General features: G+C 32.3%; 53 protein-coding genes and 2 tRNA genes (1 of these 55 running past the window's edge). 15 read left to right on the top strand and 40 right to left on the bottom strand.

Annotation, left to right across the window (positions count from 1 at the left end):
* From topA to G6CMJM_RS00870, 15 genes are all read right to left on the bottom strand, one after another.
* Positions 1-2021: the 5' portion of a type I DNA topoisomerase gene (gene topA / locus G6CMJM_RS00940; protein WP_206660760.1), read on the bottom strand. Its footprint begins 310 nt before the window's first position; the window shows 2021 of its 2331 coding nt (coding positions 1-2021); it begins with the start codon at positions 2019-2021; its stop codon lies beyond the left edge, outside the window.
* Between the two features lie 121 nt (positions 2022-2142).
* A complete protein-coding gene (nrdD, locus tag G6CMJM_RS00935; RefSeq protein WP_420887508.1) occupies positions 2143-4287 on the bottom strand; it encodes an anaerobic ribonucleoside-triphosphate reductase in 2145 nt (714 codons plus the stop codon).
* 274 nt (positions 4288-4561) lie between these two features.
* Positions 4562-5146, bottom strand: a complete 585-nt coding sequence (locus G6CMJM_RS00930; RefSeq protein WP_129718614.1) for a hypothetical protein — start codon at positions 5144-5146, stop codon at positions 4562-4564.
* 134 nt (positions 5147-5280) lie between these two features.
* Positions 5281-5592 carry a 30S ribosomal protein S10 gene (rpsJ, locus tag G6CMJM_RS00925; RefSeq protein WP_129718613.1) on the bottom strand — a complete coding sequence of 104 codons (312 nt, stop codon included), beginning with the start codon at positions 5590-5592 and terminating at the stop codon, positions 5281-5283.
* A 199-nt stretch (positions 5593-5791) separates the two neighbouring features.
* Positions 5792-6217 carry a helix-turn-helix domain-containing protein gene (locus G6CMJM_RS00920; protein ID WP_129718612.1) on the bottom strand — a complete coding sequence of 142 codons (426 nt, stop codon included), beginning with the start codon at positions 6215-6217 and terminating at the stop codon, positions 5792-5794.
* 132 nt (positions 6218-6349) lie between these two features.
* Positions 6350-7534, bottom strand: a complete 1185-nt coding sequence (gene tuf, locus G6CMJM_RS00915) for an elongation factor Tu (protein ID WP_129718611.1) — start codon at positions 7532-7534, stop codon at positions 6350-6352.
* 139 nt (positions 7535-7673) lie between these two features.
* Entirely contained in the window at positions 7674-8762 is a 1089-nt protein-coding gene (locus tag G6CMJM_RS00910) for a DsbA family protein (RefSeq protein ID WP_129718610.1), read from the bottom strand.
* Positions 8763-8764: 2 nt separating this feature from the next.
* The gene (locus G6CMJM_RS00905; RefSeq protein ID WP_165302651.1) at positions 8765-9913 is read right to left on the bottom strand and encodes an aminotransferase class V-fold PLP-dependent enzyme; all 1149 of its coding nucleotides are present in this window, start codon (positions 9911-9913) and stop codon (positions 8765-8767) included.
* Between the two features lie 83 nt (positions 9914-9996).
* On the bottom strand, positions 9997-10677 hold the full coding sequence (locus G6CMJM_RS00900) for a hypothetical protein (RefSeq protein ID WP_129718608.1): 681 nt from the start codon (positions 10675-10677) through the stop codon (positions 9997-9999).
* A gap of 124 nt (positions 10678-10801) precedes the next feature.
* Positions 10802-11164: a hypothetical protein gene (locus tag G6CMJM_RS00895; RefSeq protein WP_129718607.1), complete on the bottom strand. Its 363-nt coding sequence runs from the start codon at positions 11162-11164 to the stop codon at positions 10802-10804.
* Positions 11165-11307: 143 nt separating this feature from the next.
* Positions 11308-12822 carry an Asp-tRNA(Asn)/Glu-tRNA(Gln) amidotransferase subunit GatB gene (gene gatB / locus G6CMJM_RS00890; RefSeq protein WP_129718606.1) on the bottom strand — a complete coding sequence of 505 codons (1515 nt, stop codon included), beginning with the start codon at positions 12820-12822 and terminating at the stop codon, positions 11308-11310.
* Positions 12822-13235: a hypothetical protein gene (locus G6CMJM_RS00885; protein ID WP_129718605.1), complete on the bottom strand. Its 414-nt coding sequence runs from the start codon at positions 13233-13235 to the stop codon at positions 12822-12824. Before G6CMJM_RS00885 ends, gatB begins: the two co-directional genes overlap by 1 nt.
* The gene (gatA, locus tag G6CMJM_RS00880) at positions 13235-14635 is read right to left on the bottom strand and encodes an Asp-tRNA(Asn)/Glu-tRNA(Gln) amidotransferase subunit GatA (protein WP_129718604.1); all 1401 of its coding nucleotides are present in this window, start codon (positions 14633-14635) and stop codon (positions 13235-13237) included. The genes G6CMJM_RS00885 and gatA overlap by 1 nt, the downstream gene beginning before the upstream one ends.
* Positions 14636-14644: 9 nt before the next feature.
* Positions 14645-14938 (bottom strand): Asp-tRNA(Asn)/Glu-tRNA(Gln) amidotransferase subunit GatC, encoded by a 294-nt coding sequence (gatC, locus tag G6CMJM_RS00875; protein WP_129718603.1) that lies wholly within the window; start codon positions 14936-14938, stop codon positions 14645-14647.
* 263 nt (positions 14939-15201) lie between these two features.
* Complete coding sequence (locus tag G6CMJM_RS00870) at positions 15202-16059, bottom strand: hypothetical protein (protein ID WP_129718602.1); 858 nt, start codon at positions 16057-16059, stop codon at positions 15202-15204.
* 523 nt (positions 16060-16582) lie between these two features.
* On the opposite strand from G6CMJM_RS00870, the gene G6CMJM_RS00865 reads away from it, so the two are divergent.
* On the top strand, positions 16583-16852 hold the full coding sequence (locus G6CMJM_RS00865) for a hypothetical protein (RefSeq protein ID WP_129718601.1): 270 nt from the start codon (positions 16583-16585) through the stop codon (positions 16850-16852).
* A 203-nt stretch (positions 16853-17055) separates the two neighbouring features.
* On the opposite strand, the gene G6CMJM_RS00860 is transcribed toward G6CMJM_RS00865, so the two are convergent.
* From G6CMJM_RS00860 to G6CMJM_RS00820, 9 genes are all read right to left on the bottom strand, one after another.
* Complete coding sequence (locus tag G6CMJM_RS00860; protein ID WP_129718600.1) at positions 17056-17349, bottom strand: hypothetical protein; 294 nt, start codon at positions 17347-17349, stop codon at positions 17056-17058.
* A 512-nt stretch (positions 17350-17861) separates the two neighbouring features.
* Complete coding sequence (locus G6CMJM_RS00855; protein ID WP_129718599.1) at positions 17862-18584, bottom strand: hypothetical protein; 723 nt, start codon at positions 18582-18584, stop codon at positions 17862-17864.
* Between the two features lie 296 nt (positions 18585-18880).
* The gene (gene rplO, locus G6CMJM_RS00850; RefSeq protein WP_129718598.1) at positions 18881-19345 is read right to left on the bottom strand and encodes a 50S ribosomal protein L15; all 465 of its coding nucleotides are present in this window, start codon (positions 19343-19345) and stop codon (positions 18881-18883) included.
* 2 nt (positions 19346-19347) lie between these two features.
* Positions 19348-19923, bottom strand: coding sequence for a 30S ribosomal protein S5 (rpsE, locus tag G6CMJM_RS00845; RefSeq protein ID WP_129718597.1), 576 nt, complete (start codon positions 19921-19923; stop codon positions 19348-19350).
* Positions 19924-19925: 2 nt separating this feature from the next.
* Positions 19926-20282 (bottom strand): 50S ribosomal protein L18, encoded by a 357-nt coding sequence (gene rplR / locus G6CMJM_RS00840; RefSeq protein WP_129718596.1) that lies wholly within the window; start codon positions 20280-20282, stop codon positions 19926-19928.
* On the bottom strand, positions 20282-20818 hold the full coding sequence (gene rplF / locus G6CMJM_RS00835) for a 50S ribosomal protein L6 (protein ID WP_129718595.1): 537 nt from the start codon (positions 20816-20818) through the stop codon (positions 20282-20284). The genes rplR and rplF overlap by 1 nt, the downstream gene beginning before the upstream one ends.
* Before the next feature lie 148 nt (positions 20819-20966).
* Positions 20967-21503 carry a hypothetical protein gene (locus tag G6CMJM_RS00830; RefSeq protein ID WP_129718594.1) on the bottom strand — a complete coding sequence of 179 codons (537 nt, stop codon included), beginning with the start codon at positions 21501-21503 and terminating at the stop codon, positions 20967-20969.
* Between the two features lie 337 nt (positions 21504-21840).
* A complete protein-coding gene (gene uvrB, locus G6CMJM_RS00825; RefSeq protein ID WP_129718593.1) occupies positions 21841-23817 on the bottom strand; it encodes an excinuclease ABC subunit UvrB in 1977 nt (658 codons plus the stop codon).
* A gap of 4 nt (positions 23818-23821) precedes the next feature.
* Positions 23822-27277 (bottom strand): ATP-dependent DNA helicase, encoded by a 3456-nt coding sequence (locus G6CMJM_RS00820; RefSeq protein ID WP_129718592.1) that lies wholly within the window; start codon positions 27275-27277, stop codon positions 23822-23824.
* Positions 27278-27549: 272 nt separating this feature from the next.
* Here G6CMJM_RS00820 and G6CMJM_RS03175 point away from each other — a divergent pair, with 272 nt between their 5' ends.
* The 3 genes from G6CMJM_RS03175 (at position 27550) to G6CMJM_RS00810 (ending at position 31395) form a co-directional block, all read left to right on the top strand.
* Positions 27550-27726: a hypothetical protein gene (locus G6CMJM_RS03175; protein ID WP_165302647.1), complete on the top strand. Its 177-nt coding sequence runs from the start codon at positions 27550-27552 to the stop codon at positions 27724-27726.
* Between the two features lie 172 nt (positions 27727-27898).
* Positions 27899-29590 carry an ABC transporter ATP-binding protein gene (locus tag G6CMJM_RS00815; RefSeq protein WP_129718591.1) on the top strand — a complete coding sequence of 564 codons (1692 nt, stop codon included), beginning with the start codon at positions 27899-27901 and terminating at the stop codon, positions 29588-29590.
* 5 nt (positions 29591-29595) lie between these two features.
* The gene (locus G6CMJM_RS00810; protein WP_129718590.1) at positions 29596-31395 is read left to right on the top strand and encodes an ABC transporter ATP-binding protein; all 1800 of its coding nucleotides are present in this window, start codon (positions 29596-29598) and stop codon (positions 31393-31395) included.
* 197 nt (positions 31396-31592) lie between these two features.
* Here G6CMJM_RS00810 and G6CMJM_RS00805 read toward each other — a convergent pair whose 3' ends face one another.
* Positions 31593-31976, bottom strand: a complete 384-nt coding sequence (locus tag G6CMJM_RS00805) for a hypothetical protein (RefSeq protein WP_129718589.1) — start codon at positions 31974-31976, stop codon at positions 31593-31595.
* A 179-nt stretch (positions 31977-32155) separates the two neighbouring features.
* Between G6CMJM_RS00805 and G6CMJM_RS00800 the strand changes: the two genes are divergently transcribed.
* From G6CMJM_RS00800 to G6CMJM_RS00775, 6 genes are all read left to right on the top strand, one after another.
* Positions 32156-32231 (top strand) — tRNA-Trp (locus G6CMJM_RS00800).
* 79 nt (positions 32232-32310) lie between these two features.
* Complete coding sequence (locus G6CMJM_RS00795) at positions 32311-32721, top strand: hypothetical protein (RefSeq protein WP_129718588.1); 411 nt, start codon at positions 32311-32313, stop codon at positions 32719-32721.
* A gap of 31 nt (positions 32722-32752) precedes the next feature.
* Positions 32753-33445 (top strand): M48 family metallopeptidase, encoded by a 693-nt coding sequence (locus tag G6CMJM_RS00790; RefSeq protein ID WP_129718587.1) that lies wholly within the window; start codon positions 32753-32755, stop codon positions 33443-33445.
* A gap of 67 nt (positions 33446-33512) precedes the next feature.
* Entirely contained in the window at positions 33513-34721 is a 1209-nt protein-coding gene (locus G6CMJM_RS00785; protein WP_129718586.1) for a glycosyltransferase family 4 protein, read from the top strand.
* Positions 34722-34723: 2 nt separating this feature from the next.
* The gene (locus G6CMJM_RS00780; protein WP_129718585.1) at positions 34724-36022 is read left to right on the top strand and encodes a glycoside hydrolase family 57 protein; all 1299 of its coding nucleotides are present in this window, start codon (positions 34724-34726) and stop codon (positions 36020-36022) included.
* 1 nt (position 36023) lies between these two features.
* The gene (locus G6CMJM_RS00775; protein WP_129718584.1) at positions 36024-37976 is read left to right on the top strand and encodes a glycoside hydrolase family 15 protein; all 1953 of its coding nucleotides are present in this window, start codon (positions 36024-36026) and stop codon (positions 37974-37976) included.
* A 35-nt stretch (positions 37977-38011) separates the two neighbouring features.
* On the opposite strand, the gene G6CMJM_RS00770 is transcribed toward G6CMJM_RS00775, so the two are convergent.
* A complete protein-coding gene (locus G6CMJM_RS00770; protein WP_129718583.1) occupies positions 38012-38398 on the bottom strand; it encodes a dCTP deaminase domain-containing protein in 387 nt (128 codons plus the stop codon).
* Between the two features lie 67 nt (positions 38399-38465).
* Positions 38466-38672, bottom strand: a complete 207-nt coding sequence (rpmG, locus tag G6CMJM_RS00765; protein WP_129718582.1) for a 50S ribosomal protein L33 — start codon at positions 38670-38672, stop codon at positions 38466-38468.
* 118 nt (positions 38673-38790) lie between these two features.
* On the opposite strand from rpmG, the gene G6CMJM_RS00760 reads away from it, so the two are divergent.
* The 3 genes from G6CMJM_RS00760 (at position 38791) to G6CMJM_RS03170 (ending at position 40653) form a co-directional block, all read left to right on the top strand.
* On the top strand, positions 38791-39063 hold the full coding sequence (locus tag G6CMJM_RS00760) for a hypothetical protein (protein ID WP_129718581.1): 273 nt from the start codon (positions 38791-38793) through the stop codon (positions 39061-39063).
* A 57-nt stretch (positions 39064-39120) separates the two neighbouring features.
* Complete coding sequence (locus G6CMJM_RS00755) at positions 39121-40407, top strand: Mur ligase domain-containing protein (RefSeq protein WP_129718580.1); 1287 nt, start codon at positions 39121-39123, stop codon at positions 40405-40407.
* An 81-nt stretch (positions 40408-40488) separates the two neighbouring features.
* Entirely contained in the window at positions 40489-40653 is a 165-nt protein-coding gene (locus G6CMJM_RS03170; protein ID WP_165302645.1) for a hypothetical protein, read from the top strand.
* Between the two features lie 124 nt (positions 40654-40777).
* On the opposite strand, the gene G6CMJM_RS00750 is transcribed toward G6CMJM_RS03170, so the two are convergent.
* The 9 genes from G6CMJM_RS00750 to G6CMJM_RS00710 form a co-directional block, all read right to left on the bottom strand.
* Positions 40778-40853 (bottom strand) — tRNA-Thr (locus tag G6CMJM_RS00750).
* A 113-nt stretch (positions 40854-40966) separates the two neighbouring features.
* Complete coding sequence (locus G6CMJM_RS00745) at positions 40967-41959, bottom strand: NAD(P)-dependent oxidoreductase (RefSeq protein ID WP_129718579.1); 993 nt, start codon at positions 41957-41959, stop codon at positions 40967-40969.
* A gap of 45 nt (positions 41960-42004) precedes the next feature.
* The gene (gene sbcB / locus G6CMJM_RS00740) at positions 42005-43450 is read right to left on the bottom strand and encodes an exodeoxyribonuclease I (RefSeq protein WP_129718578.1); all 1446 of its coding nucleotides are present in this window, start codon (positions 43448-43450) and stop codon (positions 42005-42007) included.
* A gap of 197 nt (positions 43451-43647) precedes the next feature.
* A complete protein-coding gene (locus G6CMJM_RS00735) occupies positions 43648-44316 on the bottom strand; it encodes a tetratricopeptide repeat protein (RefSeq protein ID WP_129718577.1) in 669 nt (222 codons plus the stop codon).
* Positions 44317-44360: 44 nt separating this feature from the next.
* Positions 44361-45140 carry a hypothetical protein gene (locus G6CMJM_RS00730; RefSeq protein WP_129718576.1) on the bottom strand — a complete coding sequence of 260 codons (780 nt, stop codon included), beginning with the start codon at positions 45138-45140 and terminating at the stop codon, positions 44361-44363.
* A 6-nt stretch (positions 45141-45146) separates the two neighbouring features.
* Entirely contained in the window at positions 45147-46325 is a 1179-nt protein-coding gene (locus G6CMJM_RS00725) for an RluA family pseudouridine synthase (protein WP_129718575.1), read from the bottom strand.
* Positions 46326-46328: 3 nt separating this feature from the next.
* Positions 46329-47360, bottom strand: a complete 1032-nt coding sequence (gene trpS, locus G6CMJM_RS00720) for a tryptophan--tRNA ligase (RefSeq protein WP_129718574.1) — start codon at positions 47358-47360, stop codon at positions 46329-46331.
* A gap of 3 nt (positions 47361-47363) precedes the next feature.
* A complete protein-coding gene (locus G6CMJM_RS00715) occupies positions 47364-48173 on the bottom strand; it encodes an alpha/beta fold hydrolase (protein WP_129718573.1) in 810 nt (269 codons plus the stop codon).
* Between the two features lie 27 nt (positions 48174-48200).
* Positions 48201-50681, bottom strand: coding sequence for an ATP-dependent Clp protease ATP-binding subunit (locus G6CMJM_RS00710; RefSeq protein WP_129718572.1), 2481 nt, complete (start codon positions 50679-50681; stop codon positions 48201-48203).
* Between the two features lie 94 nt (positions 50682-50775).
* Between G6CMJM_RS00710 and G6CMJM_RS00705 the strand changes: the two genes are divergently transcribed.
* On the top strand, positions 50776-51276 hold the full coding sequence (locus G6CMJM_RS00705) for a methylated-DNA--[protein]-cysteine S-methyltransferase (RefSeq protein WP_165302642.1): 501 nt from the start codon (positions 50776-50778) through the stop codon (positions 51274-51276).
* A 34-nt stretch (positions 51277-51310) separates the two neighbouring features.
* Here the strand turns inward: G6CMJM_RS00705 and G6CMJM_RS00700 are convergent, their stop codons facing one another.
* Positions 51311-52366 carry a sugar phosphate nucleotidyltransferase gene (locus G6CMJM_RS00700; RefSeq protein WP_129718570.1) on the bottom strand — a complete coding sequence of 352 codons (1056 nt, stop codon included), beginning with the start codon at positions 52364-52366 and terminating at the stop codon, positions 51311-51313.
* Between the two features lie 111 nt (positions 52367-52477).
* Positions 52478-53686 carry a transcription termination factor NusA gene (gene nusA / locus G6CMJM_RS00695; protein ID WP_129718569.1) on the bottom strand — a complete coding sequence of 403 codons (1209 nt, stop codon included), beginning with the start codon at positions 53684-53686 and terminating at the stop codon, positions 52478-52480.
* A gap of 114 nt (positions 53687-53800) precedes the next feature.
* On the opposite strand from nusA, the gene tgt reads away from it, so the two are divergent.
* Positions 53801-55045 carry a tRNA guanosine(34) transglycosylase Tgt gene (tgt, locus tag G6CMJM_RS00690; RefSeq protein ID WP_129718568.1) on the top strand — a complete coding sequence of 415 codons (1245 nt, stop codon included), beginning with the start codon at positions 53801-53803 and terminating at the stop codon, positions 55043-55045.
* Between the two features lie 58 nt (positions 55046-55103).
* On the opposite strand, the gene G6CMJM_RS00685 is transcribed toward tgt, so the two are convergent.
* Positions 55104-55373, bottom strand: coding sequence for a hypothetical protein (locus G6CMJM_RS00685; RefSeq protein ID WP_129718567.1), 270 nt, complete (start codon positions 55371-55373; stop codon positions 55104-55106).
* 36 nt (positions 55374-55409) lie between these two features.
* On the bottom strand, positions 55410-57494 hold the full coding sequence (locus tag G6CMJM_RS00680; protein WP_129718566.1) for a ribonuclease J: 2085 nt from the start codon (positions 57492-57494) through the stop codon (positions 55410-55412).
* Positions 57495-57671 lie beyond the last annotated feature (177 nt).

The following is a 57671-nucleotide window of genomic DNA, read 5'->3' as shown; positions in this document are numbered from 1 at the left end:
TTTATTTTAATATAGGGTCCGTATTGGCCAATATTAGCCGTTATCTCATCACCGTCTTCGGTCTTACCAACTAACCTTGGCAGTGCAAACATCTGCATTGCTTTTTCAAGAGTTACGGTTTCAATTTTTTCGCCAGCAGGCATAGGTGCAAATTTTAGCTCTTCGCCTTCAATACTATTATCTCCTAGTTGTATCATAGGACCAAAACGTCCAAAGCGAGCAAAAACTTTTTTGCCTGTTTTTTTATCTACTCCAAGTTCTCTTGTTGGGGTAACTTGGTTTCGGTCAATTTCACCAGATTTCATAATTAAATCATGGAACGGCAGATAAAAGTCATCTAACACCTTATGCCTTTCTTTTTCGCCTAAGGCAATTTGGTCAAAATCGTTTTCAAGGTTAGCCGTCCAGCCATAGTCAACAACTTGATTAAAATGAGTATTTAAAAAGTCGCTTAAAACTTCACCACTTGGCGTAGGTAATAATTTCCCCTTTGTTGCACCAGTTTTTTCTTGAATTATTTGCTGAGCTATTTGAGGGTTATTTTTATCTAAGGTTATTTGTAGGGCTTCTCTTTCTTTCCCTTCATTCTCTCCTTTTTCTGCATATTTTCTTGCCTGGATAGTATCAAGAATAGTGGCGTAAGTACTTGGCCTACCAATACCTAAATCTTCTAATTTTTTAACCAATGAACCTTCGGTATATCTTGCAGGAGGGCGAGCAAAAACTTCTTTAGCTGTAATAATATCATAATTAATACTAGAGCCTTTTTCTACATTTGGTAGGAACTCATCTTTTTTACTATTTCCATATACTTTTAAGAACCCGTCAAATACAACAATTTCGCCTTTAGCTTCAAATAGATATTCGCTATTATTGATAGCTATTTTAATAGTTGTTTTTTCAATTTCTGCTGGAGCCATTTGACTGGCTAAAGTTCTATTGCGTATTAAATTATAAATTTTTTGTTGGTCTTCACTGCTGGAAGCTTTAGCATTAGCTATTACTGTTGGGCGAATAGCCTCGTGTGCTTCTTGAGCACTAGCTGATTTAGTATTAAAATTACGAGCATGGTGATATTTGCTACCAAAATTACTTTTAATAAACTCACTACTGCTAGCAATAGCAAATTTACTTAAGTTTACGCTATCGGTACGCATATAGGTAATTTTACCACTTTGGTATAATTTTTGAGCTGCAGCCATAGTGCTTTTAGCCGAGAAGCCTAAACGTGCATTTGCCTCTTGTTGCAGAGTTGAAGTAGTAAATGGTGGGCTTGGATTTCTTTTGCTTGGACTTTTTGTAATGCCATCTATAGTGAAGGTAGAATTTTTTATATTTTTTAAAAAGGTTATAGCTTCATCCTTACTACTAAATTTATGGTTAAGCTCTGCTTTTATTATTTCCAAAGAATTTGGGACGCTAAATTCACCAGTAACCTTAAAAGATGATTTACCTTTAAAGTTGTTGATTTCCCGCTCTCTTTCTACTAATAATTTTACTGCAGGAGATTGCACTCTACCTGCACTTTTACCGCCAGGTACTTTCCTCCACACTACAGGGCTTAAATCAAAACCAACAAGCCAGTCTAATGCTTGCCTTGTTTGTTGAGCTTCTACCATTTTCATATCAATATGGCGAGGGTTTTTAATAGCCTCTTCAATAGCACTTTTAGTTATTTCATGAAAAACAATTCGCTTAGTAGTTTTTTTGTCAAGCTTTAAAACTTCGCATAAATGCCAAGCAATAGCCTCTCCTTCACGGTCTTCATCGGTTGCGAGCCATATTTCACTAGCTTCTTTTACTGCTTTTTTTAATTCTGTTACAACTTTTTTCTTAGTGCTATCAACTTCAAAAGTTATTTTATAGTCATTATTTGTTTCAATTGGCCTACCACCATTTTTATTTTTTTTAGCTACAGAACGAATATGTCCTACGCTAGACATAACGGTAAAGTCTTTACCAAGATATTTTTCAATTGTTTTAGCTTTTGCTGGGCTCTCTACGATTACTAGATTTTTCATAATTTTTTACTTGATTAAGTATAGCACTTATATTTTTTTTATTCAAATTATAAAAATATATTTTTTAAAGAAAAAGCCACCACCATTTGGCAGTAGCTTTAATTACACATTTACCTTTCTGTTATCTCATATGTTTTACTCGAGATTTAATTTCCTTATGTCGCCCTTTAACCATTGGACGCATTTGAGGATTTCCTAAATACCCACAAGTACGTTTGACGACATCGCACGTTGCTGGGTTTCTATTATTGCAATTAGGGCATTTAAAACCTTTAGCAGTTGGTAAGAAGTCGCCTTCGAATCCACATTCGTAACATTTATCAATTGGCGTATTAGTACCTAAGTAGCCTACTTTATCGTAAGCAAAATCCCAAACAGCCTCCAACGCTTTTGGATTTTGTTGAAGAACAGGATATTCGCAATAATGAATAAAGCCACCGCTAGCAAATTTTGGATAATCTTTTTCAAAGTCAAGTTTTTCAAATGGTGTAGGATTTTTACGTACATCGTAATGGAATGAATTAGTATAGTAGTCTTTATCTGTAATATTGGTTACTGTACCAAATTTTTCCTTATCCATTCTGCAAAATCTATCTGTTAAACTCTCGCTTGGAGTGCTATAAACGCTAAAATGATAGCCATGCATATTACCCCACTCAACCGTTTTCTGGTAAAGCTTTTCTAAAACTTTTAGAGTGAAATTTTTAGCAGTTTGGTTTTCCTCCCATTCACCACCAAAAAATACAGTTGCTACCTCATACAAACCAATATAGCCAAGGCTTACTGTAGCGCGCTTATTTTTAAAGACCTCATCAACTTCATCATTATCAGAAAGCCTTTTTCCGAATGCTCCATATTTATATAAAATAGGTGCGTTTTTAGGAATAGCCTGCTTTGCTCTTTCTACTCTATAAAGTAAAGCGTCGTGGCATATTTCTAAGCGTTCTTCCAAAATGTTCCAAAATTTAGTAAAATCACCCTCGCTTTCAAGGGCTATTCTAGGTAAATTTAAGGTTACAACGCCTAAATTCATACGCCCTGCATTAACTTCGTTTCCATCTTGGTCTTTCCATCCTTGTAGGAAAGAACGACAACCCATAGGAACTTTAAAAGAGCCTGTAAGTTCTACTATTTTATCGTAACTAAGCACATCAGGATACATACGTTTCGTAGCACATTCTAGGGCTAACATTTTGATATCGTAGTTAGGGTCTTCTTTTTCAAGGTTTATACCTCGTTTAAGAGTGAACACTAGCTTAGGAAAAATAGCAGTTCTTTTTTCAGCACCAAGCCCTAAAATACGAATTTTTAAAATGGCTTTTTGAATTTCCCTTTCCCATTTACCAGTACCTAAACCAAAACCTAAAGTGGTAAAAGGTGTTTGACCTTGAGAAGAGAATAACGTATTAATTTCGTATTCCAAAGCCTGCACAGCGTCGTAAATATCTTTAATAGTCCATTCTGTTGCTTTTTGCTCTAGAAATTCATTAAATCTATTTTGATTTCTAGCAGTACTAACGCTAGCTAGCTCATTAAAAACATAGCTAATATCAGAAATCTTTTTAAGATTTTTCTTATAGTTAAGTTCTGCGTAAGGTGATAGAATTTCATCAATTCTATCGGCTGAACAGCCACCATATTGGTTAGACGCTACATTTGCAATAATTTGAGCTATTTGTGCTGTTGCTGTTCCTATTGATTTAGGGCTGTCTACATCGGCATTACCAATACGGAAGCCATTTTTTAGCATTTCCTCAAAATCAATTAAACAACAATTTGTTAGTGGAAGATGTGGACTATAGTCTAAGTCGTGGAAATGGATATCGCCTTTTTCATGTGCATTTGCTACATGAGGAGGCAACATCTGAAGACCAATAACCTTAGCCACTTGCCCTGCTGTTTTATCCCTGTTAGTATTGAATACATTTGCATCTTTGTTAGCATTTTCATTATTAACAGTTTCATCGCCACGTTCTATAGCTCCAACTTGATGGTTTACGTCGCGATTTTTCTGGCGTATTTCATCTCGTTTTAAGCGATAGGTTTTGTAACAATTTCCAATATTTGCATCAACTAAATGCAGGTGAGCCTCCACTATATTTTGTAATTCTTCTATAGTGAAAGTTGTAGTTCCCATTTGCACGTCATGATCAATAGCACTATCAATATAAAGCATTGTTTTATCTAGCACGTAAGAACCGTACTCGTCAAAACTTCCAGTTTGCGCAATAATGGCTTTTTTAATAGCATTAGATATTTTATGCATATCAAAATTTACCAGTCTACCATCACGCTTTTGTACTTTAGCATCAGTATATCTAGTGTATTGAGAATCGTCAAAAAGCTTGTATTGTAGATTATTTGTCATTTTATTCACCAAAAATGTGTAATTTTAAGGTTCGTCAATTTTTATCTCGATATATATATTATAGCGTTAGCTTAATCATTTTGCAATAAAAAACACTAAATATAGCGTATTATTATTTAAAAATAAAAAAGCCTACCTATTTAAAGGTAAGCTATATATGATAAAATGTTTTTTATTCTTCCTCTTCTTCCTCTTTCTCTTCTTCTTCCTCTTCCTCCTTATCTTCTACCTCTCTAAATGAATAATATTCTTCTTGCTCTTCTTTCTCTAAACGCTTATTACGTTCTTGGTAGCTTTCGCCAGCACCAAAATGAAAGACTATACAATAAAATAATACTATAGAAGGTTGAATTAAGTAGTAAAGCAATTCGTCGGATGGTAACAGTGTAGGTAATACCACAAAAATAGTTTGGACAGCAACTAACCCTGATAGAACCACGAAAACAGCATTTTTAACTGATGTTACGCGTACCATACTTTTGAGGCCAATAAATGATAGAATATTGAAAATTATCATCATAACGCTATCAATTACGCCATTCCAATAAAATTCCCAACTGCCATTGCTTACTTGCTCAAAGTGTAATGCTGAGATTATTACTAGCTTATTACCAGTAGTTAATTGATAAAATACTAGTATCATCCCGAAAAGTAATGTTGTCATAAAGTATAAGGCCATTTTTTTATTACCCTTATTTAAAAATAAAGGTAAAAATACAAACAACCCTACAATTACTGCGCTCCACATATTTATCATAATAAAAGTACCTCCTATAAATAAAGAATAACTTTATTATATCATAATAATATTAAAAAGTCAATAATGCTTTTTCATATAAATAAAAACACCTTTTATTTTAAAAGGTGTTTTTATATTAAGTAACACTTATATTACATTTTAATTTCTGCATCAACCCCAGCTGGAAGGCTTAGGTTTTGCAAAGATTCAATAGTCTTAGGTGTAGCATTATTAATATCAATTAGACGCTTGTGCACACGCATTTCATATGCTTCTCCACCCGTTTTGTAAACGTGAGGACTTTTTACTACTGTAAAAGTACTTCTTCTTGTTGGAAGCGGCACTGGTCCTGCTACGTTTGCACCTGTTCGAATTGCTGTATCAACAATTTGTTTAGCACTTTGATCAATTACTTTATGATCGTAAGCTTTTAGACGGATACGGATTGTTAATCCTTCTGACATTTTGTCTCCTTTTATAATTTATTAGGCTTGTAACTTCTCGATATTTTTTAAGATAAAATAAAGTGAATTCTCAAGCAATGTTAATAACTTTTAGATTTTAACATAAATAATAGCCAAAGTCAATTACACGAATATTTTTCATCTAAAACCTTCCTAAATTTTAAAAAGCTAAGATAAAACTTAGCTTATACACTACTCGCTAGCGAGAAAGATATTTTTTAATTGTCTTTGGACATCGTCCTAAAACTTTGGCAGTTTTCTTTATTGACTTATAACGACTATAGGTAGCTATTATTTCTTCAATCTCTTCACTAGATAATGCGTTGGATTTTTTAACATAATGCTTACACTTTTTACGAATAGTTGTAGGGCTTAGATTAAAATCCTTAGATAATGTTCGAGCAGACTTTTCAGGTTTCTTAGCTGCTTCATTATCAGCTACTTCTATAATATCTTTTTTATTTGCCTGTAGGCTGATATTGTTCTTAGCTAAAATCCTTTGTACCGTTTTTCTAGAAACATTGACCAAGGAGGCAATTTTAGATGCTGATAGCGTTCTTTTAGTATCCTGAAGTGCTATATTAATAATTTTTTGCACCACTTCTGGTGGTGTTTTCGGTCTCATTCAGACCACCCCATTTCTTTTGAATTAGCCTTTAGATATTATAGCATATTTTAGGTATAATACAAATATAAAAAATAACCCCCCTGTTAGGAGGTTATTTTACTAGTTATACTATTTTTATATAGTAACTAATTATTTGATGATGCTTGTTACAACACCAGCACCAACTGTTCGTCCACCTTCACGGATAGCGAAGTTTAGACCTTGTTCCATGGCGATAGGAGCTTGTAGTTTAACTTTGAAAGTTACGTTGTCTCCAGGCATAACCATTTCTTTGTCAGCTGGTAATTCAACTTCACCAGTAACGTCAGTTGTTCGGAAGTAGAATTGTGGTTTGTATCCCTTTGAGAATGGAGTATGACGTCCACCTTCTTCTTTCTTTAGGATATAAACTTCAGCTTCAAATTCTGTGTGTGGAGTTAGTGTTCCAGGAGCAACAATAACTTGTCCACGTTCGATTTGGTCACGGTCGATTCCACGTAGCAATAGACCTGCGTTGTCACCTGCTTGACCTTGATCAAGAGATTTCTTGAAGGCTTCAATACCAGTAACAACAGTTTTTTGTGATGGGCGTAGGCCAACGATTTCAACTTCATCGTTAAGTTTTACAACACCTTGTTCGATACGACCAGTAGCAACTGTACCACGACCTTTAATTGAGAATACGTCCTCAATAGGCATTAGGAATGGTTTATCCATATCACGTTGTGGTTCTGGAATGTAGCTGTCCATAGCTTCAACAAGTTCCATAACAGCATCTTCGTATTTTTCATCACCTTCAAGTGCTTTAAGAGCTGAACCTTTGATGATTGGAGCGTTGTCACCATCAAATCCGTTTGCGCTAAGAAGTTCACGAACGTCCATTTCAATTAGTTCAACAAGTTCTTCATCAGCCATATCCATTTTGTTTAGGAATACAACAATCTTAGGCACACCAACTTGTTTTGCAAGTAGCACGTGTTCACGTGTTTGTGGCATAGGACCGTCAGTAGCTGCAATAACAAGAACGGCACCATCAACCTGAGCAGCACCTGTAATCATGTTTTTAACATAGTCTGCGTGTCCAGGCATGTCAACGTGTGCGTAGTGACGGTTAGGTGATTCGTATTCTTGGTGAGAAGAAGCAATAGTAATACCACGAGCTTTTTCTTCTGGTGCGTTGTCGATTTGGTCATACGCAACTGGTTTGTTAACTTCTGATGGAAGTCTTTTTGCAAGAACTGCTGTAATAGCCGCAGTAAGAGTTGTTTTACCGTGGTCAACGTGTCCCATTGTACCAACGTTTACGTGTGGCTTTGAGCGGTCAAATTCTGCCATTTAGAATTTCTCCTTTAAATTATTTTATTATTTATTTACGCATCGCACGAGCAAGTCGGCTCGATTGCCGGCATAAACGCACGACGCGACGCTACCTGTAATTATACCTAATAATCTGTATTTTGTAAATAGTTAAAAACTAATTTTCAAGTTTATAAATACCATCATGACGTTGTCCATTGAATATCATTGTTGGTATTTTTTTAGTTTGAATATTTTTTTCTACCATATTGCGATTATCTAGAATCTTTTGCTCTACTTCTTTAGATTTTAATTTTATGACAATATCTTCAATTTGCTTTTGTGAATAGCCTAATTCCTTCATCCACTCATTTAATTTTTCAGTAACTTGAGCTTCGCTCATTTTTTTACCACTATTACCGTTGAAATTGTCTTGCCAAACTGATTTATTATCATCTTTGTGGGTAAAAATTCTTTCTGCAATTTCCCATTCTACAGCTATTTTTTTACCATTTTCGGGCTGAGTACCTCTTACTGCTTCAATATAGCGGGCTATAAGGTTTGAGTTAGCGAATTTATCCCCTTTTTCTCCAGAAATAACGTAAGGTATTAAATAAGTTTTATGTTTAGTAAAGAAATTACTTTGTTTTTGATTAACGAATGAACGACGACAAACAATACAGCCAGGGTCAAAAATATCAACAGCCGTAGGAAGATTGTCTTCTTTATTTTCATATTGATTATAATAGCTACCGTTTTTAGGAATAAAATTATTAGCATTCCAATTTCTCATTCGTCCTGGAATAGCATTAATAACCTCTTTCCATTCATCAAACCAGTCAATTACAGGGTTGCCACTTCCTGAACCGTCTATAGAACAAGCTTCAGCAGAATTTAAAGCACAAGCTTCTGGCTTTTTTACGTCACAAGTACCAAAAGCGTATAGTGATAAAGAGGATTTAATAACTGTAAGTAATGACCAAATAGTAATAATAACTATTAGCAGTGCTGAAATCTCAATGCCCCAATATACTGGCTTAACCCATTTTTTATGTTTAACTATTAATTTTTTTAGTATTGAGTTTTTAATTTCATCTTTAAAATTTGAATCGCAAGCTCTAAAAGTTGCTCTTCTTGTAAAACAATACATTGATTTTTTAAACATTTTATTAATATTATTAGCCTGTTTTTTGAAACCAAATAATTTCATTAACGGTGTAAAAAGCCATATAATTAAAAATATAATAAAAGCTGCTATACAAACCATTGTTAGTTAAAAATCCTTTCTAAAATTTCTTTTAATTTATCTATATCTTTCCTAGTATTATGTAGGCCTATTGAAATACGCACAAGATGTGGTAATTTTTTAGTTTCCTTTAAATAGTAATGACAACAAAAATACCCACTTCTAACCATAATACCCTCATCGCTTAAAGCCTCAGCTATTAAATGAGCATCTAGATTATGATGATAAAAGCTTATTACGGAAGAAGCACTATTATTTATTACAGTTACGTCTTTTTGGTCTTTTAGGAAATCAAATATTTCTTTACCGTATTCTAGTGTTTTCGATTGTTTTTTATGTTTTTTAAGCCATTTTATAGCCTCATTTAAAGCTATGATCTCTCCCCATCCTTGAAGGCCAGGCTCTAGCACTGAATGTAAGTGATCGCCGTCTAGCATAGAAAAGCTATCATTTTTAACTTCTGAAACAGTACCACCACCTATAAAGCTAGGTTTATAGTATTTCATTAAGTCTTTATTAATAACCATAATACCAAGGCTAGCACCGTACATTTTATGGGCAGAAGAAACTATTGCATCAGCAGGTATTTTTTGTAGTAGCTCGTAGTTACTTCCCATAGCTTGAGCTGCATCAATAATAATAAACCCACCTTGCTTTTTAACTTGTTTCACTATTTCTTTAATGTTAGTTAGTAACCTACCATCAATATTACTCATAGCATTTACTACAACTAAGCTTTTATTAAAGTTATAATTTTTTATAGGTAAAGTGCCGTCATCTTCTCTTTGCAATATAACTCGTTCAATATTATGTTTTTGGCTATAAGTTATAGTTGGTAAAAAAACAGAATTATGTTCAATATCACTAGTTATAACTTTTTCTATAGGCAAGTCTAATTGATTTAGTAATAAATTAATTCCGTAAGTAGTATTAAGTGTAAAGCTTACAAAATAATGCTTTGATTTTAATTTCAATAAATCTAAGATAGACTCACGCGTTTCTTCTACCTTTTCGTCTACTTTCTTACCCCATTCGTACTTAACTCGCTCTCCACAAGAATTATAGTTTAAATAATAGTCATTTAATGCATTAATAACTGGTTTTGGCCGTAAAGTTTGGCATGCTGAATCAAAGTAATAAGCATCTTTTTCTAAAAAATCAAAATCTTCCAAAATAACTCCTTTTACATCTTAATATTATAGCATAACCATATATTGATAATAAAAAATCACCAGCTATAGCTGGTGATGGATGTTTAAGCCATTTGCTTTGCGCGAATATTTAATTTATTTGCTTCTGATTCTTTGCGAATAGCTTTTCTAAGGTGCTTTTCTTCTCTTTCCGGGAAAGATACTGAGTTCTCGTGAAACTCAATAATTCTATTTTTCGAGATAGTTTTTTTCCTGTTTTTATATTCCCGATTAGAAACGTTCCTTAATTTCTTTCGCACTTCACTGTCGCATTCTTGCGATTCTACAATAGAAACACTTCTCAATGTCTTAGCAAAATGTTTTTTCCCTTTTTTAACTTTTTTGCTTAGTAAACTCTTCGAGCGTGCCTTACCACGCATACGAGCAGCATGATGATTCTTTTTAATTTCTTTAACGGAACAAACATATTTTATGCAATATACCGTCAAGAAAGCAGAAACATCGTAGTATAGTTCAAGGAGTTTCACTAGAACATCTTTAGCTTCTAAAACTTCCCAATTAAATAAAGAAATTTCGTCATATTCTGAGAGTAACTCAGACAATGCTTTAAATGGATCTTCATTAATATAAACTTGTCCACCTAAAGTTCTTGTGTAGCATTCTGCTTCATACCGTAAAGATCTATAGTCTTCTAGTAAGATTTCTATATAATCTTTATCTTCTTGAGAAATATATATATTTTCAAGCGATGTCGACAATTTCTTGATTAGTGTTGCTTCTTCCATAAGGAGCACCTCCAAAAATAAAAAATTTCTAAGCAATCTAATGCTTAATAGAAAATATTTTAGCATAAAATTGTAGATATGTCAATAAAAAAATACCTCCAATAATAGGAGGTAAAAAATATACTTAAGGCTTAAACTCTGCTAGTTCTTGTAATAAATTGCTATACTGGTCTTGATAGTAAGCTAAATTATTTCTTAATTTATTACGTTTACGTGTAATAGCTTTAAGGTCATTTTTTAATGATTCTAAAGAATCTTTTTCTGAGCAATAGTCACAAAATAACTGATGATAAGGCTTTGTACGTTTCAATTTTCGAACATTTTGTTTAGCTTTATCGTAATGTCTTCCTAAATTGAGGACTGTTTCTTCGATCAATTCTAATTCGTTATAAATATTAAAAAGTATTGTTTTTGCAACTATAATTTCATTATTGATAGTTTCAATTGACCTTTGTTTTAATAATTCTGATGTATTGTTATTCATCATTATTCCCGCCCTTCGAATGTACTAAGAAAATTTATTTCTTAAAGTTAATTTTATCATTTTAAAAGATAAATAGCTACTATAAAATAATAAGAACACCCATTTGTTAAATAAGTGTTCTTATTTGAAATATCTAGCTTATATTATTAGATTCGTTCTCTAATTAATTTTTGTGCCATAGCTGGGTTGGCTTTTCCTTGAGATTTTTTCATAATTAGTCCCACTAGGAATCCAATAGCTTTATCATTTCCGGCTTTAATATCGGCAATAGCTTTTTGGCTTTCTTCTAAAGCTAATACTTCATCTACTATTTTAGCAATAGCTCCTTCGTCAGAAACTTGAAGCAGATTTCTTTCTTTAGCTATTTCTTCAGGCATTTTTCCAGCCGTAGATTCATCAAAGAATGACATAAAAATTTCTTTAGCTCCAGTAGAACTAAGCTGATTTTTTTGTACCATATTAGCAAGCCTTAGTGTTCTTCTAGGTCCTGCGTAGCCCATCCATATTTTATGTAGGTCTAATTCATCTGCAGGAATGGATGCAAACCAGTTAAAAATACGTTTAACATTTTCATTATGGTTTTTAATATCGTAGTCCTCTATCTCTAGTTCATCTATTAGTTCTTTTTGAGTTTTGTGGTATCCTTCTCCAAGTATAGCTTGCATAAGCTCAGCTACTTCTTTATGGCTAAGTGCGAAGTTTACTACAGAGCTATCAAGATCAAGTTTTTTCCAGTATTCTCTATATTGATTTGGCATCATTGGGAATCCTGCTTGCATTTTAGTAATCTCTTCATTAGATAAAACTACTGGAGGGATATCAGGGTCTGGCATGTAGCGATAGTCTTGAGCTTCTTCTTTACTACGCTGTGAAACTGTTTTTTGCTCATCATCAAGCCATCCTCTAGTTTCTTGTTTAATTTTTTCGCCCTTTTCTAATAATTTAACTTGCCTTTCAAATTCATATTGGGCTGCTCTTTCAACACTTCTAAAGCTATTCAAGTTCTTTATTTCTGTGCGAGTTCCTAATTTTGGGTCACCTATTTTTCTAGCTGAAATATTAACATCGAATCGCATATTACCTTGGTATAAATCGCCCTCCGTAACATCGGCAAAAATCATTCTTCGGTGTAATTCTTCAGCATATGCTCTAGCTTGCTCAGAAGAATGTATATCAGGCATTGATACAATCTCAATTAGAGGTGTTCCTGCCCTATTTAAATCAACTAAGGAATAATCACCATAATGTGTAAGTTTTCCAGCGTCTTCTTCTAGGTGGGCATGTTCAATTCTTACGGTAAATTCTTCGCCATTTGGTAGTATTGGCTTTATTTCACCCTCTCCAATAATTGGTTGGTATAGCTGTGATGTTTGATAGCCCTTTGGTAAATCTGGGTAAAAATAATGTTTTCTATCAAAACGGCTAACATTTGCAATTTTAGCATTCAATGCCTTTCCTGCTCGCACAGCAAGAACAACGGCTTCTTTATTGAGTACTGGCAACATTCCAGGTAAACCAAAATCTATTGGTGATGTAGCCTCATTTGGCTCTTTATCTCTTGCGTCGTTGTCACTTCCTGAGAAGAGTTTAGTTTTAGTTTTTAGCTGAACATGACACTCAATACCTATCGTCATTTCATACTTTTTTAATATATCTTCCATTAAATTGCTCCTAGATCTTTTAATGCTTGCTTAAAGCTACTCATAGCTCTTCTTGTTTGGTCAAAATTAATTTCGGCATCAGCCTCATGAGCTATAACATTACGTAATTTATGCGCATGCCAAATAGAGTTAGGGCTAGATAATTTCCCTTTTGCATTTTTTAGCCTTTCACCCATTGTTTGACCAGGTATGTATAATTCACGTAGGGCAGTATCTACTAGCTTATCAGCATTTATAAGTGCTAAATGCCAACTTGCTGGATTAGTTTTTTCTAATGAATTTTCAATTTTTAACCAGTTAGTTTGAAATTTTTCTTTATCCAAATGCACCTTATGTGGCTTTGTCATATTTATAACTATGAAAAGTAGAATAGCACAAATTAGAATAGCTACAGCAAAAAATACTAAATCCATTATTTATTATTCTCCAGTGAATCAGCTAATGCAATTATTTCTGCATCACTTTTCATTTTACCAATAATTTGTACGCCTATAGGTAGGCCATTCTGAGATTCTCCAGCAGGAACTGATATTGCAGGAAGCCCAACTAATGAAGCAGGTACAGTCATGATATCGGCTAAGTACATTTTTATTGGGTCTTGTGTATTTTCGCCAATCTTAAAAGCAGGCGTTGGTGTAACTGGTCCTAACAAAAAATCACACTGAGTAAATAAATTTTCAAATTCATTTTTAAGAAGCGTTCTTGCTTTTTGTGCTTTCATATAATAAGCATCAAAGAACCCTGAAGAAAGTACATATGAACCAATCATAATTCGTCGTTTATTCTCTTTCTCGAATCCTTCATCTCGGCTTATTCCGTAAACATCTCCAAGAGTTGTAGCTTTAGAAGATCTTAAGCCATATCTTATTCCGTCATATCTAGCAAGGTTAGAAGAAACTTCGGCAGGAATAATAATATAGTAAATAGCCAAAGAATATTTACTCATTGGCAAAGAAACCTCTATTATTTCATGTCCTGCAGCTTTTAGTTTTTCGGCGTAGTTTAATGTAGCTTTTTTAACATCCTCATCAATACCCTCATCCATAAATTCTTTAATAATACCAATCTTGGCCTTTTTAGGCGCTTCTATAGTTTGGTAAAAATTAGGTAAGGTCATCATGTCTTTTTCATCTTGACCAGCCATAATTTTCATTACTAAGTCAGCTTCCTTAGCAGTTTTAGTGAAAACACCTATAGTATCAGTAGAGCTAGCCATAGCTACTACGCCAAAGCGACTAACCGTTCCGTAAGTTGGTTTAACGCCATATACCCCATTAAAACTTGCAGGCTGACGGATTGAACCACCTGTATCACTTCCTAATGCAAAAGGTACTATATCTAAGGCTGTGACTACTGCAGAACCACCAGATGATCCCCCTGCTACACGGTTAATATCTATAGCATTTTTTGTTACACCATATGCAGAATTTTCTGTAGACCCACCATGAGCAAAGGCGTCTAAGTTTGCTTTACCTATACAGATTGCTCCTTGTTCCTCTAATTTTTCTACGGCAGTAGCTTGAAGTGGTGCGTTGAAATTTGCTAACATTTTTGAAGCCGCTGTGCTTGGGGCACCAAAAGCTAAAAAGTTATCTTTAACTACAAAAGGAACACCAGCTAATTCACCAACCTCTTCGCCATTTTTAAGCCTTTGGTCTATTTCTTTAGCTTTTTCTAATGCTCGTTCTTCAGTTAAGCTAATTAAAGCATTATATTCTTGTTTTTCTTTTGCTAAGGATAAAGCTTTCTTAACTTCATCTTCGGCAGTAGTTTTATTATTTAAAATATCATCTCTTATCTTAAAAATATTCATAATCGCCCTTTATAACACTTTAGGTACTTTAATTTGATTATCTACAATATTATCGCCAGCTAGATCTAGTAGCTTATCACGGTTGACATTATAGTTATTTATTTCATCTTTTCGCCAGATATTTTGGTTATCTGATACCTGATATGTAGGCTCGATATTTTCCGTATTGAGCTCAGAAAGTTGCTCGATATAGCCAATGATATTTTTTAAATCTTCTTGAAGATTTTCTACTTCAGCATCCTCTAATTTTAAATTAGAAAGTTTTGCCAAATGTTCAATATCTTGTTTGGAAATTTCACTCATTCTTTAATTATACCACACCTTAATCAGTAGTAAAAAAGAGTAATAAAAAACATCACCCTGTAATGACGGTGATGTTGAGCTAGTTTATAAAACTAGCCATTTAAAGAGGTGCTTTATTTTTTAGCAAAATATTGATTTTATTTCCAATTTCTTCTGTTTCAAAGTTCTATCTATTTCTGTAAAAATAGATTCACATATTTTAGCTGTATTTTACAACAAAAGTAAATTGCACCCCTTTAATTGAGGTGCAATAATATAAGAGGTTATATATCTTTAGGATTTATAAATAAAGTTTTTCCTTCTAAATCCCTAATACTGAATAGGTTCAAATATTTAACAGTTACTATACCATTATTTATTGAAAAAGAGATATCTTGTGAAGCTACAATACTAGATATTATTGAAGATTTATTTAAATTATCTAGCTCTATTTTTGCATTTATCTTATCGCCCTTACGTTCTCCAAAAGTAATTCTTATTTCAGCTAAAAGACTTTTTTTGTAAAAATGTACATAAATAATAAGAATGATAGATAATAGACAAATAAATATAATAGCTACTTTAATTAAAAAATCCAATGAACTTGAGAAATTAACAATAGCAGCTAAACAATAGAAGGCTAGAATAAAATATCCAACATTTAAAGTATTATAAATTACTTGTTTTCTTCGGTATTCCATATATGCTTTACTGTAAATAATAAATTTTTCAAACTTAGCAGAGTGATCTACCGTATAGGAATATTTTTTATTTTTAGTATAAAATACTGTGCCTATAGTTTTAGTTTCTTTAGCATGTACATTATATTTAGAAATTTTTCTCCCTAAAGCATCGCGTACTATTTTTTTGAAAAAATTATTTTTGGTTGTCGGTAATATCTCTACGCTATAGCCAGAGCAGTACCTTAAATTTAAACAATAAAACATATGAATAGCAGATATCGTCCCCCATGCAACACATATTACTGCCGCTGCAACAAGGCTAATTGATCGGTAAGCAGTAAAACCAACTAAAAGTATTATTATAAAGTGTATAATAATGTAGTAATTCAGTTGTGCACTGTAAGCGTCCCTAATATCTTTTTCAACATCTCTATTTCTTCTTCTTGATTTCATAAACATTGAAACCACCTCCAGATATAAAATTTTCTTCACACCATTTAAAAATATTATTGATGTGATTAAGTATATTATAACATTTTTATCAAAAAGAAAAAGCCCTATTGAAAGATCTTGATAGTATTTTAATAAATCTACTTATAATAGTTTTATATATTTTTTATAGATTCTAGGGTATTCGCTTCATCTATTCTTCGTTTTAGCTCATGTAATATTTATACTACTCGATTCCAAGAGCTTATAGGCTTTATTGACAAAACATAAATATTAGTATATAATTAAGCTATAGAATCTAATATTTTCGTACTTTTCAGACTATACTTCTGATTTGTAGCCCTTGCACTTGGTAGGAAATAAGTATATCTACCGAGCAAGCGGTGGATAAAATTTGGAGGTAAAATATATGTTTCAAAATCGTGTTCCTGACAGAATTAAGCAAATAATCTGGAACGATACCGCTAATGACCCATATTCAAAAGAGAGTGTGGCAAGAAGATTGTTAGTTTACTTTGATTACATGCCATTTATGTCTAATGGTCGAGAAATTGTTGAAGAAATTACAGGATATACTTTAAAACAACAGGTTAAGTTATCTGAAAAGAATGAAAAAACAATTAATAATGTAATGAGGTATATATCTAAAACAGATGGTTCATCTAAACTTTTGTATGAAAGGGGCTCTGTTGAACAACAAGAACTCCAAGATACTATTGAGTATATCATGCAGGAAACTCTTGGGTTGACGAATGATCAATATTTGCTTTTAAAAGAAGGGCTAAAAGATAGTAACATTTGATTTTTTAAGGCTTCTCTGAATGAGAGGTCTTTTCTTATCCCTTAATTCATAGTAAAATACTCTCCCCTGAATCAACATAACAGGAGGATTTTTATGTCTTAAAGTACTATCGTTAACTAAAAAGCTAAACCTCCTATTGTAGCAGGTAGGTATATTTTAGAGAAAAATTAACGAAATGAAAAAGACCCACGAGGGTCTTGAGATTAAAGTATAGGTTCTCCAAAGATAGCATTATTATATCTAAACATCTTTAGCATTTCATCATATACTTCAATATCCATTCCAATAGTTTTAGAAATAGCATCATCAATTCCGTCCGCACCAATAAGCATAAGCTCATCTTTCGGGATAGCTTCAAGCTCTTTCTTTAGGTTTATCGCAAAATGTTTCATCTTGTTAGATAAGGCTGTATTCATGTTGCGTAATTCTTCTATTCGTTTGATAGGCATATCAAGAACTCTTGAAATTATCTCGTCTTCAACGCATAATATTGCCAATCTTCTTGCAATAGAATCATCTGAATATGGGTCAGAAAGTGTGTCAAGCCAAACAAATGTGCTATTAATATCTTTTGGTAAATCCATACTTTTCCCTCCTTAAAAAATACTAAACCTACCGTTCACCCACGGTAGGTTTTACCGTAAATGAACGCATAAATTCTTTTTTCAAAGAAGAATGCAAGTTACATAAAATAAAGATGTTTTACTTGCTTATTATACCATATATGAAAATATATGTCAATTCTATTTTTGGTTTTCTTCTATCTCTTCTTCACTACAACTAACATCTTTAATACTATCTTGTTGATTCAGAGGGATATTTTACTATGAATTGAGGGATGAGAAAAGACCCACGAGGTGGGTCCTTGGGAATTAGCGAGTAAGACTTCTCCTAATTTTTTCTTCATAAGAGATTCCATCTGTCGATAAATAAATCTTAAAAATTCTATCCAAAATAACATATTTTATATATAAAATTACCCCCTAATATAGGGGGCATATGGAGATAGTTATAAAATAGCAGTCTTATTATTTTGGAACGCTATTCTTAGCTTAGAATTTTCTATAGTTCCACCATAAAAAGAAGAACCTAGAATATTGATATGTCTGTCAGATTTGCTAACTAACATTTCAATCACCGTATCTTCTTTTATGCGTCTACCGTTAGAATTTAATACGCTTACTTTTGCAGGTATAAAATTGCCAGCTTGATTTCCGAAAGATAGCTCAATAAATCCGTTAACTCCAGTAAATAAGTGGGTCAATAAAATAAAGGCAACTAAGAAGTTTATAATACTAAAGAACAATATACTATTTAAATTATAGTAGTCAATAATATCAAGATATTCCCCTATTTTCCATAAAAATAATGAGAATAAGTAGAATAGATAAACACTTACAAGTACGCTATAATTAAAACGCTCTTTCATAAAAGTGCTTGTTTTTCCAATAAAATAGCTTAAATCATTATTATTTTTTTCAAGCTCTTGTTCTTTTAGCAGTTCTTCCCATTGGTCGATCTCTAAAATTTGGTCCCATTTATCAATATCTACACCACAACTATCATAAGCCGTTACGCTAACTACGGCAGTTGAATCTAGAATAGACTTAACTTTAAAGTCGTATCGTCCACCAGTATTAAACATAGCCCAGTCGGCAATAATAGCAGTAGCTTCGCCGAATAATAGAAATAGCATAGTTGGATATAATTCTATATCCATTTGTTTATTCATTCCGCCGATTAAAGCAAAAACAATAATTAGTAAAAAATGGCAGAAAAAAACAAAAATTCTTGTACTTCTAATATTTTTTTGCGTTTTTTTCAGAAACAGTTTATTTTGTAGTTCCATAATAACTACACCTCCAAAATATAAAATTACTCATCCGAAAAATGATAGCAGTATTATAACATATATTTACTATTATTGCAAGTAGTAACAAAATATCTAATAGCAAAAAAAGGTAGAGTTAGTATAAAAAAAAGTGAGCATATTATAACGCTCACTTTTTTAGCTAAGAAAAATAGTTTTTATTCGGATTCTTTAGCGGATTTTTTTAGAGGAGTTGGTACTTTTTCAAATTTACCACCAGCTTTTTCAATTGCTTCAACAACTGATTTAGAAGCTGCTTGAACTTTTAAAGTAACTTTTTCTGATAATTCACCTCTAGCGATAACTTTTACTTTATGGAAAGGAGTTGAGATGTAACCCTCTTCATAAAGGCGGAAGTTATCTACTTCACCTGCTAGATCATTCAAGTGGTCTAGGTATACAATTTGTGCAGGCTTGCGTAGTGATTTGAATCCACGTGTTTTAGGAGTAGATTTAACGATAGAGTTTTGGCCACCCATAAACGTTGCACGTAGTTTTTTACCTGTTCTAGCACCTTGTCCTTTAGTACCACGACCAGCAGTTTTACCACGACCAGCAGAAATACCACGACCTACACGAATTTTATTTTTATTTGCTGAAACTTGAAGTTCATTGTATTTCATTATTATTTATTCTCCTTTTTTGCTTTAGGAGCATTAATCCATTGTTCTTTAGGAACAAGGCTAGCTAAAGCTTCTACTGTTGCATAAGCTATATTAACTTTGTTTGTTGAGCCAAGTGATTTTGAAAGCATGTTACGAACACCTGTAACGCCAATAATTTGACGAACTACACCACCGGCAATAATACCTGTACCAGGAGCTGCTGGTTTTAGTAGTACATGTGCACCAGTAACTTTCTTTTCAGCTTCATGAGGAATAGTATCTCCCTCTAATGCAAATGTTACTAGGTTCTTTTTAGCTACATTAGTTGCTTTAGCTATAGCTGCAGTAACATCTTGTCCTTTAGCTACACCAACACCAACTTTATTTTTTCTATCACCTACAACTACTAATGCTTTAAAACGGAATCGGCGTCCACCTTTAACAACACGAGAAACACGGTCAATATTGATTACTAACTCTTCAAATTGTTTCTCTTCACGTGGTTGATCGTTGCGTCGTCCACCTCTTCTTCCACGTCCTTCGCCTCTGTTACCATTGTTTCGGCGAGGAGCTTGATTTTTTTGTGCTTCTGCCATAATTAGAATTCCAATCCTTCCTTACGTGCAGCTTCTGCCAACGCACTTAGGCGACCAGCATATTGACGCCCATTACGGTCAAATACTACTGCATTAATTTTAGCTTTTTTAGCCTTTTTAGCTATTTCAGATCCGACAAAAGTTGCCATCTCAGTTTTTGAGCCTTTAACTTTGTTACCAACAGTTGTTGCAGCTACTAAAGTTTTTTGAGCCACATCGTCAATAATTTGTGCTGAAACATGCATATTACTGATTGTTACTGTTAAGCGTGGACGTTCATTAGTGCCAGAAATTTTTGCACGAACACGATTTTTACGCAAAACTTGATTTTGTTTTTTGTGAGCTAATGCGTTAGACATTATTTACCTGCCTTTCCTGCTTTTCGTAGGATTACTTCATCAACATATTTAATACCTTTACCTTTATATGGTTCAGGTTTCTTTAATGCTCTAATTTCTGCAGCAACTTGACCAACAGCTTGTTTATCAATTCCAGCAACAGTAATAACCATTTTGTCGTTTGACAATGTAATACCTTCTTTTGCTTTGTAGATTACAGGGTGGGAAAATCCAAGCTGCATTTCTATTTCTTGTGGATTATTAGTTTGTACACGGAAACCAACTCCGTTTACTTCTAATTTTTTCTCAAATCCTTTTGTTACACCTGTTACAGCATTATTCAAAAGTGCACGCTCTAAACCGTGTTGTGCTCTCGCTACACGCTCATCATTATTGCGTTCTACTTTTAATACTGAACCATCAAGAGTAACTGTTACGTCTGACAAATGAGGAACAGTTAATCCACCCTTAGGTCCTTTAACTGAAATCTCGTTCTCGTCAATCGTGATTGTCACACCGGCTGGTACTTCAATAGGTAGTTTTCCGATTCGACTCATTGAACTTTTCCTTTCAATTTAAGAGTGATGTTTGTTTTGCAATGTGCTTCTGATTTTTCAACCATTCGCAAAATCTCCCAAATTTCACTCGCATTTAATATTAACTTTACAATTCTAGCATTTATTCGTTAAAAAATCAAGGATAAAACTAATGTACGAATAATTTTATAGCTACAATAATTGCTGCTACTATAAATTGAAGAGATATTGAAATAAGCCTAGTTAATTTCGTTCCTCCTCTAGTATAAGCAGCCCTTATTACGTAAACAAGTATAGTTATAACTTCTGAAACTACAGTAATTTCTAAGGCAGTTTTCATATTAAATAGGCCGAAATAAGATAGAGATACGAAAATTAATGATGGTACGGCGGCCATAATAATACCTACTTTAGAGGCTAAGGTTTTGCGTACCTTTACTTTATCCATCGCTTTCCCATGCACAACTTTATGTGCCATTTCTTTACTGAAGAAGCTTGCCATAACTAGGCCTATTGTTGTTGTGATAATTGCTAGTAAAGCGTATTTTTTACCAATATTTTCAACATCAGATAGTAATCCTATATTTAAAACTAAAATAGTAAAAGTACCATAAAGTCTTTCTGCTAAAAAGCTAGCATATATCTTTTTTTCTTCTTTAGATAAGTCTTTTCTTTTATTATGAGCATGTTTAAAAAATATCATCATTATATTCTAACATATATTAAAAAACTATTGTGTTTATGTTAAAAGTAAAATATTAGTAAAAGAAAAAAACAAAATGTAATAAGCAGAAAATTCTCAATATATTAACTGTAGTAAATTTAATATTATTAGTTGCTATTAGCATATTATTCTATTTTGCTGTTGGTGATGGTTTCACTCAAGATGGTCTTAGGGATGTTAAAAACCTGCAACAAGATTTAGTTAGAGATGATAAAATCAATAAACTAGATAAAAGGCTTGAAAAAATAGAAAAAAGTATTGAAAAGTTAGAAAATAAATAATTTTTAAAAGACCTCAGGCGAGGTCTTTTTTTATTAATTTATAATAACTTTTTCTTTATTTCGGTAATTTGATCTCTTAGCTCGGCTGCTTCTTCAAACCTTAGTTGGCTACTAGCTAAGTGCATTTGATTTGTTAAATCAACAATAATATTTTGCCATTGATCTTTTGGTATTTTTTTAAGATTGATCTTTTTAGATTCTTCTTTTTTAGGAATAATAGCTCTTAAGCCATCGGTTATTTCACTTTTTACTGTTCTAGGTGTTATATTGTGATCTTTATTATATTTTTGCTGAATTTCTCTTCTTCGTTTCGTTTCTGAAATTGCCCTTTTCATTGAGCCTGTTATATTATCCGCATACATTATTACCATGCCGTCTTGATGACGTGCTGCTCGCCCAATAGTTTGAACTAAGGCACTTTCGCTACGTAAAAACCCTTCTTTATCAGCATCAATAATAGCAACTAAAGAAACTTCGGGTAGATCTAAGCCCTCCCTAAGTAGATTAATACCAACTAATACGTCATATTTTCCAGATCTTAAATCTCTTAATATATCCCCTCGCTCTAATGTATCTACTTCACTATGAATATATGCTGTTTTTATACCATTTTCAGATAAGTAATCTGTTAGGCTTTCGGCCATTTTTTTAGTTAATGTAGTAACAAGAGTTCGCTGATTTTTAGCTATTCTATTTTGAATTTCTTCCATTAAATTATCAACTTGGTGCTCTATTGGTCTAACTTCTATTTTAGGGTCAAGTAGTCCTGTTGGTCGAATAATTTGCTGTACTGGCTCTGGTGAGTGTGATAGCTCAAATTTACTTGGAGTAGCTGAAACGTAGATAACTTTATTTATATGTTCATAAAATTCTTCAAATTTTAATGGTCTATTATCAAGGGCAGAAGGAAGTCTAAAACCATTATCTACTAGCACCTGTTTTCTTGCTCTATCGCCATTATACATTGCCCTAACTTGTGGTAAGGTCATATGTGATTCGTCAATTAGCATTAAAAAATCATCAGGAAAATAATCTAGCAATGTTGCTGGTTGCTCACCTTCATTTCTTTCTGTTAAATATCTTGTGTAGTTCTCTATACCTTTAACAAATCCAGTTTCCTCTAACATTTCAAGATCATATTTTACTCTTTGAGTTAGCCTTTGTGCTTCAACGTATTTATCATGCTTATCAAAAAAAGCATAGCGTTTTTCGTATTCTTTCTTTATTTTAGGTATAGCTTTGTTTATGACTTCCCTTGGTGTTGCATAATGAGAATTAGGGAAAATATCAAAAAAACTAGGTTTTTCTAAAATTTCACCAGTTACTGGATTTAATATGGTAATACCATCAATTACATCTCCAAAAAAATCAATGCGTACGGCTAAATCTGAGCCAGCTGTAAAAATATCAACTACATCACCTCTAACTCTAAAATTACCACGATCAAAGGCTATATCATTTCTATCATATTGAATATCTTTTAGATGGCGTAAAAATTTATCTTGTTTATAACGCATTCCTACTTTGAGATGGATAGACATTTCTTGATATGATGCTGGCGAGCCAATACCATAAATACAACTTACGCTAGCTACGATAATTGTATCGTTCCGTGTGAGTAAGGCTTCTGTAGCTGCATGTCTTAGCTTTTCTATTTCTTCATTAATACGAGAATCTTTTTCTATATAAGTATCAGTGCTAGCTATATAGGCCTCTGGTTGGTAATAATCAAAATAGCTAACAAAATAATGGACTTCATTTTCAGGAAAAAATTGCTTAAATTCACTGTAAAGTTGAGCTGCCAAAGTTTTATTATGGGCTAAAATAAGCGTTGGTTTTTGCTGATTTTCAATAATATTAGCCATGGTGAAAGTTTTACCACTACCAGTAACACCAAGTAGTACTTGCTCTTTTGTTCCATTATTTAGCCCAGCAACTAGCTGCTTAATAGCAGTTGGCTGATCACCAGTTGGTTTATATTTGGAATGTAATTTGAATTTATAAGGATTATCCATAGAACTATAAAATTTCTTTTACTATTTTTGTACTATTATTAATATATATTTCCTTTAAGTTATTCTTTATAGCAAATTCTTTAATTAGTTCATTTTCAAAATTACGCACATCACTTAATGATCCATTCGTAACTTCAGGGCTGTCAAAAACAAAATTTTGCACCCTATCATAAACAGCTTGAATTAAAAGCTTCATATATTCTAATTTGTTTTCATCAAAAGTTATTTCATAGGTATAGCCATGGTTCATCAAAAGATCTTTTTCTATAAATTCTAATATACCATTAGTAACTGAATAGCCCTTAAATTCAGGAGTATTTTCAATTAATATTTTATAAAAATATAACTGCTGTTCATATGTATGTACTTTTATAGTATTACTATCAAACTTACCTTTAGAGAAAGGTATTTTTCCAGTTTTAAAATCTACTACAGTTATTGTTTTTTGCTCTTTATTTATTTTTATTAAGTCAATTTTTCCAGTTAGTTGAGCATTACCTATAGTTACTCCACTCCAGGCAAAATTTTGTTCACTTTTGTTCCCAATTTGGAAAATATCCATTCTTTCATTTAATACATGAGATATTATATTTTTTGCCCTTACGATTAGTTCTTTTGTCTCTTCAAGACTAAAGTTTGTTTTTTGCTTAATTTCTTTTTCTATGTCTATTAAGAATAGTTCTTTATTAATTGGTAAGCTGTTATTTATATTCTTTTGTATTCTATCCATTATTTCATGAACAAAGCTACCTAGGAATGCACTAGCACTATAACTGGTAGGGAAGCGTAAAATAGTAGTTTCGTAAAATCCTTGAGGACCTTTACCACTTTCAACATCTCCAGTTATATTTATATAGTTATTTACGTGAGTAGGACTAATTTTATAGTTATTAAGTTTAGAACGTAGAAGCTCTCTAATTTTTTCTTCATTTTTAGGCAAATAAAAGCCATGCCAATTTGTTTTAATTTCTTCTATGGATACTGGGATATCTTCTTTATTTTGAACAACTCTAAATTTCTTTGGAATGTTGTAAGCTTTCAATTCCCCTGTATCTTTATCTTCGGCTTCATTTAAAAATTCTAAAGAGTTTGTTTTGTTGCCTTTAAAATTACCAATATAGTTAGTTAGGTAAAGGTGTGTTTTAGCGCGAGTTAAAGCCACAAAGAAAAGTCTTTTTCTAGTATTTTCATCACTACTATCAGCTTTAATATGCTGTAGATTTTTAGGCATTTGAATCCTGCCTTGATTAGTAGGAGAAGAATTCCAGCTACTTTTATTAACAGATATTAGAAAAGTATATTTAAATTCTAGCCCTTTAGCAGAGTGAACGCTTATTAGTTGTACAGAATTTTCTGCTGTTTTATGAGGGTTAGTGCTATTTATTAATAGTCCTGCATTATTATAGCTATTTACCATATTAACAAAGTCATTTAACCGTAAAAAGCCAGTATTTTTATTTTGCCTATCTCTTAAAATATCTCTAAGCTGAGTTAGGTTTATTATAGTATCGTATAGCTCTTCTTCTCGACTTTCTTTTTTCAGGTAGCTATATAAGGGGCTTTTAAAGTCATTGTCTTTTATGTTAAGGTTGGGTGTTCCCATGATAAGATCAATTACTTTTTCTAATGGCATATCATCTATTTTTGTAGCTAAACTAATTAAGAAATTTGCAACTTCTTTCAGCTGTTCGTCTTCTACTTCTAGCATTGTTTCTAGCCAATAGTTTTCTTGCTCATAAGCCGCCCAACTCATTCTCCAAATATTTTCAGACTTAAGATTCCAAAAATAAAAACTTAGCACTTCAGGAAAAAGCTTATTCATTAAATCGTCGTCCTTATTCTTAATTGCTAGCAGTAAATTACTTATTTTTATTATTTTTGAAACTGTTGGATCTTCTAAAATATTCTCTCTTTTTTCATAAAAAATAGGAATATCTTGCTCTTTTAAGAACGGTGATAAAGCTTGCAATAGTTTATGTTTTGGTGATAATACTGCAATTTCATTAGCATCAACCCCCTCGTTCAGAAGTTTTTTTATTTCTTGTGCAATAAAAGAATATTCTGCTATCTGCGATTTAAAATTAATTCTTTGAATATTTGCTTTATCTTTAATATTTTCGTTAGAAGCAATAATATCTTTTTCTATATTTATTGGTAATGCATTAGTTAACCTATCTTCAATTTGCCCAGCTATCTCTTTAGCAGTTTCTAGTACAGCTGAAGCCGAACGGTAATTTTTAGTTAAATTTATAACTAATGTATTATTGTATCTATTATAGAAATCTAACATATTGGAGCTTTCAGCCCCTTGAAATGCCATAATGGCTTGGTCGTCATCGCCTACTGCTAACACATTAGGTCTACCCTCAAAAATAGGATTATCAGTTAATAAATTTATCAATTCTGCTTGTGATTTATTTGTGTCTTGATATTCATCTAATAATATATAGTTATACTTTTCTTGAATTGTTAACTTGAAGTCATTATGTTTCTTAAGAGCGTTAATTACCTCTAGAATCATATCGTCGTAAGTAAACAGGCTCCGTTCATCCATTATTCTCGTAAAAGATTCATAAACTGTAGCTATTTCTAGAAGTTTTTTATTATTAATTATATCTTTTGATTGAGGTACGCCGTTACTTGAAACTTGATTAAAATAATTATTTCGCCAGTCAGTTAAAAATGTAGCTTTTTTATTTTCTTCAGCTAGTTGTAAGGCCTTAAGAAGTTCTTTAAGTGTAATATCTAAATTAGGAGTAAAGGCCTTATCTAAGTGACTATTATTTCTTACTACCTCATTTATAATTATTGCTAGTTGTTTGTAAGTATTTAAGGCTACGTCAATTTTTTGGCGTCCTTTCATAACAGTCAAATCTAATTCGCCATTGTCAGATGCTGATTGTATTTTTTCTAATAGAATATCGTCTAAAGCAATATTTTGTTTAGCTATAATTTTAACATCTTCAGCAGATAAATTAGCTCGCTTAAAATCATTAATTACTGATAATAGTGCCATTGGTTCGGTATATTTTATTAGTGAGTTATAAGGAAGTTCTTGTTTTATGCTAGAGAGTATTTCATATAAAGTTAGATCATCAGCAAGATTTTCTAGGTTTCGTTCTAGAAAGTATTCTGGGTATTGGGATATTAAATCATTCGCAAAGGCATGGTAAGTAAAAATTCCTATTTTATAAGCTTCTTTTCCTATGAAACTTTTTAGACGCTCTCGCATATTTCTAGCACCAGCTTCAGTGAAAGTCATTGCTAATATATTTTCAGCAGAAATATCTGTTTTAGCTAAAATATTAGCAATACGCGCAGAAAGAAGCTGTGTTTTTCCTGTTCCTGGTCCAGCAATTACTAGCACTGGGCCTTCAATATTATCTACCGCTTTTTTTTGCTCGGTATTTAACATATTATAAGTTTGTTGAAAATTTTTTACTAATTCCTGCCTATCCATAATTAGTAATAGTTTACCAAATATAAATCATAAAAGCTAACTGCAGTCATAATAATAAGCAATCTTTGAAGATCGCCTTCTTTGTAAGTTTCTAGTCTATTTAAATCTAATTAATCTATTTATTATATAAACATTTTTTGTACATATTGTTAATGGCCTAAAAGTAGTAACTAAGCTAAAACAGTGCTATTGACATAAATAGAATAATATGTTACTGTAATCACTACCTAAGTATATATCTTAGAGTACATTATTTTAGGAGGTTCCTAATTATGACATGGAATCAAGAACAATATAAAGAAGCTATTGAACGTGCTAAAAACGGCAATGCAACAGATTATGACCGTGAAAAATTACGTTACGCAGCTAATGGCTGTGGTCAATTTGCAAGAGATTGCCGAAAAGCATTAGAAGAAGATAGAAAATCGCCTTCACGTAGTTTTTGGTAAACCTTTTTTTAGAACTTCTATTTGAAGTTCTTTTTTATTGTATATAATAACTTTTATGTTAGAATGGTAAGACGTTTTTAAAACTTTATACAAAAATAATTAATTAACAGAAAGGATAATTTTGAAATTTATTTTTCATTACGCTAAAAAATATTGGGTATCGGTATTTTTAATGTTAGTTTTTATTATACTTTCAGCTAAAATAGATATGGAATTACCTAAATATACAGGTAAGCTTATTAGTGAAGGTGTTGCTAAAAAAGATTTAGCAGTAATTTATGCTACTGGTTTTGAGATGATTGGCCTTTCATTATTTAGTGGCGCAATCATGCTTACTTCTATCTTTTTTGCATCTCGTTCTGCTGGAGCAATTGCTCGTGATATTCGAAGAGATATTTTCACTAAAATAGAAGATTTTTCAATGAATGAATTTGGAAAATTCTCAGTAGCTAGCTTAATGGCAAGAATAACTAATGATGCTCGCCAATTTCAACAAACTTTTACAATGGCTATGCGAATGGGTGTGTATGCACCTTTTGTTGGTATTGGTGCTATTATAAATGTTTGGTCAATTTCTGGACAGATGAGCTGGGTTGTTGGTGGAACAATCTTTGCAATTATAGCTATGACTATATTTATATCTATTTTTGCTATGCCTAAAATTGAAGTTTCCAGGAAATTAGTAGACAAAATGAATTTACAGTCACGTCAAATAATTACTGGCACAAGGGTTATTAGAGCTTATCAAAAAGATAAAATCGAGCAAGATAAATTTTCTAAAATAAATAAAGAAAACTTAAAATTAAATATATTCCTTGAGCGTATTTTTGGTGTTATATCACCATGGCTAACTCTAGTTTCTGGCTTATCACTTGTAGCTATTGCTTGGATCGGTTCTTACTTAGTTAAAGATGATTCTATACTAGTTGGTGATATCTTTTCCCTAATACAGTATATTAGCCAAATAACTTTTGCTTTTACTATGCTTTCTATGTTATTTGTATTTTTGCCAAGAATGTTTGTTTCTATTAACAGAATGAAAGAGGTATTAAATACGGATATATCAGTAAAAGATAGAAAAAAGACACGTAAATTACCTACTGAATTCTCAATTGAATTTAAAGATGTTAGCTTTAAATATCAAGGTGGTGAAGACTATGTTTTAGAAGACATTTCTTTTAAAGTTAAGCAAGGAGAAACTATTGCTGTTATTGGTGGTACTGGTTCAGGTAAATCTACTATTGCTAAATTAATCCCCCGTTTTTATGATATTTCTAAAGGTAAAATTTTAATTGGTGGAGTAGATATTAAAGAACTCTCTCAAAAAGAATTAAGAAAGCTAATTGGTTATGCTCCACAAAAGGCAATGCTGTTTGCAGGAGATATTAGATCTAATATTAGCTATGGGTCAGATCTAACTGATGAGCAAATAATTGAAGCTTTAAAAATTGCTCAAGGTTGGGAATTTGTACAAAAATTACCAGAAGATATCTCATCCCCTGTTGAGCAAGGAGGCAAGAATTTTTCAGGTGGTCAAAAACAGCGTTTGTCTATATCTAGGGCTATAGCTAAAAATTCTCCTATTATGATTTTTGATGATAGCTTTTCTGCTTTAGACTATCAAACAGACGCCAAATTACGTGCTCAGTTAGCTCTTAAAACTAAAAAACGCACTAAGTTTATAGTTGCCCAAAGAATAGCTACTATTATGGACGCCGATAAAATAGTAGTATTAGATAGTGGACGAATAGTAGGTATTGGTAAACATGAAGAGCTCTTAAAAGAAAATGAAGTTTATAAGCAAATAGCGTCTAGCCAGTTAAGTGTAGAAGAGCTTACAACTTCACAGAAAGGAAAGGAGTAATATTTATGCGAGATAATAAAAATATGAAGCCTAAAAATATAGTAAAATCTTTATTACGACTACTATCTTACTTCAAACAGTACAAAGTATCTTTATTCTTTTTTGTTCTTGCAGTTATAATATCAGCTTTTTCTACTATTGTTAGCCCACAGCTAATTGGTGATATAATTAACGCTATTTCAGCTAATTTTGAAATAACCCAAAACGGAATTAAATTTATTCCAGATTTCGCAAAAATAACAAGCTTAGCAATAATGCTCTTAGCTATATGTATCGCTTCTGGTCTATTTGGTTATTTACAAAACTGGTTAATGGCTAATATGGTTCAAGATATTGTATTTAAAATGCGTGAGCAAACTTCTAGTAAAATCTCTCGCTTGCCTCTGTCATTTTTAGATAAAAATAAGACTGGTGATACCGTTTCTATTATTACTAATGATATTGAAACTATTAGTGATAATCTTGTAGAAAGTGTGAATCAAATTCTATTTTCAGTTACTGTTATCATTGGCGTTGCCGTAATGATGGTGAAGATTAATTTAGAAATGAGTTTAATTGCCGGGGTTACTGCCATAGTGGCTGTTGGTTTAATAGCTATAGTTACTAAATTTACGCAAATATATTTCCTAAGCCTTCAAGGCACCACTGGAAAAATTAACGCCTTTACTGAAGAAATGTTAAGCAATCATGAAATCATTAAGTCTTATAATGGTGAAGAAGATTCTGTTAATAAATTTAAAGCTATTAATAATGAGATGTTCTCTAATTCATGGAAATCACAATTCTTTGGTGGTTTAATTTATCCACTAATGGGTCTAATTCGTAATATTTCTCGTTTAGTAATAGCCTTAATAGGTGGGCTTAAAGCTATTAATGGACAAATGAGTGTTGGTGATGTTTCAGCATTTATCCAGTATATGGGTTCATTTACGCAGCCATTAGCCCAAATAGCTAATTCAATGACTGTAATACAAACTACCCTAGCTGCTAGCGAACGAGTATTTAACTTTTTGGACGCCGAAGAAGAAAAAGAAGAGGAAAACGCTGAAAAAATGCCTAAAAATATTAAAGGCCATGTAGAATTTAGCAAAGTAAACTTCTCTTACTCTCCTAACAAACCAGTAATTACCAACTTTTCAGCTACTATTCAGCCAAATTCTAATGTTGCTATTGTTGGTCCAACAGGTGCTGGTAAAACTACAATAGTAAACCTACTAATGCGTTTTTATGATATTGATAGTGGAAAAATAAAGATAGATGGCGTAGATACCTCAAAAGTATCTAGAAGAGATATTCGCTCATTATTTGGAATGGTTCTACAAGATACCTGGCTATTTAATGGTACTATTGAAGAGAACTTAAAATATGGAAAACCAGACGCAACGCACGAAGAAGTTGTTGTAGCGGCTAAAGCTGCCCATGCCGACCACTTCATAAGAACTCTCCCAGAAGGATACAATACAATCATATCTCAAGATGTAGATAATATATCTTCAGGTGAAAAACAGCTACTAACTATAGCAAGAGCTATTCTAGCCGATTCTCCTATGTTGATTCTTGATGAAGCAACTAGTTCTGTAGATACACGCACAGAAGCTGCTATTCAGTCTGCTATGGATAACTTAGCTCACGGAAGAACTAGCTTTGTTATCGCTCATAGGCTATCCACTATCCGTAATGCTGATTTAATATTAGTGATGGATAAAGGTAATATTATCGAACAAGGTACTCATGATGAACTACTAAAAATAAAAGGCCATTATTCAGCCTTGTATAATTCACAATTTGCCAGTAGTTTAGAATAATAGGTCTCAACTGAAGACCTATTATTTTTAACAAAAAAGCTAAAATAGTTTAAAATATATAACCATCTTATTTTTCGACGGTGGCGTTAGTTGAAACGGATACATGATTAAAACAAGCATAAACCCCATTAGTAAATGGGGTTTATTTTTTTATGCAAAGAAAAATCCCTGATTATATCAGGGATTAAAAGTTGAACTTAAGCAATTTTGTGGGTGTCACAGAAGAAACCATTTTGGAATAGTGGTAATTGAGTTCTACTATCGTAAATTTTAACTAAATACCAAAAATTATTCCATTCAGTGCCTTTCCAACAAGATACAATTGGATTCATTCTTTGGATGAATTCAAAAACTTCTTTACGGAAAGCGTATGATAATTGATCTCTGCCTTCGTGTGTAGTTTTTGCTAGTAAGTAGATTGCATTATCTACTAATTCGCGTGCTTCACTTAGATCCATTTTTTCAATCTGTCTTGCCCCTACTACAGCAGTGTTACATTCCATACGAGTAGCTTTTTTCTTTGCTTTTGCAATGATTTCGCTATTCATAATATTTTTTAGTTCTTTTTCTACATTAGCCATTTTTAGGCCCTCCAAAATATATATTTGAAGAAGTTCAACTTTAAAGTTTCGAGCCGAAGCTCAACTCTTATTGAACTTCAACTTGTTAATATTCTAGCATAATTAAGCTATTTTGTCAATAGCTTAAGCTAATAACTTATTGTTTTTGTTTATAATTAATGTTATAATACACTACATATACGGGCATAGCTCAGTTGGTAGAGCACAGGTCTCCAAAACCTGGTGTCGGGAGTTCGAGTCTCTCTGCCCGTGCCAAAATGTATTTATTTTCCGCAGGCTTGGCGGTTTTTATTTTACACTTGTTTTCTTCATTCTAGTGTATAATGGTTATGTTATGGATATTAATTTTTTTATTATTTTTTACAGCCTTATTTTTTCTCCAGTGTTTATGTTTACGGTATTGTTAGCAACTTTTGTGTTGGGAGGATTTCTTATTACTATTTTTGAATATTTTAGGGTTAAGAGTCTTGAAAATCCTGAAATTTTACAAAATAAGATTAAAAGTCATCGGCGTGCTTTGAATATTTTTGCAGGAATATTCTTATTCATATCGATTGCAACTGTTTTTATTTCATTAAATTCTATAAATTTTGCTATGGGTGGTACATGGCTCGGTGGTCTTATTGCCACGCCTTTTGCGTATGTGATAATTTATAATTTATCGTTTATTATTTTTGCTAAGCTTAAAGATATTCGACTAAAACTCCAGGAATTAGAAATGTTGAAACGTAGCAATAGATTTTGATAACTCTTTTTAAAAGTACTATAATATTTTTATGGCTATTGTTGATAAAGAGTTTGGTGAAATTAAAATTCGAAAAAATAAACTCGCTCGCTCCGTAAAACTTTCTGTCGGTGTTGATGGAAGTTTGCGTGCATCAATTCCCTATTATTCGCCAGAATTCGCTGTTCGGCGGCTTGTTAACGGTAATCGAGATGAAATTCGAAAAATGCTCGCAACGCATAACGCTAAAAATTCTTATCAAGACGGAGATTTGATTGGTAAAACTCATACGCTTTTTTTGAGAAAATTTTCGGGCGAAGAAATTAAAATTTCAAATGAAGGAAATCAGATTTTAGTGCAAATTCCGCAAGGGTTAGCTTTCGAAAACTCACTTGTTCAATCGGAGATTCGCAAAACCGTATCGAAAATTCTTCGAAAGCAAGCTAAAGCATACTTGCCACGTAGAATAACTTTTTTAGCAGAAAAATATGATTTCGAGTTTACTAAATTAAGACTATCTCACACTAGAACACGCTGGGGCTCATGTTCTTCAAGTGGCACAATTTCACTAAATATAGCTCTAATGAATTTACCGCATCATCTAATTGACTATGTGATTATTCATGAACTTTGTCATACTCGTCAAATGAATCATTCGCAGCTATTTTGGAAAGAAGTAGAACAATATGACCCTGAGTATAAAAAACACGTAGAGGAAATGAAAAAATATTCACCCAACATCTAATATGCTTGCGTTTAAAAATAGGATAATGTAAAATAAACTATATAGATAATAAAAATAAAGGTGTTTAATGAAGATTTTAATGCTCGGGTGGGAGCTTCCTCCTCATAACAGTGGTGGTTTAGGTGTAGCCTGTTTTTATATGGCTAAAGCACTAGCTAAAGCAGGAGCAGATATTGATTTTGTAGTTCCCTATAGCGAAAAACATGACGATATTAATTTTATGAAAGTAGTAAATGCTACAGACTTTCCTTTTAGCTCGTACATGAATCCTTATAATTCTTTCACCTTCTCTAAACACCATACTCTAACTTCTGATATTCGCTCTGTTCAGCTATCTTATATTGAATTTATTAAAAAATATCTAGAAGACCCTAAAAACCGTCCAGATATCATACATGCCCACGACTGGCTAACTATGGAGGCAGGTATTATAGCTAAAAATATTACTGGTGCCCCACTTATATCTCATATTCATGCAACAGAGTTTGATCGTTCTGGTGGTGGCTATGGTAACCCTCAAGTTCATGATATTGAATATAAAGGTATCACCAATTCCGATAAAGTTTTTGCTGTATCCAAAAATACAAAGGATATTATCTTAAAAGAATATAAGGTGGATGAAGGCAAAATAGAGGTAGTTTATAATGCAATTGAACCATCATCTTTAGCTACTATAAATGACTATGATGATAGAACTTTTCGCTATATAGAATACCTTAAAACTAAAGGTTATACAGTAGTTATGACTTTAACGCGCTTTACTGTTCAAAAAGGTCTTACATATTTGTTAGAGGCATTCGCTAGGGCTAGCCAAAAAAATCCTAAAATGGCGCTTATTTTAGTAGGAGACGGAGAACAGCGTAATGAATTAATTGAAAAAACAGCAGAATTGGGTATTTCGGAAAAAGTATTCTTTACTGGTTTTTTGCGAGGAGAACGCTGGCGAGACGCTTATAGTATCTCTGACGTGTTTGTGATGAGCTCAGTTAATGAGCCTTTTGGCTTAACAGCTCTAGAAGCTGCACATTTTAATAATGCCTTAATAATATCTAAGCAATCTGGAGTTAGTGAAGTTCTTAAGAATATTTTACGTTATGATTTTTGGGATACTCATAAATTAGCAAGCCATCTCTTAGCTGTATCAACCTCTCCTTCTCTATTAAGATATTTAAAAAGAGGTGTTAAAAAAGAATATACTACTATTACATGGTCAAAAATAGCAGAACAAATTATGCATGAATTTTTAAGTATACAAAGTGAGAGTCGTAAAAAATAGAAATGGATAAAAAAGCGATAGTTTTATATTTGCACGTACATCAACCATGGCGTATTAGGGATGATTATTCTGTTTTTGCTATTGGTGATGTAGAAAAGAAGTATTTTAAAGAAGGTGCTGGCATATATAGGCAGTCAAATGGTGAAATTTTTCGTAAAGTAGCCGACAAATCCTACCTTCCTATGAATGCACTTTTAGAAAAGCTACTACTTACATATCCTGATTTTCGCTTATCTATATCTATAACAGGTACATTTATAGACCAAGCAATAGAATTTTACCCTGAAGTTTTAGATAGTTTTAAACGCCTAGTAAAAACAGGAAAGGTTGAAATTGTTAGCGAAACATATTATCACAGTTTAGCCTTTTTTTATGACAAAGATGAATTCAAAAATCAGGTTATTGCTCATAAAGAAAAAATTAAAGAAATATTTGGTGTAGAAACTACAGCTTTTCGCAACACTGAATTAGCTTATAATGATGACTTAGCAAAATGGGCTGATGATTTTGGTTTTAAAACTATTCTAGCTGAGGGATGGGATAAAGTCTTAAAATGGCGTTCCCCTAATTTCGTTTATCGTCCTAAAGGCACTAATAATATACGATTACTTATGAAGAATTATAGATTAAGTGATGATTTAGCCTTTCGTTTTTCTAACCCTCACTGGAAAGAGTATCCACTTACTACCAATAAATATATTAGTTGGTTAAAGTCTGCTAGCTATCACGGAAATTTAATAAATTTGTTTATGGATTATGAGACTTTCGGCGAGCACCAATGGGAAGAATCTGGTATTTTTAGCTTTTTTGAGGATCTTGTTGGTAGATGGCTAGAAGCACCTAATCATACTTTCTATACTGTTACTGAAGCTGCAAATTCTAGCAAACCTGTTTCTCAAATATCATTACCCCAAACAGTTACTTGGGCGGATAGCGAACGCGACTTATCGGCATGGCTAGGCAATTCTATGCAGAAACAGGCTATGAAATCAATTTATTCACTAAAAGATAAAATCTATAAGTGTAATGATGGTAATATAGTAGAAGACTGGCGAAGATTAACTACTAGCGATCACCCATACTATATGTGCACGAAGTTTTGGAATGATGGTGATGTGCATGCCTATTTCTCCCCTTATAAATCCCCATATGATGCATTCTTGTATTTTATGGATGCAGTTAATGATATGAAATATCGTTTACGGAATATTACAGAACTAATGCCAAGTGAACAATTTAAAATAATCAGTAAGAAAATAGGAATTTATGCCAATAAACTACATAAAAAGGTTCTAAAATAAGATGTCAAAAAGTGCAATATTAAGTAACGGAAATGTTAATATTGGCCTAAATGAACATGGCCTTGTTAGTGATTTTTATTTTCCAGATAACGGCTATAATAACCATACTCTAGGGGAGGATATCTTCCATCGTATAGGGATTTATATTAATGAAAAAATGTATTGGATAAATCAAGAATGGTTTTTGCAAACGGAATATGTAAATAATTCTTTAATTGCTAAAACTATTGCAACTCACCCTGATTTAGATATTCAAATAGACATTACAAGCTTAGTTCCTAGTGAGTATGATACTTTTATTCGACAAGTAAAAATTCGTAATTTATCTTCAAATAAACTCGATTTAAAATTCTATTTTCATCAAAATTTCTCCATAAATGCAAGTAAACACTTGGCGGATACTGTTCAATTTTTGCCAGATATATCTGCAATTTTACATTATCGTGGCAATCGTAATTTTCTAGTTACAGCAGAACAAGTTATTATGGGGAAAGGCAAGCTTATATATAAAAGCTTTGATCAATATACTGTTGGTCTTTTCGGTATAGAAAATAAAATAGGCTCATGGATGGATGCTGAAGACGGGATATTATCTAGCTGTAATGTAGAGCATGGGCAAACTGACTCTGTTATTGGTATAGATGTTGCTTTAGAGCCACATTCTTCTGCCCTACTTCAATATATAATAACCATGTCAGATAATCACGGCTACAATAAAAATATTTTAGCTAAAGTAAGGGGTGATAATTTTTTGAAAGTAATAGCAAATACACAAAAATATTGGAATGAATGGTTAAGACCGGCTATAAATATTTCAGAAAAATTACCTCTAGAATACCGAAAAGGTTTTATTAATAGTCTCCTCTTAGTTAAATCTCATTTAGCTAAAAGTGGTGCACCTATTGCAAGCAATGATAGTGAAATGCTGAGACATGCACGAGATGACTATTCTTATTGTTGGCCTAGAGATGCTTTATATGCTCTATGGCCTCTTGTTAGAATGGGCTATCAAGAAGAAGCTCTAAAGTTTTTAAGGTTCTGTAAAAGTTCAATTAACAGCCAAGGATATATTGCTCACAAATACTTACCTAATGGAGAGCTAGGCCCAAGCTGGCATCCATATTTACAAGATGATAAATCTAATAATTTACCAATTCAGCTAGACGAAACTGCCAGCATTCTATTTTTAGCTGTGCAATACTATAATAAGTTCAGAAATGATCTTTTTCTTGCAGAATTTTATAATGATCTAATTAAGCCTATGGCAGATTTTCTATGTTCTACTATAGATAAGAATAATTTACCAAAATCTAACTACGAATTATGGGAAATGGATTTTTTATCTACGACATATACTTCTTCAATAGTGTATGCATCTTTAGTACTAGCCAGTCAAATTGCTGAAGAATATGGCTCATTTTTTGATAGTGTAAAGTGGTCAAATGTTGGTTTAAACATTACTAAATCGGCTAATAATATTTTATGGAATAGAGAAAAGAAATACTTTTTTAGAGGTATTCGAAATAATGGTGAGTTAGATGACAGAATAGATGTTTCTAGCTTTTATGGTGTTTTTACTTTTGGTCTTTTCCCCAATAATGATAATAGAATAAAAGAAGCTATTAAATCCTTAGAGGAAAGGTTTAACGCTAAACAGAACATAGGTCTTCCTCGTTTTGAGAATGATATATATTATCGTTTTGCTGACGATTATGAGGCTAATTTATGGATTATCTCTAGCTTATGGAGAGCTGAATATTATATTTCTAATGGCAATAAAGAAAAGGCAATGGAAATTATTGAATGGGTTAAAAATAGGCAATCTTCAACTGGTATATTTGCAGAACAAATAAACCCAATAAACTTAAATAATTTATCTGTAGCACCACTTACGTGGAGTCAAGCAGAATATGTCTCTGCTCTTCTAGATTTAATAAGTTTGGAAGAAAGATAGCCCCTTAGTTTTTAACTAAAGGGCTAATTGCATTTTTAGCTATTAGTAGAACCAAAACCGCCAGTTCTATCTTTATCTATAAAATTCGGAATTATAAAAGTTTCTTTTTTAAATAATAGTATTTGAGCTATTCTTTCATTTTTCTTTATTTCTATAGGTTGTTCTGTTAAGTTGGTTAATATTATCCCAACATTCCCTAAATAGTCAGCATCAATAATTCCGGTATGTGTTAGTATTCCCCTTTTAGACATTGAAGATCTTGGAGCTACTATTCCAGCTATACTAAAATCTGCAGCTAGTGGACCATCTAAATTGCTCTTAATAATTTTTGTTTCTTTTGGTAATAAAATATCATCTGTTTTGGCGTGTAAATCTAATCCAATACTACCTTTAGTATGGGCTACAAGTTTATTATTTTCCATTTTCTATCCTTTAATAAATTAAAAATAAACCCCTTATCAATAGATAGGGGGTTTATTGTCTTATATATTATCCCTTACGTGGTTTTACTTCGTTTCTACCAAGGTTTTTCTTAGTTTCAGTAAACACTTCGTGTTGACGAGTTTTAGGATTGTATTTTCGCAAAGAAAGTTTTTCAGGTGTATTCTGAGTATTTTTGCGAGTATAGTAAATTCGGTGACCAGTAGCTTCACTTACAAGACCGATAATTTTTCGTTTAGTATTCTTTTTAGCCATAATCTCTCTTAAAATTATTATTTACAATTCTTGTCTATTCTACCATACAAAAAAGAATAAAGCAACAGTATAGACTCTAGTTATTGACTTTATTAATAAATATGATATTATATAAATAATGAATAAAATTATTAAAGATGTTAATAAATACCTTTCTGCTAATAATGAAAGAGTATCTCTACAAAGGCTATATCTTATATTTTTTGTAATAATTTTTGTCATTGGCACTATTATTAACTATTTCAACCATGATCTAGCTTATAAAGTGTTATATCTTTCATTTATTGCATTAATTATATACATCACTAATGCTATTATTTGGGCACTAGGCAGTGCTTTAAAAAGCAACTTTTTATCTAAAAAATCCTCTACTAGCTCAAAGAAAAAATAACTCTTTTTACTCTATTAAAATAGGGTTTTAATCTTAAAATATGGTATCATATATATTATGAATATTTATCTTTCTGGAATTGGTGGTGTTGGAATTGGTGCTTTAGCAGATATTGCTGAAAGTGCTGGCTATACCATCTTTGGTAGTGATAGTAATAATAGTATGATGGTCGAAAAGCTTAAAAAAAAGAATATCGACATAGAAATAGGTAATCAAGATGGCTCTTTCTTAAAAACTAAGTTTATAGAAAATGGCGTTGACTGGTTTGTTTATACGGCCGCCCTACCTAAAGATCATCCCGAAATTAAAATGGCTAAAAGTTTAGGTATAAAAATAACCAAACGAGATGAGCTTTTAAATTATATTATAGAACAAAAAAAGCTTAAGTTAATAGCCATATCAGGTACACACGGCAAAACAACTACTACAGGTATGATGATATGGGTTTTAAAGCAATTGGGTGTACCGGTAAGTTGGTCTATAGGGACAACATTAACTTTTGGTGACAGTGGATATTTTGACCCTAAATCAGATTTTTTTGTATATGAAGCTGATGAATTCGACCGTAACTTCCTCCACTTCTCCCCTACTATAAGTTTAATTACTTCTATAGATCATGATCATACAGATATCTATAGAACAGAAAAGGACTATCTAGACGCTTTTGTGCAGTTTGCTAGGCAGAGTGATTTTACTGTATCTTGGCAAGATGAACATGGTGAGATATTTGAAGATATTCACAATAAGTTTATTCTAAAAGATATAGATAGTAATATTATTTTAGCTGGCACGCATAATCGCAAAAATGCCACCTTAGTTTTAGAAGCCTTAGAATATTTAGCTTCTATTGGCTATGATTTTGGCGAAAATCTTTATGAACGTACTTTAAAAGCAATTAATAGTTTCCCAGGTACTGTGCGTCGCTTTGAAAAAATAGCAAATGGCATTTATAGTGACTACGGGCATCATCCTGTAGAAGTTTGCTCTACCTTAGAGATGGCTCAAGAAGTAGCCAATAAGGAAGGTTTTAAAGGCGTAGTATTAATTTATCAGCCTCATCAAAATGTAAGGCAAGTTGAAGTTCAAAATGAATACACTGAAGATGTATTTAAATTTGCTAATAAAGTTATTTGGCTTCCGACTTATCTTAGTCGAGAAGATCCTAGTCTTGAAATATTAACCCCTCAATTTCTAGCTAAAAACATTAAAGATAAAGCTATTTTTAGTCAATTAGATAGTCCTTTAATAGATACTATAAAAGAATATCAAAAGAATAATTATTTAGTTCTAGTAATGAGCGCTGGCAGTTTAGACGGTTTGGTCCGTAGTGAATTTAGTAAATAATATTATTTGACTTTAGGTATTTAAATAGCTTATACTTATTATTAGTTTTAATAAAATGAAATAAAAAAGGACGGGAAGTCTATGAAAAATAACAATAAATTAAAAAAATATATTAAAATGGCAATAATTTTAATTGGTGGTTGTGGGCTTATTTGTGCTTTGGCGGCTTATTTTGCTCTAAAAACCCCTGCTCCAATGACGAAAAAGGATATAATAAAAGCAAATAGTTCAGCTCTAGGTAAATAATTTAGTCGGCTATAAAATATTCTTGTAATTAATAAAATAGGTTTAATTTTAGGAATGAGAAAACCGCCTTCACAAGGAAGGCGGCTCATGTACTATACCGCATGTAGAAATCTTTAAAATATAATGGAGCCACGAACGGGGCTTGAACCCGTGACCTCATCCTTACCATGGATGCGCTCTACCAACTGAGCTATCGCGGCGTAACTATAATATTATACTAAAAAGCTTTATTTATAGCAATAATTTACTGTTTTGTATATAAATAGGGTCTTACTATATTGTAAAACCCTATTTATTATTATCTTATTGTATTTTATTGAACTTTAAGTTCATTATTGCAATTATCGTTATTGTAAAAAGAAATTAAATTTTCGGTAGATATTTTTACCATATTTCTTACAGCTACATCAGTATTAAATGCTATATGTGGCGTCATTATAACATTTGGTAAATTTTTTAAATCTCTAAAAATTTCGTCTTTAATTACTACTCCACTTAAATCTTTTTTAAGCATACCTTTTTCAAATTCATATACATCTAAGCCTGCAGCGGCAACTTTACCTTCAACTAAAGCATCTCGTAAAGCTCTACCGTCTACATGCCCTCCTCTAGCTGTATTGATAATTACTACACCTTTTTTCATTTTAGCTATAGAATCTTTATTGATAATATGGTAATTATCTTTAGTTAAAGGAACATGTAAAGATATAATATCGCTTTGCCTTAAAACTTCGTCTAGACTTTTATACTCTAAATATTTTTTAGCTTCTTCGTTTTGGTACATATCATAAGCAATTACTTTAGAGCCAAAAGCATTAAAAGCCTTAGCACTAGCCCTACCAATATTGCCAGTACCTATAATACCAACAGTCATAGTATTTAACTCTCTACCTATTAGCCCATCAACAGAAAAATCTTGAACTCTAGCTCGCCTTAATGCTAAAGGTAAGTGTCTAACTACAGATAATGTCATAGCTACTGCAAATTCAGCAATAGCACTTGGCGAATAGCGTGGAACATTCGCGATTCTAATACCTTGTATATTAGCTTGTTTAATATTACATCCATCAAAACCGGCAGTTCTTACGGAAAAATATTTTATACCAAATTTAGCTAATATTTCCCATGCCCCATTCATTTCTTTACTAGACGTATAAACAGATACACAGTCAAAACCCTCTGCTAAATAAGCTGTTTTAGCATTCAGCTCTTTACTTGTGGTAGCATACTCTACCCCAAATTCTTTAGCAAATTTTTCGAAATAGGGAATTTCATCTTTTCTAACACTATAAGCAATAATTTTCATATATGTTTATTATAAAGCTTACGTTTATTTTTTTCAATCCACTATCTATATATTATCAGGCAATATATTTTCTAGCCATAAATTAATTTCTTCTAGAATATACTTTTGTTCAGTTGTAAGGTTTTCTCTATTGGATACCTCAACTAATTCTTTTTTGAAATTAGGTAGCATTCTTTGGATATTTTCTACCCTATATTTTTCCCATTTCTCTTTTTCTTCAATTGTTAATGTTTTATTAAAGCTCCTGGCTTTATAATGAAGCAATAACTCTGGCAGTCTTTCGTCATTAAACTCAGGGTTAAAATCAGCTAGCTCTCTTGCTCCAGCATTTCTTACGGCTTCAATTCTAATTTTATCTTTATTATCTATAAAGCTATCATATAGCCTAGCTTCTACGTTTTTGTTTCGTGCTTCATTTTCGCTATAAAATGATTCTTTTTGTTCTAAAGCAGTCATTATATTGGTTACTAAATGAGGGTTATTAGCTAGAAGCTGTATATGTTTAGTAATAATCTCAGGAGATAGCTCTAACATTTGCCAATTATCTTTTGTTAGTACATCGGTTAAGGCAACGGCTGGACATCTGTTGTATTGAAGTGTTTTTATAGGTAACGGCACAAAATTCTCTTTTTGCCTTTCTTCCCACGTAGCAGTAATATTTTCTGCTATCTTTTGAAAATCCCAATCAATATAAGGAGTAGGATCCACCCTTAGATCCCAAACTATTACATTTTTATTTTTAGCTGGTGCTATCGGAAAAGCCACAGTTGTTTTTTGATATTTTGCTAAATATCTCCCAGATGAATATACGAAAGGTTTTGGATCCTCTAAATTAACAATTTTTTGGACATTAGTTTTTTGCCTCATTTTTAACAAATAATTAAATATCTGAGGTTGCTTTTGTTTTATTAGCTTAGTAACTTCAATTAAACCTACTACGTCGGCTAGAGCATCATGGGCATTTTCATGCTCTATACCATTTTCTTTAGTTAAAAGTTCTAGCTTATTTATAGCAATTTCTTCACCAGTTTCTTCATTTAATTTAAATGGCCAATTTATTCCTTCTGGCCTTAATGCTCTAACCATTCTAACTACATCTAGCATATCCCAGCGAGATCTACCATCTTTCCATTGCCATTCATAAGGGTCATAAAAATTACGCCAAAATAAGTAACGCATATGTTCATCGTCAAACCTAATATTGTTATAGCCTATAGCAATAGTGTCTTCGGTGAAAAAAGATTCTTGACAAAGTTTAGCAAATTCAGCCTCGCTATACCCCTCTTGTACTGTTTTTTGTGGAGATATTTTTGTAACCATTAATGCTGATGGGCTTGGTAGAACATCATCATTAAGCTTTACTAAAATATTAATCGGATCTCCGATAGGGTTTAACTCTAAATCTGTTCTTTGACCTGCAAATTGCATTATTCTATCATCTCTAGGGCTAAAACCACTAGTTTCTAAATCATAAAAAAAGAAAGTTTTCATATTATATATAATAATATATTTTTAATATTTTAGCGACAGGCTTTATTATTCTTGTATGCATGAGGTATAATAAAATCCACCACTTTCTAGGTGAACCGTTATTACCATAAAATAAGTAAGGTTCATAAAAAACTTAAATTTTTATATTATATATTGAGCCCCTCATTTAGGGCTTTTTTTATTTTTTAAAATAAAAACTACATTTCTATTTTTTTAGTAGTTGCACTACTATTAGATAGTCTATTTTGTTTAATAGTTAAGCGATCACTCCTTAAAGAATCTAATTTTTCTTTAATTTCTTGAGCTTTATCGGTGTTATTGGTTTTTAAATATAAAGATCCCAATGCTCTCAAGGTTTGTGGGCGAGCCTCTTTCTCTACCGCTTTTTCTAATGCTAATATTGCTGCTTTTTCCTTACCTAGCCCTTCTAAAGCTTTAGCATAAGCAATATGCCTTGCAGGTAGACTATCTTCTAAGCTTAAAGCTTGCTCGAAAGCTAAGGCAGCTTTTTTAAAATTATACGTCTCTAGGTATATCAACCCTACATTATGAAGGCTAGATGGGCTATTCTCTAAACTTTGTGCTATTTCAAAACACTCAATAGCCTCATCATAATTTTTTTGACCAGCATAAATAATTCCTAGCCTATTATAGGCTGTTGCATTTTTTTCATCAAAACGTAAAATTGTTAACAGTATTTTTTCAGCTTTTAAATATTTTTTATCAACAATAGCCTCTTGAGCTACTCGCCATAATTTATCAAATTTTAGGGCTAGATTATCTGGAAGTGACTTATTTTTTAAATCTTCTGGTTTTTTGTATAGGATATATCCCACTACTACCAGAATAAATATTAAAACAAACATAACTTATTATATAATAACATATTTCGGCTTTTTTCGGTAGCTTGTTAAATAATAATACTTAATAAATTTATTTTTATATTGCCACTTTTAGAAATTTGTTTATAAGCATTTAAGGTTTTAGCTAATATTTTTTTAGTATTTTCATTTGGGTTTTTCCAAATACTTATAGATAAAATTTTAATAACTGCCTCTAAAAGCTTTTGTGTTTTTTGCCTATCATTTTTCAAACCAGAAACAATAATAATCTTATCATATTTACTACCTTGAACCCATTTTTTGGCAAGCTCAATTATTTCTATTTGCTCTTTATAATATTTTTTATTGGTAGCTAATTTTACAATTTTACCCGGCAATCCCTCTGCTATAAATAATATTTTTTGAGTAGTATCATTGTCTAAATTATAACTTTTAATAATTTTTAAGCTATCCTCTTTCGATATTGGCGATAATTTAAGTACTTGCGACCTTGAGATGATAGTATCTATAAAACTAGCTCTATTTTCAGTAAAAAGAACAAAAGTAATATTATTATTTGGCTCTTCAAGAGTTTTTAGCATTTTATTTTGTGCTATTTCATTCATTTTTTCACTGTCTTTAATAAAGAAAAAAGAATGTTTTGAGTTTTTAGAGATGATTTTAGCTTGAAGATCCTTAATATCATCGGAATTAATACTTTCTATTTTTTGATTTGTATGTACCGTTGGTTCTATATAGAATTTATTGATATCTTTAGGTATATCTAAAAAATCCTCTATAAATTCATATCCAAAACCACGAGGTATCTCAATTATTGTAGATTGTTTTTGGGATATTTTTAGCTTCATTATTATCTATAATATAAAATTATTAGGCAATGGTGATTCAAACACCATTCTTTGGCTTGTTGTATTTGTATTATTTGGTGGAATACTTATTTCTAAACTTTTTGCATGTAGGAACATACGACTATCTTTTTCACTATAACGGTCATTATAAACTCTATCGCCAACTATAGGGTGTTTGATATAAGCTAAATGAACCCTTAATTGGTGTGTTCTTCCTGTTTTAGGGTTTAACTTAACTAACGATCTATTATTCTTGCTTTCTAGTACTTCATATTTAGTTTGTGCTGTTTTCCCTTTAGCATTTACTATAAAAGTACTTGGAAGAGAATTATTTCTTGCTATAGGCAAGTCAATAATAGCCTTATTAGGGTTTGGAACACCTTCAACTATAGCTATATATTCTTTTTTTGTAGTCCTTTCGCTAAATTGCTTTTGTAGTTTTTTAGCAGCAGTATCGTTTTTAGCGCCTATAATAACACCTGAAGTTTCACGATCAAGACGGTGAACTATGCCAGCTCTATTGGTACCTTTAGCAAAATTACAACCATGGAGTTCAAAGAAATCTGCAACAGTAAATTCGTTATTTAGTACGCCTTTACTATGTGTTAATATCCCTTTTGGTTTATTCACTACAATTACATTTTCATCTTCATAAATAATTTCTAGGTCAATATGTTTAGCATCTTTTTGGACTTCTGCTAATTCTATTAGGTCAGTACTTTCATCTACTAGCTCTTTAACTTTAGTTATAATCCTTCCATTAACTTTAGCTAACCCATTTTTAACCATTTTTTGAATAGATGACCTTGAAAGGTTGTCGTATTTTTTAGCTAACGCTACATCTAAGCGAATTTTACTAGGAACTACTTGGAACAAATAAATATCTTTACCTTCAAAAGGCAATACAAAGCCAAATAAATCATCGTTAGGGTTTTCTGCTAGCTTCCCTTCCAAATCGCCAAATAATTTTTTAAGTAATTCTAATATATATTGTTCGTCATCTTCTGCTGTGCCGTCATTAATAACAAAAAATTTATTATTGTTAAATTTAAAGCTAAAAATTTCAGAAAATTGATCAGGCTGTACCTTTTTTAGCTCTTCAATATTACGAGGTACATTATCTTCATTAGCTATATTAAACTTACGAAGTATTTTTAATATATCACCACTATTAAATTTTGCCATACTCTATAAATCCTTAAAATAATTAATTTGCATTGCATCTTTAACTTCTTCTAAAGTTTCTTGTGCTTTAGCTCTAGCCTTTTCGCTACCTATAGCTAGCATTTTATATACCTCTTCAGGATTTTTAGCTAATTCTTCCCTTTTTTCTCGTATTGGTTTAAGGATTTCGTCCAATACTTCTACTAAATACATTTTAACAGCGACATCACCAAGGCCACCCTTTTGGTAGTGAGCTTTCATTTCCTCTACTTTTTGCTTATCTTTCGCAAAAACATCTAAATAGGCAAAAACTACATTGCCTTCAATTTTACCTGGATCTTCTACTCTTATATGGTCTGGGTCGGTATACATTTTCATCACTTTAGCTTTCATTTCTTCGTAAGAATCAGCTAAATAAATGCCGTTATTAAGGCTTTTACTCATTTTACTATTTATGCCATCAATTCCAGGAAGTCTTCGTGAAATACCCTCTTCTGCTAAAAACATTTCTGGCTCAACTAAAACATTCGAACCATATGTTTGGTTAAAAGAACGAGCAATCTCCCTAGTAAGTTCAATCATTGGGGCTTGATCTTCTCCAACAGGAATAGTTGTTGCCTTAAAAGCCGTAATATCTGCTGCTTGAGAGATAGGGTAAAATACAAAACCACTTGGTACACTTTCACCAAAATTCTTCTGCTTAATCTCTGTTTTTACGGTCGGGTTACGCTCTAACCTAGAAATAGACACTAAGTTAGCATAGTACTGTGATAGTTCAGCAAGTTGAGGTACTTGGCTTTGAATAAAAATAGTAGTTTTTTCAGGGTTTAGGCCAACAGCTAGATAGTCCAAGGCTACTTCTAAAACATTCTCTTGTACTTTTTTAGGATTTTTAGCATTATCTGTTAATGCCTGTGCATCTGCTATCATTACAAAAATTTCATTAAATTTATTACTATTTTGTAATTCTACACGGTTTCGCAAACTTCCAATATAATGACCTATATGAAGTCTTCCAGTAGGTCTATCTCCTGTTAGAATTATTTTTTTATCCATTATTTAGCTCTCCTTTAAATATTCTTTTATTGTTTTACGGATATATCTCATCATAATTTTACTAACATCATGCCAGGTAGGTATTAATGTTGCTGATATATACTTATTGCTTTTTTCTAATTCTTTAATATTTTTACCTATCACTACAGGGTCAAAAGCACCATAAATAATTTTAGTAGGAATGGTTATATCTTTCAGTATTAAAAAACTATTTTGATTAACTATTGAATATTCAAGGCTATTAATCAAAGGTAAAAAATCTTCTTTATTTTCAATTTTAGTTCCTCCGTTAATAAAACTAGTTTTTGCTATTTTCTCAACCATTTTTTGTGCTACATTTGGGTGATTAATCATGGCTTGATAATACTTTTTAAGTATTCTTTCTCGCCAACCCTGTTTCTCTCTTTTGTTTCTATATATAGGGGGCGATAATAGTATTATAGCATTTACAGTATTAGGATATAAAAAAGCAAACTCAGCAGAAACTAGGGCCCCTAATGAATGACCTACTAGTATTATTGGCTTATTCCTATCTTTTATTTTTAATAAAGTTCTTCTTATAGATCTAGCTTGATTCTTTAATGCTTGGGCATCTCCCCATAATGGTTTTGGTGACTTACCGTGTCCTAATAAATCTATAGTCAAAATATCTACATCTTTAGGTAAATGGCTTTCAAATTCTTTCCATAAATTTTTAGAACTAGCTAAACCATGCACAAAAACAATAGTAGCTTTTGAATTCTCTTTTATATACAAATTAGAAATGCTTAGCTTATAAGGAATTCCCAAAAATTTATGTAATATTTTATCCATATTTTATTAATATAATTGTACCATATGCTAAGAGCTTAAGATAATTTTTCCATTTTTAGCTGTAGCTATTATTTGTGTTCCTTTTTCGATTTCATTGCATAGAATTTTTTCTGCAATTTCATATTCTAGTAAATCCTCGATCACCCTTTTTAGTGGTCTAGCTCCATTTTTCTTGTCATAACCTTTTTCTATTAGTAAATCTTTAGCTGATTTACGAACTTTTACAGTTAGTCCTTGACGAATAAGCCTATTGTTTAATAATTCAATTTGTAAATCAAAAATTCTGCCAATTTCTTCGCGCGTTAAAGCTCTGAAAGTAATAATTCCGTCAAAACGATTTATAAGTTCAGGACGCATCATTTTTTCTAAAGCTTTGCGTGTATGCTTTTCATTACGCTTATGTATTAATTCTAAATTATCATCATTTTGTTTTTGTGCTTCAAAACCAAGGCTAGACTCTTTCATCATCTCGTTAGCACCTAAATTAGAAGTAAGTATAATAATTGTATTTTTAAAGCTTACTTTTCTTCCTTTAGAGTCAGTTAATTCTCCCTCTTCCAACAATTGTAATAAAAGGTTAAAAGTATCTGGATGGGCTTTTTCGATTTCATCAAAAAGAACTACTGAATATGGTTGTCTTCTAATTTTTTCAGTAAGTGTTCCACCGTCTTCATAGCCTACATATCCAGCAGGAGCCCCTAAAAGCTGAGAAGTTTTGTGCTTTTCTGAAAATTCACTCATATCTATCTTTATTAAACTTTTAGAGCTTCCGAAAACTTCACTGGCTAGTTTTCTAGCTAATTCGGTTTTTCCTACTCCTGTAGGGCCTAAGAATATAAATGAACCAATAGGTTTTTTAGGGTCAGAAATTCCACTCTTGTTTCTTCTTACAGCTCTACTGACTTTTTCTACTGCTTCTTTTTGTCCAATAACTTTTTTAGATAAATGATCTTCTAAATTCTGGAGGATTTTTAATTCGTTCTTATTTAATTTTTCTACTGGTATCCCTGTTTTAAGACTAACAGCTCTTGCTATATAGTCGGTAGTTAAATCTAAAATTTGCTGACTTTTAACTAGACTCTCTTCTTCTTTTAATTTTTTAGTTAACTGAGATATTCTAGTTTTATAAAGAGCAGCCCTTTCATAATCTTCATTATTTACGGCGTCTAATTGTTTATTGTTTAGTGATTCTATTTCAGCGTTAAGCTCATTTATACGGCTAGGTTTTGCTGTTTTTTCGCTTGCAAGTAATGCTGAAGCTTCATCTAAGATATCTATTGCTTTATCAGGCATTTTCCGTTCAAAAATATATCTAGAGCTCATAAAAACTGCCTCTTTCAATACTTCATCGCTTATTTTTACGCCATGGTATTTTTCATAATTATTATATATACCACGTAATATTTCAAGTGCTTCATTATCGCTTGGCTCTTCAACAATAATTGATTGAAAGCGTCTATCTAATGCGGAGTCTTTTTCAATAGTCTTTTTAAACTCATCAAAAGTTGTAGCTCCTATTAATTTAATTTTACCTCTAGCAAGTGCAGGCTTTAAAATATTAGCAGCGTCCATAGCACCTTCTGCAGACCCAGTACCAGCCAGCAAATGTATCTCGTCAATAAAAGCAATAATTTCTTGGTGATTTTCTAACGCTTTAATTACATTTTTAAGCCTCTGTTCAAATTCCCCTCTAAATTTAGTGCCTGATAGCATTCCAGCTAAATCAATCTCGTAAATTTTCTTGCCAATTAGCTGGGGTGGTACATCTCCGGCAGTAATTTTTTGAGCTAAAAGCTCTACTACTGCAGTCTTTCCTACGCCAGCCTCTCCAATTAAAATTGGGTTACTTTTATTTCTTCTTAAAAGAACCGTAATAAGCCTTTGTACTTCTTTTTTACGGCCAATAATTTTATCAATCTCACCTTTTTTAGCTCTTTCAGTTAAATCTTCGGCATATTTTTTTAATGCAATCATATCTCGAGATATATTATCAGATTTTCTACTATTGAAATTAAGGTTATGTTTCATTTCAATATTTTGTGAGGCGAATTCTTTTTCAATAGCTTCAATTGTTTTTTCTAAGTCTAGTTTCATATTAAGCAATTTAGCTCTAGTGTCAGATTTTTTTTGTTGTAGGATTGCATAAAAAATATGCTCTGTGCCTATTTGCTCGTGATTAAACTCTTTACAAATCTCCCAGCTCATACGAAGGGCAAAAACAGCAGTCTCGCTCATTGCTCTAATATCAGGGTTGCTAAAATTAGGTAGTTCCTTTTTTATAGGAGGGTTTTCTTTTAAAAGATTATAGAAATTATTAAAAATTAAGCCGTTCTCTCCAGCTATTTGAGCTCCTAAACTTGACTTTACCGATAATATTCCAGCCAGTATATGGTCCGTTCCAATATATCCGGTATTGAATTCTCGGGAAAATTGCTCTGCCCTAAATAATGCCTTTTGGGCATTGTCGCTCATATTAGTAATAATTTCTTGAAAATCTTCTGGTATCATATTATCAATTATAACATTGTTTTAGCACTCTTACAATATGAGTGCTAAATATTATTGCATTTTAAAGTTTCTTATGGTAAAATTACTAATAGTAATGCAATTAAAACAACTTATCTTTTCTACTCCTCTTGGAGATATACTAGCAGTAGCCAATGAAGACTATCTTTTTTTGCTTGAATTTACAGATAATGAAAATCTGGAAAAAGATATTCAGCAAGTCGCTAATTTTTTAGATGCAGAAATTGAAGAAGGGGAAAACTTACCCCTAAAACAAATTAGAGCTGAAATAGAAGATTATTTTCGTCATCCATTTGCAACTTTCAAAACACCTATTCAATTTATAGGCACAGATTTTCAAAAGGAAGTTTGGCAAGAAGTTTCTAATATTGGTAGTGGCCTTACTGCTACCTATTCTGAAATAGCCGAGAAAATTAACAACCCTAACGCAATTCGCGCGGTTGGTAATGCATTAAATGCTAATAAGCTTTCTATAATTATACCTTGTCATCGTGTTTTAACTAAAGATCTTGATTTTGGTGGATATAATGGTGGCCAAGCGCGTAAAAGTTGGCTACTCCAACACGAAGGATTATAAAAAAGCTTAGGAATTATATCCTAAGCTTTTAAAATTAAAGGTTTTTTCTATACTCTTTAGCTTTATTGATGGCTTCTTCTAACTTAGAAATATAGTTGCCTCCACCTTTTTCGAACATCCTCATAATTGGTACTGTTAAGCTAAAGTCTTCATAGTTACCAGTATCACAGTAAATACCGTCAATAGCTACTGCATGAAATGGGAATCCGTTATCCATCATTATTTTCATTGGAATTTGAATCATAAATTCATCTTTTCCATCAAAACGACGGTAGTACTCATTTAGATGTATCAAAAATGTATTAGCAAATAAATACCCTTTCACACTAGCTGAGTTGGATGGTGCATTATCAACCCCTGGTTTCTCAACAATATTGTCAACCTTATATACAACATTACCAACGCCGTTTTTAGGTCTTTTAACAATGGAACCATCAACAATACCATATTTAGAAAATTCACTTTCTTCTTCCACATTTTTGGCAGGTAGAATAGATCCACCATATTCAAAATATGTTTCTAGAATTTGCTGAATTTCATTGTCACCAATAGTTGCAAAAACATCATCAGGGTAAATGTAGAAAAAGTCACTATCCCCAATAAATTCTTGTGTTTCTTTTGTAGCTAAAGGAGAACCATTACCGTAGTATGGACAATCTTGTAAAATATAATTACTCTTAGATTGTGGTGCAATTATTTTTACGCGTTCAACTTTATCGGCAAAAAATCCTTTACCTTTATGTCGTAGGCTTGCTACAATTTCAGAATGATCCCCTGTTAAAGATTGCACAATATCATCTTTATCTTTAGAGATAACAATGGCTATATTTTCGGAAAGAATTCCAGAATCAATAGCTTTTTCAATTTGCACTAGAACCATATTTTGCAGGGACTCTTTAAAAGGAACTGGGATTAGCTCTTTTGATGTCTCTACCATTGCAGGATATCCTCTTGTACCATTACCAGCACAAGGTATAACCATTTTTAGATTCTTGAGAATAGCTTTACGCTTTTCTTCCTCAGAGATCTTTTCTAAATTACAAGAAGGGAACTCCTTCTCTAACAACTTTTCGAAATACTTACTCACCATCTCGAAAAACCTCCTTTAAATTTAATGTGCTTGCTTACAAGCTAATAGTTATAATTATATAAGAAAAACGGCCAAAAGTCAAGTAATGGCCGTATCTTCTATTATGATTTTTTATTGTTCTTCACCACCAAATTTTTCATTATCTGGTTCGTCACCATCTAGGTTAGAGACTACATCTACTTCATCTGCTTCATTTAAAGCGTTAAACAAATCGTCTTCAATGTTTCCGCGTGGTTTCTTTTCTTCTTTTTTAGCAAGCTCAATATCTAGTTCATAACCAGTTAATTGGCTAGCTAATTTTACATTTTGTCCACCTCTACCAATCGCAATACTTTGTTGGTCTTCAGCTACGTATACAGTTGCTTTATTATCGTTCTCTATTTCAACTTTTACAACTTCTGCTGGGCTTAGGGCCTCTCGGATAAATTCACTTGGGTTTTCGCTCCAAGTAATAATATCAATTCTTTCCCTTTCGCCAATCTCATTCATTACAGATTGTACACGCATACCACGGCTTCCTACGAATGTACCTACTGGGTCAACGCCAGGCATAGTACTACGTACTGCCATTTTTGTTCTTTTACCAGCATCACGTGCAATACCACAAATTTCTACCATGCCCGTTTCTAGTTCAGGTACTTCTTTTTCAAATAGAATTTCTACAAACTTTGCATCACCTCTAGATAGGATAAGTTCAGGAGCTCTTGGTCTTTCGCGTCCAGAAGCATCTACATCCCCCCTAGTAATAGTCTTAATTAATACCTTAACACGTTGTCCAATAGAAAAGTATTCGCCATGAATTTGCTCTCTTTGGGGCATAATTCCAGTTGCTTTACCAATATCAATACGAATAACTTTAGGGTCAATTTTAGATATAGTACCACTAACAATAGTGCCTATTTTATCTTCATATTCTTCTAAAATAATTTCTCTTTCAGCTTCTCTTAACCTTTGCAGTATAACTTGTTTAGCAACTTGGGCTGCAACACGGCCAAAAGTTTCTACTGGGAATTTTTCTTCAATTATTTCACCAATTTCAATATCAGCTTGTTTTTTACGTGCATCTTCTAAAGCGATTTCATTTACAGGGTTGTAAGCTTCCTCGCCATCTACTACTTCATATTGTACAAAAACTTCAGCTTCTCCTGTATTAGTATCTAGTTCTGCTCTTACATTTTGCCCACGTTCACCGTTATCTCTTCTCCAAGCAGCAGCTATAGCCATTTCAATGACTTCTAAAATTTTTTCTTCTGGCAAATTCTTCTCGCTTGCAATTGTTCTTGCTGCTAGAAGCATTTGTTTAATATTTAAATCTTCCATCGCTTTACACCTTTCAGTTATTAAAAATGCCGACCTGCTGGCCGACTAACAGTTATTATTTTAATAAATTACTTATAAAAAGTCAAGCCCTATTGCTATGCTATAATATACTATATGGAAAAATCATTAACTTTTAATATTCACACTAGACTTAAAGGAACTTTAGCAAGAACTGGTGAAATTATAACTCCACACGGCACAATCAAAACACCTGCTTATATAGCCGGTGGCACAAATGCAACCGTAAAGGCTTTAACTCCTGAACAAATCTTATCTACTGGTGCACAAGGGGTTTTAGCTAATACTTATCACTTGATGTTGCGCCCTACAGCTGACATTATACAAAAAGCAGGTGGAATTCATAAATTTATGAATTGGCAAGCACCTACTTTTACTGACTCAGGAGGGTTTCAAGTTTTTTCTTTAGGAATGGCTTATAAAAAAGGCATCGATGCTACTTCGCATACTGAAAAAGGTTCTTCTAAATTAGCTCAGCATTCTAAAGATCAGCTAGCAAAAGTTGGTGAAGATGGCGTATGGTTTAAATCACATATCTCTGGTGAAAAAATATTTATGTCACCTGAAGTTTCTATGGAACTTCAACACAAAATTGGTGCAGATATTCATATGGCTTTTGATGAATTAACTTCCCCATTAGCAGGACGTGAGCAAATAATTTCAGCCTTAAATAAAACTCATAAATGGGCTGAGCGTTGCTTAGAATGTCATAATAAGTTAAATCATCAACATTTAGTAAAAAATGAACCTTTACAATCTCTTTTTGCCGTAGTGCAAGGCGCTAGAGAAGAAGATTTAAGGCGAAAAAGTGCCTCCTTCCTAGGTTCTAAAGATTTTGATGGCTATGGTATTGGTGGAGTTTTCCAGCCAGAAGAAATACCAGAAGTTTTAACTTGGGTAAATACTACTCTTCCAGAAAATAAACCACGGCATCTTTTAGGTATGGGGGCTCAACCAGCAGACTTATTCCTTGGCGTAGAATATGGAATTGATACTTTTGACTGCGTAGCTCCAACTCGTCAAGCTCGTAATGCTGCTTTATTTACTTATCATGGAAGAATAAATATTAAAAATGCTCAATATAAGGAAGATTTTACTCCAATAGATAAAGACTGTCATTGCTATACCTGTCAAAACTTTACCAAGGCTTATATTAACCATTTATTTAGGGCTGATGAAATTTTAGCAAGCACACTAGCTTCTATACATAATGAATATTTTGTTATTAACACGGTTGACAGAATCCGTGAAAGCCTGGAAAACGGCACATTTTTTGAATACAAAAAAGAGTTTTTAGAGAACTACTACGGTAAAGAAAAAGCACAAAAATATCTAAAATAATAAATTTATAATAATTTAAAAAAGATTTTGGCTAGAATACCAAAATCTTTTTATTTATTTACTTTTTTATCACTTTCTCTGTTAGCTTAATTTCTTTATCAGTATGCAATACTACATCTTCAATAACCAGTTTTTGGATAGCAGAAATAAACGTTTCCATAAATCCAAAATCTATCTGATTATTCTTGGTTGGAAGTTGTACCATTTCATTTTTTACTTTATTCCATCCAGATTTATTACCCCAATCATATTTAATATATACCCTATTTAATGCTACTGCAATAAAGCTATGTATTTTCTGATTCCTGCCTCTTTTCCAATAGAACAATAGCTTACCCGACAAAACAAGTAAGCTATTTATTTTTTAAACCTTATTAACTACAGGTATTACAATTGGGGTGTGTCCCGTACTATCAAATAGTAGGTGTGATACATCGTCTTTAATTTCTTGTTTTAAGTCGTTTATATCAATCTGTCGGCCAACTTCACGATCTGTCTTAACTCTCAAATAATGCCTAATTTTACCTACTAGCTCTTCACTATCTTTTAGATATACAAATGCTCTAGAAATTACATCAGGGGTTTTCATAAGTCTACCAGTTTTCTTATTTATAGTTAGAACTATGATAAAAATACCTTCTGTAGATATATGTAACCTATCTTTCACTACTGCGTCATGCACGGTATTACCAGTATTATCATATAGAATTGAGCCTACATGAATACGACCACCTTTTTTAATAGTTTTATTTTTAGTAAGTTCAATAATATCACCACTATCAGCAACTAAAATTCTTTCCCTTTTTAGGCCTAGAACCTTTTGTGCCATTTCCGCATTATGTTGCAACATATAGAACTCACCGTGAACTGGTAAGTAGTTTTTAGGCCTTAAAGTTTCTACTAATCTTACGTGGTCATCATAATAAGCATGTCCTGAAAGGTGCAATGGCCCAATACCATGGTAATGCCCTCTACCGTGTTGTACTACACCAGCGCCTTCACGAATAAGACCGTCAACAGTTGAAGCTACTTTTGGTTCATTACCAGGAATAGGGCTAGATGAAAATACCACTACATCTGTTGCTTTAATTTTTACAAAACGGTGTGCACCAGTAGCCATACGATTAAGCACGGCATTAAGTTCACCTTGAGAACCAGTACATACAATAGTTACTTTACTATCGTCCATTTTAACAATATCTTCCATTTTAGCAATAGTATCTTTTGGTACTTTAATTTTTTTGCTTCTAAGTGCTATTTCTACAGCATTAATCATCGAAAAGCCAGCAAAAGCTACTTTTCTATTATGTTTAGCAGCTTCATCAAGAATTAACTGTAAGCGATAAATTTGGCTTGAGAAACATGAAATAATTAAACGTGCGTGAGGGTAAGCATCCATAACTTCACCTATGCTTTCACCTATAGCATATTCGCTATGTGGATGTGTTCCGGGAACGTCAATATTAGTACTCTCGTTCATTAATAAATCTATACCCTCTTTTTGGGCTACTTCTGCTAATCTTGGCATGTCAAATTGTGTATCTATAGGGTCATTTTCAAAACGCCAGTCACCCATATGTACGATATTACCGTTAGGTGTGCGAATTATCATAGCTACACAGCCAGGGATAGAGTGAAGAACATGCACAAATTCAAGTGTTAAGTTTTCAGATATTCTAATTTGTTCATGCCTAAAAGGATCTACCACTTGGTAGTTAGGAGAAACTTCAGCCACAGCTTCCTCCATTTGCCTCTTTATCATACCAATCGTAAAGTCAGTGGCATATATAGGTATTAAATTACCAAATTTAGGAAGCAATTGTCTTACAGCACCAATATGGTCTAAGTGAGCATGTGTAAAAGCGACTGCTTTAACTTTATGCATATTATCTTCAAGATAAGTAATATCAGGGGTCATGAAATTCACTCCAGGGTAATCTTCGTTAGGGAAAATAGAACCCATATCAATAATTAAAATTTCATTACCATATTCAATAGCGAACATATTTTTACCAATACCAAATTCGCCAAGTCCACCAAGTGGAATAATTTTTACGCTATCATTTTCTGGGCGTAACTTTTTTAAAATTGTAGGAGTTAGCTGTTCACCATTAAAACCATTAAATAAAGATTTATTTACAGGTATATTAATAATGTGCTGAGTAGCCCTTAAATTAATATCGTTACTAATCATTCTTTGAGCACGCACCACAGCTCCACGCCTTGTAGTTGTTGGCAAGTTCACTTTTTTAGCGTCAGCATTCTGAGAATTATTTTTGTTATTCTTAACTACTTTAGCTGCTTTTTTTGTAAATTCAGCTTTTTTAGCTTTTTGTTTAGCGTCATTTCTTTTTGGTACGTATTTCTCCCTATTTTTAGCTAAATCTTGTGCTTTCTTTTGCAAATTTTGCCTTGCACGAATGGCCTTATCACTTAAATTATCTGACATAATCTCCTTTATTTAAACGTTCACTAAAATATTAGTCGTATTACAGGGTATTTTTTTAGTAAACAAGTATTTGTAAATTACATCTATAATAACTAATAATTAATAAAAAGTCAATATTAGCAAAAAAATACCCCTACATAAGGGGTAATTAGTAAATTAAGGCCTTTCAAAATGGTT

This window comes from Candidatus Nanogingivalis gingivitcus (assembly GCF_004151455.1).
GTDB classification, from domain to species: domain Bacteria; phylum Patescibacteriota; class Saccharimonadia; order Saccharimonadales; family Saccharimonadaceae; genus Nanogingivalis; species Nanogingivalis gingivitcus.
Note: the sequence above shows the minus strand (reverse complement) of the source record. Positions and strands in the feature narration are given on the sequence as shown.

Excerpts from the sequence above, each read along its gene's own strand:
- G6CMJM_RS00805 (WP_129718589.1), bottom strand. The coding sequence starts at position 31,976 with ATGGCTAATGTAGAAAAAGAACTAAAAAATATTATGAATAGCGAAATC.
- G6CMJM_RS00775 (WP_129718584.1), top strand. The coding sequence starts at position 36,024 with ATGTCAAAAAGTGCAATATTAAGTAACGGAAATGTTAATATTGGCCTA.
- G6CMJM_RS00725 (WP_129718575.1), bottom strand. The coding sequence starts at position 46,325 with ATGGCAAAATTTAATAGTGGTGATATATTAAAAATACTTCGTAAGTTT.
- G6CMJM_RS00795 (WP_129718588.1), top strand. The coding sequence starts at position 32,311 with ATGGATATTAATTTTTTTATTATTTTTTACAGCCTTATTTTTTCTCCA.
- G6CMJM_RS00895 (WP_129718607.1), bottom strand. The coding sequence starts at position 11,164 with ATGATGAATAACAATACATCAGAATTATTAAAACAAAGGTCAATTGAA.
- rpmG (WP_129718582.1), bottom strand. The coding sequence starts at position 38,672 with ATGGCTAAAAAGAATACTAAACGAAAAATTATCGGTCTTGTAAGTGAA.
- G6CMJM_RS03170 (WP_165302645.1), top strand. The coding sequence starts at position 40,489 with ATGAAAAATAACAATAAATTAAAAAAATATATTAAAATGGCAATAATT.
- G6CMJM_RS00760 (WP_129718581.1), top strand. The coding sequence starts at position 38,791 with ATGAATAAAATTATTAAAGATGTTAATAAATACCTTTCTGCTAATAAT.
- sbcB (WP_129718578.1), bottom strand. The coding sequence starts at position 43,450 with ATGAAAACTTTCTTTTTTTATGATTTAGAAACTAGTGGTTTTAGCCCT.
- G6CMJM_RS00810 (WP_129718590.1), top strand. The coding sequence starts at position 29,596 with ATGCGAGATAATAAAAATATGAAGCCTAAAAATATAGTAAAATCTTTA.
- uvrB (WP_129718593.1), bottom strand. The coding sequence starts at position 23,817 with ATGGATAATCCTTATAAATTCAAATTACATTCCAAATATAAACCAACT.
- G6CMJM_RS00735 (WP_129718577.1), bottom strand. The coding sequence starts at position 44,316 with ATGTTTGTTTTAATATTTATTCTGGTAGTAGTGGGATATATCCTATAC.
- rplR (WP_129718596.1), bottom strand. The coding sequence starts at position 20,282 with ATGTCTAACGCATTAGCTCACAAAAAACAAAATCAAGTTTTGCGTAAA.
- G6CMJM_RS00780 (WP_129718585.1), top strand. The coding sequence starts at position 34,724 with ATGGATAAAAAAGCGATAGTTTTATATTTGCACGTACATCAACCATGG.
- trpS (WP_129718574.1), bottom strand. The coding sequence starts at position 47,360 with ATGGATAAAAAAATAATTCTAACAGGAGATAGACCTACTGGAAGACTT.
- G6CMJM_RS00790 (WP_129718587.1), top strand. The coding sequence starts at position 32,753 with ATGGCTATTGTTGATAAAGAGTTTGGTGAAATTAAAATTCGAAAAAAT.
- rpsJ (WP_129718613.1), bottom strand. The coding sequence starts at position 5,592 with ATGTCAGAAGGATTAACAATCCGTATCCGTCTAAAAGCTTACGATCAT.
- G6CMJM_RS00710 (WP_129718572.1), bottom strand. The coding sequence starts at position 50,681 with ATGATACCAGAAGATTTTCAAGAAATTATTACTAATATGAGCGACAAT.
- G6CMJM_RS00770 (WP_129718583.1), bottom strand. The coding sequence starts at position 38,398 with ATGGAAAATAATAAACTTGTAGCCCATACTAAAGGTAGTATTGGATTA.
- G6CMJM_RS00900 (WP_129718608.1), bottom strand. The coding sequence starts at position 10,677 with ATGGAAGAAGCAACACTAATCAAGAAATTGTCGACATCGCTTGAAAAT.
- G6CMJM_RS03175 (WP_165302647.1), top strand. The coding sequence starts at position 27,550 with ATGACATGGAATCAAGAACAATATAAAGAAGCTATTGAACGTGCTAAA.
- rpsE (WP_129718597.1), bottom strand. The coding sequence starts at position 19,923 with ATGGCAGAAGCACAAAAAAATCAAGCTCCTCGCCGAAACAATGGTAAC.
- G6CMJM_RS00755 (WP_129718580.1), top strand. The coding sequence starts at position 39,121 with ATGAATATTTATCTTTCTGGAATTGGTGGTGTTGGAATTGGTGCTTTA.
- G6CMJM_RS00680 (WP_129718566.1), bottom strand. The coding sequence starts at position 57,494 with ATGTCAGATAATTTAAGTGATAAGGCCATTCGTGCAAGGCAAAATTTG.
- G6CMJM_RS00855 (WP_129718599.1), bottom strand. The coding sequence starts at position 18,584 with ATGAATAAACAAATGGATATAGAATTATATCCAACTATGCTATTTCTA.
- tuf (WP_129718611.1), bottom strand. The coding sequence starts at position 7,534 with ATGGCAGAATTTGACCGCTCAAAGCCACACGTAAACGTTGGTACAATG.
- rplF (WP_129718595.1), bottom strand. The coding sequence starts at position 20,818 with ATGAGTCGAATCGGAAAACTACCTATTGAAGTACCAGCCGGTGTGACA.
- G6CMJM_RS00865 (WP_129718601.1), top strand. The coding sequence starts at position 16,583 with ATGTCTAATGGTCGAGAAATTGTTGAAGAAATTACAGGATATACTTTA.
- G6CMJM_RS00785 (WP_129718586.1), top strand. The coding sequence starts at position 33,513 with ATGAAGATTTTAATGCTCGGGTGGGAGCTTCCTCCTCATAACAGTGGT.
- G6CMJM_RS00705 (WP_165302642.1), top strand. The coding sequence starts at position 50,776 with ATGCAATTAAAACAACTTATCTTTTCTACTCCTCTTGGAGATATACTA.
- G6CMJM_RS00910 (WP_129718610.1), bottom strand. The coding sequence starts at position 8,762 with ATGGTTTGTATAGCAGCTTTTATTATATTTTTAATTATATGGCTTTTT.
- tgt (WP_129718568.1), top strand. The coding sequence starts at position 53,801 with ATGGAAAAATCATTAACTTTTAATATTCACACTAGACTTAAAGGAACT.
- gatB (WP_129718606.1), bottom strand. The coding sequence starts at position 12,822 with ATGGAAGATATATTAAAAAAGTATGAAATGACGATAGGTATTGAGTGT.
- gatA (WP_129718604.1), bottom strand. The coding sequence starts at position 14,635 with ATGAATATTTTTAAGATAAGAGATGATATTTTAAATAATAAAACTACT.
- nrdD (WP_420887508.1), bottom strand. The coding sequence starts at position 4,287 with ATGCATAAAATATCTAATGCTATTAAAAAAGCCATTATTGCGCAAACT.
- G6CMJM_RS00700 (WP_129718570.1), bottom strand. The coding sequence starts at position 52,366 with ATGGTGAGTAAGTATTTCGAAAAGTTGTTAGAGAAGGAGTTCCCTTCT.
- G6CMJM_RS00830 (WP_129718594.1), bottom strand. The coding sequence starts at position 21,503 with ATGATGATATTTTTTAAACATGCTCATAATAAAAGAAAAGACTTATCT.
- G6CMJM_RS00820 (WP_129718592.1), bottom strand. The coding sequence starts at position 27,277 with ATGGATAGGCAGGAATTAGTAAAAAATTTTCAACAAACTTATAATATG.
- G6CMJM_RS00745 (WP_129718579.1), bottom strand. The coding sequence starts at position 41,959 with ATGAAAATTATTGCTTATAGTGTTAGAAAAGATGAAATTCCCTATTTC.
- gatC (WP_129718603.1), bottom strand. The coding sequence starts at position 14,938 with ATGAGTGAAATTTCCAAACAAGATATTGAACATTTGGCAAAACTTTCT.
- G6CMJM_RS00930 (WP_129718614.1), bottom strand. The coding sequence starts at position 5,146 with ATGATAAATATGTGGAGCGCAGTAATTGTAGGGTTGTTTGTATTTTTA.
- nusA (WP_129718569.1), bottom strand. The coding sequence starts at position 53,686 with ATGGAAGATTTAAATATTAAACAAATGCTTCTAGCAGCAAGAACAATT.
- G6CMJM_RS00920 (WP_129718612.1), bottom strand. The coding sequence starts at position 6,217 with ATGAGACCGAAAACACCACCAGAAGTGGTGCAAAAAATTATTAATATA.
- G6CMJM_RS00730 (WP_129718576.1), bottom strand. The coding sequence starts at position 45,140 with ATGAAGCTAAAAATATCCCAAAAACAATCTACAATAATTGAGATACCT.
- G6CMJM_RS00815 (WP_129718591.1), top strand. The coding sequence starts at position 27,899 with ATGTTAGTTTTTATTATACTTTCAGCTAAAATAGATATGGAATTACCT.
- G6CMJM_RS00885 (WP_129718605.1), bottom strand. The coding sequence starts at position 13,235 with ATGGATTTAGTATTTTTTGCTGTAGCTATTCTAATTTGTGCTATTCTA.
- G6CMJM_RS00715 (WP_129718573.1), bottom strand. The coding sequence starts at position 48,173 with ATGGATAAAATATTACATAAATTTTTGGGAATTCCTTATAAGCTAAGC.
- G6CMJM_RS00870 (WP_129718602.1), bottom strand. The coding sequence starts at position 16,059 with ATGTTTATGAAATCAAGAAGAAGAAATAGAGATGTTGAAAAAGATATT.
- rplO (WP_129718598.1), bottom strand. The coding sequence starts at position 19,345 with ATGAAATACAATGAACTTCAAGTTTCAGCAAATAAAAATAAAATTCGT.